The sequence below is a fragment of the Streptomyces sp. NPDC006602 genome (assembly GCF_042870385.1).
Taxonomy (GTDB): Bacteria; Actinomycetota; Actinomycetes; order Streptomycetales; family Streptomycetaceae; genus Streptomyces.
In genome coordinates, this window is the sequence record NZ_JBIAHG010000014.1 from 113471 (window position 1) to 170322 (window position 56852).

Genomic DNA, 56852 nt, shown 5'->3' on the forward strand with positions numbered 1-56852 from the left:
CCACACTGGGCGCCCCGGCATCACCCGAACTCCCCAGCGTGCGCAGGGCGTTCCAGCGCATCACCCGCAACTCGGCCCACTGCCGCACCAGCCGTTCCCGTACGACGGGATCACGCACCGCCCCGGACTCGGCGGCCGCCCGCACGACCTGCGCCAACTCGTTGGCGAACCCGACCTGTTGGGCAAGCATCGAAACCCCCCGCTCGAACCCGAGCAGACTCATCGCGACCCGCCAGCCCCCGCCCTCACCCCCGACGACATGCTCCACGCGCGCGCGTGCCCCGTCGAAGAAGACCTCGTTGAAGTCGCTCGTCCCCGTCATCTGCCGGATGGGCCGCACCTCGATGCGACCGGGCTGATCCATGGGCAAGAGCAGGAAGGTGAGCCCATGGTGGCGCCTGGACCCCGGTTCCGTGCGAGCGAGCACGAAGCACCAGTCCGCCTCGTGGGCAAGAGACGTCCAGATCTTCTGCCCGGTGATCCGATACGTCCCGTCCGGGCCCAGTTCGGCCTTCGTACTCACCCCGGCCAGGTCCGACCCCGCGCCGGGTTCGCTGTACCCCTGGCACCAGAGTTCCTCACCGGCAGCGATCGGCGGCAGGAACCGGGCCCGCTGCTCATCGGTGCCGTGGGCCAACAAGGTGGGGGCGAGAAGCTTCTCCCCGATATGGCCCGAACGCGGCGGCGCACCCGACCGGGCGTACTCCTCGGCCCAGACGACCTGCTGGGTAAGACCGGCGGTCCGATTGCCGTACCCACCCTCGGCCCACCCGAGCCCGATCCACCCGGCTTTACCAAGGGTGCGTTCCCAGGCACGCCGATCCTCCACACTCCCTATGTGCGCCGCGAGCCACTCCCTCACCTCCGCCCGGAACGCCTCGTCCTCACCGCCGAATTCAAAGTCCACAGGGCTCTCCTCTCAGCACCGGACGCCTCCAACCCCCCAGGGGCGCGGGGCTGCGTCGACATGCGGCTCCGCCGCGTGGACGCGACAAGCCCCGGACAACCCGCAGCCGCCATCCGCCAGAACCTCCCGAGCTCCTAGGCGTTCGGCCTCTCGCCCCGCGCAGCGGCCCGCGACATCCCCGCCACCCGAGAAAGCATCGGCATCGGATCCACCCCCACAGTCCCCGGCAAGAACTCCGCGATCCGCTCCGGCGTCCACGCCGCCCCCTCCGCGTACGCGGCCCGCAACTCCCTCGGCTGAGCCCACACCGCGATCTTCGGCCCGGCGATCGTGTACACCTGCCCGGTGATCCCCTGCTCCCGCGCCTTGTCCGACAGCAGGTAGAGGACCAACGCGGCGACATCCTCCGGCTCACCGATCTCCGTGAGCTCCATGGGAACGTTCGCCGACATCCGCGTACGTGCCACGGGCGCCACGGCGTTGGCGGTCACCCCGTACTTGTGCAGACCGAGCGCGGCGCTTCGCACCAGCGAGATGATCCCGCCCTTCGCGGCGCTGTAGTTGGCCTGCGAGACCGAGCCCTGGTGGTTGCCGCTGGTGAAGCCGATCAGGGTCCCCGCCCGCTGCTGCCGCATCACCGCCGAGGCCGCCCGGAACACCGTGAAGGTGCCCTTCAGATGAGTGGCGATCACCGGATCCCACTCCTCCTCGGACATGTTGAACAGCATCCGCTCGCGCAGGATCCCGGCGACGCACACGACCCCGTCGAGCCGTCCGTACGACGACAGCGCGACGTCGACGACCCGCTGCCCGCCCGCCATCGTCGAGATGTCGTCGGCCACGGCGACCGCGTCGCCGCCCGCCGCCGCTATCTCCTTGACCACGGACTCGGCGACCTCGCTCGTCGGCGAGTCACCGTCCGTCGAGACGCCGTAGTCGTTGACGACGACCCGCGCCCCCTCGGCCGCCGCACCCAGCGCCACCGCCCGGCCGATCCCCCGTCCGGCGCCCGTCACGGCGATCACCCTGCCTGCCAAGAAGTTCCCCATGCCGGCCCCTTCCCGCGGTTTCTGACGGACCGTTAGATTTTATGTCCCGTGAGACAGTCGGAGACAAGCCCCGGGGAGGACGGATGTCGCTGCCGGCCGAGTTCCACGACATCGCCAAGCGCGTGAACAACTGGGGCCGTTGGGGGTCGGACGACGAGATCGGCACCCTCAACCTGATCACCGACGAGGTCGTCCGCGAGGCCGCGGCCTGCGTACGGAGCGGGCATCGGGTGCCTCTCGCGCTCCCCCTCCAGCAGGACGGCGTGCAGACCGGGCTGATGCCCGGCCGGGTCAACCCCCTGCACGCCATGGTGCAGATCAACCAGGAGATCTTCGGCCCGGGCACGGTGGCGTGCAGCGACGACGCCGTGACCATGGGCCTGCAGGCCGCCACGCACTGGGACGCGCTCACCCACGTCTCACACTCGGGCCGGCTCTACAACGGCCGCCCGGCCGGCACCGTCACCCCGCACGGCGGCGCGGAGTTCAGCGGTATCGACAAGGCACGGCACATCGTCTCGCGCGGGGTGCTGCTCGACGTGGCCCGGGCACACCACAAGGACCGGCTCGACGGTGCGCACGCCGTCACCCCCGAGGACCTGGAGGCCGCCGAGGAACTCGCCGGTACGCGCGTGCGTGCCGGTGACATCGTGCTCGTACGGACCGGGCAGATGCAGGTGTATCTCGCGGGCGACAAGCAGGCGTACGGCCATCCGTCGCCCGGTCTGTCGATCCGCACCCCGGAGTGGTTCCATGCGCGCGATGTCGCCGCGGTCGCGAACGACACCCTCACCTTCGAGATCTTTCCACCCGAGGTCGAGGATCTGTGGCTGCCCGTGCACGCGCTCGACCTCGTGGAGATGGGGATGCTCCAGGGCCAGAACTGGAATCTCGAAAAGTTGTCCACAGCCTGTGGACAAGAAGGCCGGTACACGTTCCTGCTGTCGGCGATGCCCGAACCCTTCGTCGGCGCCACGGGAACCCCGGTGGCACCGGTCGCGATCCTCTGAGCCAGACCCTTGAACCCCTGTCCCCCAAGGACCGTCGGACGGCGGCGCATCGCCGCCCGCCCCGAGCACGGCACCGCGCGCCACCATCCGACTCCGGCGCACCCGCCCCGATTTCTCACGCCGAATAACGACCCACACTCGGCGAGGGCTTCCGTCACCGAAACCCTCGTCGTCCCCTCGCGGCGAATCGCTGACCACAAGGGTGATCAAACGGTCACGCGGCGTCAACACCCGTTCGGGGATTTATCGCTTACACCCTGTTTGTCTGCGGGCGCGCACAGAAGCACGTCCCGGCGCACGGATTCGCCGTCCACGAGGGGACGGCAGCGCTTTCCGCGACCGCGCACCAGGCCATCGGCATGTTCACGAGACTCCGGTCATCCGTGCGCCGGTCACACCGCCTCGAACGCCAGCCCCTCATACGCCGAAGCGCCGTCCCCGTAGGTCGTCGCACCCTCCCGGGGAGAGGCACACCGGTCCAGTTCGCACCAGATGCGCTTGCCGACGCCTTCGGGGCTCCAGCCCCAGCGGTCGGCGAGTCCGTCGACGAGGGCGAGGCCCCGGCCGCCCGTCTGCTCACCGTCCACGCACCGCGGCACCGGGGCGCGGTCGCTGCGGTCGGCCACCTCGAGGCGTACGGTGGCCGACGCCGCCTCCACGGGCGGCAGGGACAGCCGCAGCACGGCCGGACAACCGGTGTGCACCACGGCGTTGGTGACCAGTTCGGAGACGAGCAGGATCAGAATCTCCGCGAGCGGCTCGTCGTCCCCTATGCCGGACCCGGCAAGGCGCGAGCGGGCCCACTTCCGGGCTCGCCCGACCTCAGCGGGGTCGGGCCGGATCTCCAGCTGCACTTGAAGCACCTGCACCGCTCACACCATCCGAACCGGCGGACACATAGCCTCGCGCCTCACGAGGGCCACGATCGTAGCCATTTTTTGCATGGCCAGAACAATGGCCAAAGCCTGGGTCACGGAACGTGAATCCCTTATGAGACAGCATGGTTGACGTACAGTCACGCCAACAAGCGCTTCGGGCATATTCCAGCGCGAAGGAGTACCCGTGCGGGATACTGTGCGACGCTCGTTGGGGGAAGTCGAACAGGCAGCGGCCGAGGGCCTTTCTGCCCTGCGAACAGGGGCGCGCACCGCCGGATCCGGAGCCGCCCCTGAGGCAACACCGGCATGGCTCATGCTCGGAACCATTCGCATCCCACACAAGGTACCGGAGGGGCAGTCCGACTCCGGGACGTGACGAGTCACACCTAGGACACAACCCGATATCAACGCTCCGTGATTCCGGTATGCCACAATCCGCGACATCCGTCCCGGCCGTCTCGGCGACACCCCAGCGCAATGCCCCTCCGCGCCGCTCAGCCCACCAGATCGGCCGCGAGAGTCTCGTTACTCTCCGTGTTGTCGCCGCAACGTTGAGCCCGCACCCAGGCCCGTTTCAGGTGCAGGTGGACCTCGCTTTCCCAGGTGAACCCCATCCCGCCGTGCACCTGGAGGCAGTCCCGGGTGCCGCGCACGGCGGCCTCGTCGGCGAGCAGCCGGGCCGCCGCGATGTCCACCGGGTCGGCGGTGACGGCCGCCGCGTACACCGCGGCCCGGGCCACCTCCGCCCGCACCAGCATCTCGGCGCACAGATGCTTGACCGCCTGGAAGGCCCCGATCGGCTGCCCGAACTGCTCACGCGTCCGGGCGTGTTGCACGGCCAGCTCGCACGCGCGCGTGGCGGTGCCGAGCTGCTCCGCGGCGGTGAGGAGTACGGCGACGGGGTCCGGGGAGCCCGAGCCGCCGACGGGGCCCCGAGAGTCCGAAGTGGCGACGAGGTCCGGAGACTGTGAGATGGCGACGGGGTCCGGCGAGCCCACGGCCACCCGGTGCAGCGGCGTCAGCGGATCCACCGACCGCAGCGGTACGGCACCGGCCGCCTCCCCCAGTACGACGTCCGCCTCCGCCAGCCATTCCACCAGCCCCCCGTCGACGGCGGCCACCACCACCTCCCCGGTCGCCGCCCCGGGCACGGCCCCCGCCGCCAGATGCGTGGCCACCAGCGGCCCGGGAAGCAGCACCCGCCCCGCCTCCTCGAAGGCCAACACCGTCTCGGGAAGCCCGAGTCCGACCCCGCCGTCGGCCTCCGGCAGCCGCAGTGCGAAGAACCCGGCCGCGCCGAGCTCCCGCCACAGCGCGCGGTCCAGCCCCGGCGCCGCCACGGCCGCCCGCAGCGCCTCGCGGTCGAAGCGGCGTGCCAGCAGCTGTCGTACGCCGTCCCGCAAGGCCCGCTGGTCCTCCGTCAGTCGGAAAAGCACGTCATCGCCCCTCGGCTCGCACGTCATCGCCCCTTCGGCAGTCCGAGGATCCGCTCGGCCACGATGTTCCGCTGGATCTGCGAGGTCCCGGCCGCGATGGTGTACGACAGCGAGGACAGCCGGTCCAGGGTCCACGGCCGGTCCAGGTCGAGACAGTCCGGGCCGAGGACGTCCGCGGCGGCGTCGTACAGCTCCTGGCGGGCCTGTGAGTACCGCAGCTTGAAGACCGAGCCCCCCACGCCCGGTACGCCGCCGCTCGCCTCCGCCTCGCTCACGTTCCACTGCGTCAGCCGCCACAGGGCACGGAACTCGGCATTGAGCCCGCCCAGCCGCCGCCGGAGCGCCGGATCGTCCCAGCGCCCGGCCTTCCGGGCCATGCGGGCGAGTTCGCCCAGCACGCGCCGACAGGCGACCACCTCGCCCACGAAGGCCGTACCGCGTTCGAAGGACAGCGTCACCATGGTCACGCGCCAGCCGTCGTTCTCGTCGCCCACCCGGTTGGCGACCGGCACCCGCACCTCGTCGAGGAACACCTCGGCGAACTCGGTGGACCCGGTCAGGGTCCTGAGCGGCCGTACGGTGATCCCCGGGGCGTCCATCGGCATGGCGAGCCAGGTGATCCCCCGGTGCTTGGGCGCGTCCGGGTCGGTGCGCACCAACAGCTCGCACCAGTCGGCGACTTCGGCATGAGAGGTCCAGATCTTGGACCCGGTCACCACGTACTCGTCGCCGTCCCTGCACGCGCGCGTGCGCAGCGCCGCGAGGTCGCTTCCGGCGTCCGGTTCGCTGAAGCCCTGGCACCAGACCTCCTCGCCGCGCAGCACGGGCGGCAGCCAGCGTGCCCGCTGTTCGGGTGTCCCCTCGGCGGCGATGGTGGGCCCGGCGTGGAGGAGTCCGACGAAGTTGGCGCCCACATAGGGGGCGCCGGCCTTCTCGGTCTCCTCCAGGAAGATCAGATGCTGGGTCGGGGTGGCACCCTGGCCTCCCGCGTCGACCGGCCAGTGCAGACCGGCGTACCCGGCGTCGTAGAGCATGCGCTGCCAGCCGAGGTCGTAGGCGCGGCGCCCGGGCCAGTCGTCGGGCGACGGCTTCGGCGGCAGCGTGGGCAGCAGCTTCGCCAGCCACTCCCTCAACCGCGCCCGGAACTCCTCCTCCTCGGGCGAGTACGCGAGATCCACGGGCGGCCCCCTCGACACGCACCTGACGCTCCATCAGACAGGACTGCCGGGAAGGCTAGCCCCGCACCCCTGGACCGACAAGGCACCGAGCCCTACGCTCTGCCCACCATCTGACTACCCGTCAGCTACACAGGGGGCCGTTGTGAACGACACCGCCCGCGCACTCGGCGCGTCCCGCACCCTCTGGGACCTGGTCACCCGCCGCGCCGACCTCACCCCCGACCGCCCGGTCATCCTCCAGGAGGAGCGCGCGCTGAGCTTCGGAGAGCTGCGCCACCGCTCCGAGCGGGTGGCAGCGGGCCTGTACGACCTCGGCGTACGCTCCGGCACGGTCGTCGCCTGGCAGCTGCCCACCCGTATCGAGACGGCGTTGTTGTCCTTCGCGCTGGCCCGCCTGGGCGCCGTACAGACACCGATCATCCCCTTCTACCGGGACCGCGAGGTCGCCTTCGCGCTACGGGAGTCGAAGGCGGAGTTCTTCGCGGTATCGGGCGAGTGGCGCGGCTTCGACCACACGGAGATGGCGCGGCGGCTCGGCGCGAAGGGGGTCATCGAGGCGTACGACCGCCTGCCCGACGGCGATCCGTCCGTGCTGCCTCCGCCGCCCGCCGAGGGCACCTCGGTCCGCTGGATCTACTGGACCTCGGGCACCACGTCGTCCCCCAAGGGCGTACTGCACACCGACCGTTCACTGATCGCGGGCGGCTCCTGCCTCGCCCACGCGCTGCGTCCCACCGCCTCCGACGTCGGCTCGATCGCCTTCCCGTACGCCCATATCGGCGGGCCGGACTACATGGTGATGCTGCTGCTGTACGGCTTCCCGGCGGTGATGTTCGAGCAGTTCGCGCTGCCGGACGCGCTGGAGGCGTACCGCGGGCACGGCGTGACGATCGCGGGCGGGTCGACGGCGTTCTACTCGATGTTCCTGGCCGAGCAGCGGAGGCAGCCGGGCGTCCCGGTCATCCCCTCCCTGCGGCTGCTCGCGGGCGGCGGGGCGCCCAAGCCGCCGGAGGTGTACCACGCCGTCGTGCGGGAGATGGGGGTGCAGCTGACCCACGGGTACGGCATGACCGAGGTGCCGATGATCACGATGGGGGCGCCGGACGACACGCCGGAGATGCTGGCGACGACGGAGGGGCGACCGCCCGAGGGGATGGAGATACGGATCGTGGACGGGGAGGTGCGGTTGCGGGGGGAAGCCGTGTGCCGGGGATATCTGGATCCGGCACAGACCGCCGAAGCCTTCGACGAGGAGGGGTTCCTGCGCACCGGGGACCTCGGGCGTCTGACGGAGACCGGGCATCTGGTTCTCACCGGCCGGCTCAAGGACGTGATCATCCGCAAGGGCGAGAACATCTCGGCGAAGGAGATCGAGGACCTGCTGCACCGGCTTCCGGGCGTCGGCGACGTGGCCGTGATCGGGCTGCCGGACGCGGAGCGCGGTGAGCTGGTCTGTGCCGTGATCGAGGCGGCGGAACAGCCGTCCGGGGCCGAGGAGTTGACCCTGAAGACGGTGACGTCGTATCTGCGCGCGGAAGGGCTGTCGACGCACAAGCTGCCGGAGCGGCTGGAGGTGGTGGACGCCCTTCCGCGGGGCGAGACGCTGCGGAAGGTGCTCAAGTACAAGCTGCGGGAGCGCTATTCGGGTGCGGTGGGGTGAAGGCCGCTCAGCGACGTGAACCCACGGTCACTCGGGGACGTGAACCCGCGGTCACTCGGGGACGTGAACCCGCGGTCACTCGGGGACGGTGAAGTACCGCGCGAAGGCTGTCACGATCTCGCTCTCGCCGATCCTGCCGTCGCCATCCGCGTCGAGCGCGGTCGCGGCGGTCTGGGCGACGTCCTGGGGGACACCCAGGATCACGAGCACGCGCGCGATGTCCTCGACGGTGGCCGCGCCGTCCCCGTCCGGGTCGGCGACGGCGAGTGCCGCGTGCAGGAAGGGCCGGGCGATCTCGGCGAAACCCTCGGGGTTGTCGCGCAGGCGCTTGACCGCGCCGCCCACGAACTCCTCCCGGGTGATGCGCTGGTCGCCGTCCCGGTCCGCTATGCCGGCCATGCCCTGCCAGAACGCCTCGGCACCGAGGTACAGGGCCTGGCCCTTGTCGGACCGGGCGGCCGTGCCGAACTCCGTGAGCAGCGCCTTGGCCGCCACATTGAAGTCCTCGCGGTCGATGTAGCCGTTGCCGTCCTGGTCGAAGGTGGCGAACCGGGCGGCGATCCTGCGCTCGTACTCGCTGCTGACCATGTCGTTTGGTGCCGCCTTACATGACGTCGTCGGGGTCTGTCTCGCACGGAGCGTACGACGCGGAAGGCACCGAGGGCGCGGGAAAGCGACGCTTGTGCCAAGACCGGGGGAATTTCGGGACAACGGTGTGGCAGAGCGTGGCTGACCCGGGCCTCACGCCGACAGGGGGTCGGCCTCTTCGGCCACCGCCGATTCGAGGTTCGGGTGGACGTCGAAGAGCCGGCGGACGCCCAGCGCGCCGAGGACCCGGTTGACGTGGGAGCCGTCCTCCGCGCCGTGGGCCGGGAGGATCAGACGAAGTCGGCCCTGGCAGGAGCGGAGAAGGCGGCGGGAGGCAATGAGGACGCCGACGCCGCTGGAGTCGCAGAAGAAGACCTCGGAGAGGTCGAGGACGAGGCTGTGACCGCCCTCGGCGATCACGTCGTGCACCCGCTGACGCAGCACCGGCGACGTCACCAGATCCAGCTCGCCCGACACCCTGAGCACGGCCCACTCGCCCTGCCCACCACCGGTCACATTGAACGCCACCACCATGCCCTTCGCTCGCCGGAAAGCAAACGGAAGCTGTCCCTACGCTTCCTTGCAGCGCGGCTGCCCAGCGGCCGTTCCCTGAAACCCGGGCCCAGAAACGGAAACAAATCCAAAGAGGCTTGTTTCCATCGCATTCGATCCTGTTCGATCAGGTCTGATCGCGCGGCGTGGGGGTAGGAGCCGCCTTCGAGGCTGTGCACTCAGGCGTATCGAGGCGACTCGATACGCCTCGAGATCCACTACCACCTCGCGGGCCCGGGGGGCGCGCAATGGAACAAAGGGGCGTGCACTGTCGGAGGTGCCGACTACATTCGTGGAGACGGTGAGCGCAGGCTTGACAGGGACACGAACCAGGACAACGGCAGGGTGAGGGGTGAGGGGGCCGCATGGCGAAGAAGGACGCACCGCCCCGCTGGGACCGCAAGATGCAGCAGCGGCTCGCACGCGGTGAGGCGGCCGCCCTCGGCGAGTTCTACGACCGCTTCGCCTCCCTCGTGCACGGCCTCGCCCACCGTGTCCTCGGCGACGAACGCGCCGCCGACGGCATCACCCGCGAGGTCTTCGCGCACGTCTGGGAGCACCCCGACGCCTACGACCCCAAACAGGGCCCCCTGCGCACCTGGGTCGCCACGCTGACCCACCGCCTGGCGGTGCAGCGGCTGCGCGCCACCGAGACCGCCGCCCTGACCCAGGAGGGCCGCGGCACCACCGAGGACCTGGAGCGCAAGGTCCGCCATGCCTCGGTCGCCGCCCGCGCCGACTACATCGTCCAGTCCATGCCCGTCCCCCTGCGCGCCGCCCTGGAGCTCGCCTACTTCCAGCGCCGCGACTACCGCCAGACCGCCGTCGACCTCGGCGTCACCGAGGACGAGGCCCGCCGCCGGCTCCGCCTCGGCCTGCAGCTGCTCTCCACCGCCCACGACGCCGGAGCACCGCCCGGATACGGAGGTGCGGCATGAGCGACGAGGGCCGGTTCGACGCGTACGAGCACGGCGGGGACGAGGGAGAGACCGGGCAGGACGGCGAGGAAGGCCAGGAGGTGTACGACGGCTCCCGCAAGCCCGACGACGACATGGGCGCCGACAGGTGCCACGGCCAGGGCGGGTACGGCGGTCCTGGCAACGGCTCCGGCGGCGGACCCGGCAACGGCCCCACCCCCGGCCCCGGCCGATCACCCCGCATACCCATGCCCCGCGCCTCCGTGGAGGACGGCGGCCGCCCGCTGCCCGCGCCGGCGGAATCGCCCGCGCCCGCCCCGCCGCTCCTCCTGGAGCACCAGGTCCTGAAGGCGCTCCTCGGGGCGTGGGCGCTGGCCGCCTGCTCTCCGGAGGAGACACTGGCCGTCGAGGACCACCTCGGCGACTGCGGGAGCTGCGCCGACGAGGCCCTGCGCCTGCGCGAGGCGGTCGGCCTGCTGCAGCGCCCGGAGAGCCTCGACCTGGACCCCGGCCTGCGCACCCGCGTCCTGGAGGGCTGCCTCGACCGGCGCCCGCCCCGCATCCCGGTGCCCGACTGGGCGACACCGTACGACGCCGAGACGGCCCGCCTGGACGCCCTGCTCCAGGACATAGGCGACGCCGAATGGCACGCGCCCGTGCGGTTGCGCTGGTTCCAGGCCAACGAGGCGACGAGCCGTCGTACGACGGTCGCCGGGGTCATCGCACACCTGCTCACCGTCGACGGACTGGTCGCGATCGCCCTCGGCCTCGACGACCCGCTGGGCGAGGTGAGCGCCGATGCCCCCACACCGGCCGGACGCACCGAGGCGTACTGGCGGGCCTCGCACTTCCCGCCGACCCGGTCGGTGCGCGTGCCCTGGCGGGAGCAGAGCCACGACCTGGTGCGCACGGTGTCCTTCACGGGCGGCGGCGCCGGCCGGCCGGCCGTCTCGTACGGCGCCTTCGAGCTGCCGCTGCGCGACGCGATGCTGGACCGCGCCTTCGAGTGCTGGGTGCACGCGGAGGACATCGCCGAGGCGGTGGACTACCCGTACGGCCCGCCCTCCCCGCGCCACCTCAACCGCATGATCGACCTCGCGGCACGCATGCTGCCCGCCGCGCTGGCGGTACGGCGCCGGACCGGGCTCGCTTCACCGGCCCCCGGCCGGCACCTCGTCCCGGCCGGCGAGCCCGGCCGGACCCTGCGCCTCGAGATCGAGGGCCACGGCGGCGGCGAGTGGCTGATCCCCTTGGACTCCCCCGCGGCGATCGGCTCCGCCGATCGCGAGATCGCCCACGTCGCCCTGGACGGCGTGGAGTTCTGCCGCCTGGCAGCGGGCCATGTGTCTCCGACGGAGGCGGCGGCAGGCCAGCTCGGCGACAGGGAGGCAATCAGGGATGTGCTGTTCGCGGCGGCGTCCCTGAGCCGGATGTAGGGACGGGTTGCGGATCCGTCGGCGGCTGCGGGTGCGTGGGGGCTGCTCGCGCCCGCGCGGCGGAGCCGCACATCGATACAGTCCCGCCCCCCATGAGGTGGGACCAGCTGCTCGGCCTTCAGCCTTCAGGGGCGCGGGGAACTGCGCGACCAGGGCCTCACGCACCCGCAGCCGCCCGCGAACCCCAGCCCCACGAGTTCTTAGGCGAACACAACCGTCCGGCGCCCGTTCAGCAAAATCCGCCGCTCCGCATGCCACTTCACGGCCCGAGCCAACGCCTGACACTCCACATCACGCCCGATCGCGACCAGCTGGTCCGGCGTCACGTCGTGAGACACCCGCTCGACCTCCTGCTCGATGATCGGCCCCTCGTCCAGATCCGCCGTCACATAGTGCGCGGTCGCACCGATCAGCTTCACACCGCGGGCGTGCGCCTGGTGGTACGGCTTCGCGCCCTTGAAGCTCGGCAGGAAGGAGTGGTGGATGTTGATGATCCGGCCGCTGAGCGCCTTGCACAGATCGTCGGAGAGCACCTGCATATAGCGGGCGAGAACGACCAGCTCGACGTTCTCCTCGTGCACAAGCTCGAGGAGCCGCGCCTCGGCCTCCGCCTTCCTGTCCTTCGTCACCGGGATGTGGTGGAAGGGGATGTCGTACGACCCCACGAGCTCGGCGAAGTCCGTGTGGTTGGACACCACGGCGGCGATCTCCACCGGCAGCGCGCCGATCCGGGCGCGGAAGAGCAGGTCGTTCAGGCAGTGCCCGAACTTGCTGACCATCAGCACGATGCGCATCTTGTCGTCGGCCCGGTTGATCTGCCAGTCCATGTGGAAGGCGTCACCGATCGCCGCGAAGCTGGCCCGCAGTTTGTCCACGGTCACCGGCGCCTCGGCCGAGAAGTGGACCCGCATGAAGAACAGTCCGGTGTCGTGGTCGCCGAACTGCTGACTGTCCTCGATGTTGCAGCCGGTCATGAAGAGGTAGCTCGACACGGCGTGCACGATGCCCTGCTTGTCGGGGCAGGAGAGGGTCAGGACGTACTGCTCGGCGGGAGCGGCGGCTCCGGTGGACTGCGCGTTCATGCAGGACAGGGTCGCATATCCGACGCCCGGGCCGTCCCGCCGTCTCGTCGCGCAGACCGGTTGCCCAGACCGCTTGCCCAGACCGCTTACGCAGACCGCGTCAGGATCCGCAGCACCTCGAGGGTGCTCGGCGGAGCGTCCGGGTCCTCCCCGTCGGCCGCAGCCAGCCGTAGGTGCGCGTCGCGCGCCGCCCGTACCGCGTCCGGCCACCCCTCGTGGTCGACGTACACGGAGACCGGGGCGTCCGGCCCGACCTGGTGCATGATCCGCAGCACCCGCAGGACGGCGGTGTCGACGAGGGCCGCCTCCTGGGAGTCCCGGAAGATCGTGCCGACGTACTTCTCGGCGGACCAGTTGTCGAGCCAGGTGTCCTCGACCAGGCGGTACACGGCGTCGGTGACGTCCCCGTACCCGTCGACACCGGCGAGCCAGACGTTCTGCTGGAAGACCGGATCGGAGAGCATGTGCAGCGCGGAGCGCACATTGCTGCGCCAGCGCCACCACGGCATGTCGTTCTGTGGCATGTCGCCCATGGTGGACGAGCGACGGCCGCGACGGGAAGAGTTCTCCGAACCTTGCACGGTCACCGATCGTACGTTCTCCCCCTCAGCAGCCCCACCGGCGCCCCGCTGTTCACCTGCGCGTCACCATCGCATAACCAAGGGTCACTCCCGGGTTAGCAGTGTGACGGAAGCGTGTGTGCCCATGACCGGCAGGCGACGCATCCGCAGCACCTTTCTCCCCACGTTCACCCGGCCCACCAGAGCCACGGCCCGAGCCGCGGGGGCGTTGGTGGCGTGCGCGTCACTGGCGGCCGGCTGCGGGGTCGTCCCCGGGGTCACGGGGGGCTCCGGGGACGCTCCGATCAAGGTGATGACCTGGGCCCCGCAGGACACCAACGCGACCAACAAACCCGGCATGCCCGCCTTCGCGCAGGCGTACGCCCGCTGGATCAACGCCCAGGGCGGCATCAACGGCCGCAAGCTCACCATCCTGACCTGCAACGACCGCAACGACAGCGTGGCCGCGGCGAAGTGCGCCCGGCGCGCGGTCAAGGAGAAGGTCGTCGCGGTCGTCGGCTCCTACAGCCAGTACAGCGACTCCTTCTTCCCGCCCCTGGAGGGAGAGGGCATCCCTTACATAGGCGGCTACGGCGTCACCACCGACGAGTTCACCAGCCCTCTCTCCTACCCGGTCAACGGCGGCGCCCCCACCCTCCTGGCCGGCCTCGGCAAGGCCCTCGCCCCGAGCTGCGGCCCCGTGGCCCTCGTACGGCCCGACACCATCGCCGGTGACGAGCTGCCGGTGCTGCTCGACTCCGGCCTGACGGCGGGCGGGCACACGGTCGCGGAGGACCTGCGGGCGGCGGAGGACGCCACCGAGTACTCGAAGCAGTCGGAAGCGGCCCTGAAGAGCACGACCACCGACCCGGCGAAGAGGGGGTGCGTGGTCCCCTCGATCGGCGACCGCACCGGCACCTTCATGGACTCCTTCCGCCGCGCCCGCGAGGACTACCCGGACGTACGCACCGGCACGGTCCTCGGCAGCGTCGACCAGACGGTGATCGACGCCTCCGGCGGGCGGTCCGGGCCGTACGAGGGGTCGTACATCACCGGCTGGTACCCGGTGGAGACCGACGCCCGCTGGGACGCCATGAAGAAGGTCATCAGCGAGAAGGCCTTCGGCGACAACCGCATCGACCCGGCGGACGCCGGGGTGCAGACGACCTGGATCGCCTACACGGTGTTCAAGGCGGCCGTCGAGTCCCTGGGCGACGGAGAGGTGAGCGCCGACGCCGTGAGCCGGGCCCTGGACGACGGGCTCAAGGTCCGAACGGGCGGTCTGACGCCGACGCTCCGCTGGGAGTTCAAGGCCGCGCTCGCCTCCGCCGGTTTCCCGCGCCTGGTCAACACCGACGTGACGCTGCAGGTCGTACGGGAGGGGCGGCTGGTGTCGGCCAAGAAGGGCTTCACCGACGTGACGGACACGCTGAAAAACGCGGACCTGGGCTGAGGGGCGGGGCGCCGGACGCCCCTCGGCCGCGGGTCCGGTTCACAGCTGGGTCGGCTGGCGCTCCGTCAGGCCGTACTGCTTGGCGATCGCGTTCCACAGCTGGGCGGCCTTGGTCTTCTCGGTGCTGGCGGTGCCGCTCGCCCGGTTGCCGGCCTGCGTCTGGGCGGTCACGCGCGCCTGCCCGTTCCTGCAGCCCTTCTTGCCGGCCGCCTGGTCGGCCCACGCCGCGTAGTGGCTGTCGGCCGACGCGGACGCCTGCCACGCCTTGGTGAGCGCGTCGGTCAGCGCGGCATGGTTGGGCAGCTTGTCGACCGTGAGCCCGGAGAGCCGGGTGACCAGGTCGGTGCGCTGCTGGGCGGCGGCGCGCAGGTCCTTGGCCGCCTGGCCGAGGTTCTTGCACGACTTGACGGCGGCCACCGCGCTGATCACCGAGGTACGGCTGTTCCCGCTGTCCGCCAGCAGCTTGTCCAGCGCTACGGCCTGCTCCTTGGCCGGGTCCGCCGACGGCGAGGCCGACCCGTCGGTCGCGGGGGCCGTGGCGGAGACGGTCTGGTTCTTGTCGCCCTTGTCGCCGCCGCCACCGGCGAGCAGCGCACCCGCGCCGATGCCGAGGACGGCGATGCCGATCCCGACGGCGGCGATCAGCGGGACCTTGGAACGGCCGCCCCGTCGGCCGCCGTCACCGCCGTCGTCGTACATGGGGGCCTGGGGCGGGTCGGCGTACGGCGGCTGAGCGGACTGTCCGTACGGCGGCTGGGCGCCGGGGGCGGCCCCGGGCTGCTGGAAACGCGGCAGTTGCTGTGTCGCCCCGGCGGGGGCCGCACCGCCCGGCCCGCTGCGGAAGAGGCTGTCGAACTCGGCGGGCGGCTGCCGGTCGCCACCCGCCTGCCCGGGCACGGGCGCGATGTACTGGGTGGCCTCGGCGTCAGGGCCGGACGCGGGCGGCAGCGGGCCGGCGGACGGCATGGGACCGGCCGACGGCATCGCACCGGCGGCGGGCTGGGGTCCCGCTCCGCCGCGGGGGCCGCCGCCCTGCGGGGCACGGCCCAGGAACTGCGTCGACTCGCCGGGCGACTCGGCGTGCACCTCGGGCGGCAACGCCCCGGGCCCCACCGGCGGGATGTACTGCGTCGCCCCCTCCTCGGCGGCGGCCGCGACGGGCGGGATGTACTGGGTGACGCCCTCGTCGGCGGGCGGCAGGGGGGCGGCGTGACCGCCACCGCCGTGCACGACGGGCGGAAGGGGGGCGTTCGAGGGGCCGCCCTGCCTGGGCGCCGGGAGGGCGTCGTTCGGGGCGGCATGTCCAGCGGGCGGCTGGGGCGCACCGGCGCCGGGAGAGCCGTACGGGTCGGCGGGCGGGAGTGGCGCCCCGGCGGCGGAAGAGCCGTAGGGGTCAGAACCGTAGGCACCGGCGGGCGGCGAGGCGGCGCCCTGACCGCCGCCGTGACCGGCGGCGGGAGAGCCGTAGGCGTCGGCGCCTGCCGGGCCGTACTGGCCTGTCGGCGGCGTGGGAGAGCCGTACGCGTCGGTGCCGTACGCCTGTGCGCCTTCCGGCTCCGGCGGCAGGTTGCCGCCCGGCGCGCCCCAGGACTGGTCGGGGCTGTTCCACGACTGCTCGGGGGTGCTCGGCCAGCCCTGGCCCGGCGGCGGGGCCGGCGCCTGGTGCTGGTCGGGGCCCCACGGGGTGCCCCAGGGCTGACCGCCGGCCGGACCGGGGGCCTGGCCGGACGTCTGGCCGGACGGCGAACCGGGCGCCTGCGCGTGATGACCGGCGCCGGACTGCGGACCGCCGTACCCGCTCTGACCGCCGTAGCCGCCCTGACCGCCGCCGTATTCGCCCTGACCGCCGCGGTACTCGCTCTGCCCCTGACCGCCGCCGTATTCGCTGTTTCCGCCGTATCCGCCCCTCATTCCCGGCAGCAGGGGTTCCCCGCCGTCGGAGGGCAGCACGACGCCTTCGCGCGCTTCGCGCGGCGAGGGCTCTTCGCCCTGTCCACTCTGGGTCACCGGGACTCCTACTAATGGGGGACTTCGGAATCGTCGGCTCACGCTACCGGGTCCCCGGAGCCGGGTGCCACGCACCTCATCACGTGACCTGCGTCCCTGTGACAGCAGTAACAGATCACCATGCACGCGGTGACAGAACCGGCCTCCCGTCCGCTACATACGGCCCCCAGCCACCTCCGACACCTTCGTTTCCCTGCCGTTCACGTCCCCGTACCCCGCGCTCTCACGCCGCCGCCTGAAGGTCGAGGCGGGCCCCGAACTCCCTTACCACGGCCTCCTCCCGGAACGGCTCCAGACGCTGCTGGAAGTCGTCGAGGTACTCGGCGCCCCGGTTGGAGCGGAGGGTCTCCAGCAACTCCACCGCTTTCAGGCCGGTGTTGCAGGCCTGTTCCACCTCGCGCTGCTGCACCTGCGCGGTGGCCAGCAGGAGATAGCCGATGGCCCTACGGCGGGCCCGCGACTCGGGGTGCCCGGCCAGCGACTCCCGCGCGCACCGCGCCGCCGCCTCGGCCTGTCCCAGGTCCCGGTGGCAGTGCGCCAACTCGTCGGCGAGATAGGCCTCGTCGAAGTGGGCGATCCACGCCGGGTCGTCCCCGGCGGACGGGTCGGCCTGTTCCAGCGCGCTCACCGCCCGCCCGGACGCCGCCTGGGCCGACGGCGCGTCGCCCATCAACGCGTGCCCCCGCGCCTCCGCCGCGTGGAACATCGCCTCCGCGCGCGGAGTGGCGTGCCCACGCGCCCCCTCCTGCGCCGCCCGCGCCAACTGCGCGATCTCACGCGGGTTTCCGAGCTGGGCGGCGAGGTGGCTCATGGAGGCGGCGAGCACGTACCCGCCGTAGCCCCGGTCACCGGCCGCCTGGGCGAGCCGCAGGGCCTGGATGTAGTAGCGCTGGGCCAGGCCGGGTTGGCCGGTGTCGACGGCCATGTAGCCCGCGAGTTCGGTCAGTCGGGCCACCGCGGCGAACAGGTCGCGGCCGACCGCCTCCCGGTAGGAGCCTGCCAGCAGCCCGGACACCACACTGTTGAGGTAGTGCACGACGACCGGGCGTACGTGCCCGCTGCCGTACTGGTGGTCCAGGTCGCACAGCGCCTGGGTCATCGCGCGCACCGCCGCCACGTCGGACTGCCCCACCCGCGGCCCCGCCGAACGCGCCACCTGCGAGTCGGGCGCGGAGATAAGCCAGTCGCGGCTCGGCTCGACCAGCGCGGACGCGGCCACGGAGGAGCCGGACAGGAAGTCCCGGCGGCCCACGTCACTGCGCCACAGTTCGCAGACCTGCTCGATGGCTCCCAGCACCGTCGGCGAGAACTGGAGGCCGACGCCCGAGGCGAGGTTCTTGCCGTTGGCCATGCCGATCTCGTCGATCGTGACCGTACGGCCGAGTTTGCGGCCGAGTGCCTCCGCGATGATCGCCGGAGCGCGGCCGCGTGGCTGCTGTCCGCGCAGCCAGCGTGCCACGGACGTCTTGTCGTACCGCAGGTCGAGACCGTGCTCGGCGCCGCACATGTTGACCCGACGGGCGAGCCCCGCGTTGGAGCAACCCGCTTCCTGGATGAGCGCCTGCAGCCGTTCGTTCGGCTGCCGCGCGACGAGAGGCCTTGCGGCCATGGCGTACCCCCTGTGGCTGCGGTGCCTGCCCGCGCACCGAGTTGACGTGTCTTCCACCGAACAGATCCGGCCGTGAAGATCAATGCCCCGCCGACACAGCGAAAATGCGAGGCATGCGAGGATTGCCGGGGTAAAGGCGGATGCCGGCCCCACACCTGGCTACCCAGCTCACGCTCCGCTTCCTCCTGCGCGCCCCCACACATGCATCCATGCGCCCCAGATGCGGAACGGATGCTCCTCCCCCGCGCGCGCTACAGCCGTAACCCGAGGTGGGCGCGGGAGTTGTGTTCACCGTGGAAAAGACGATCGCGGGCACCGAAGCCGCTCAGATTCCGAAGCAGCGCGGGGAATCGCTGCTGGAGACAGCCGTACGCTACGCCGAGGAGCGCCACTGGGACGTCTTCCCCGGCACCTGGCTGGAAGCCGCTGACGGGATGCAGCACTGCTCGTGCGGCGACGCCGCGTGCGCCGAGCCCGGCGCGCATCCGGCGCGGGAGGACTGGGCGACGCAGGCGACCGGCAGTGCGACCGTTGCCCGCCGGATGTGGCAGAAGCAGCCGACGGCGTCCATCCTGCTGCCGACCGGGCGGACGTTCGACGCGATCGACGTGCCGGAAACCGCGGGTTTTCTCGCGCTGGCGCGGATGGAGCGGATGGAGTTGACGCTGGGTCCCGTGACGTTGACGCCGGATCGCCGGATGCAGTTCTTCGTGCTGCCGGGGGCGTCGGTGAAGGTGCCGGAGCTGGTGCGGAAGCTGGGCTGGTCGCCGTCGTCGCTCGATCTGGTCGCGCTGGGTGAGGGGGCGTACGTCGCGGGGCCGCCCACTCGGTTCGGGTCCCGGGGAGCTGTGCAGTGGGCCTGCCGGCCCACGTCGGCCAATCGGTGGCTGCCGGACGCGGAGGAGTTGATCTCGCCGCTCGCCTATGCGTGCGGGCGGGATCGGTAGTTCCGCGGCTACGGGTGCGTCGTAGCTTGTCGCGCCCACGCGGCGGAGCCGCATCTCAGACACAGTCCCGCGCCCCTTCCACCGTAGGGTTCACCCATGACGTCGGGAGCAGTGACGGGTGCAGCGGCCGTACGTGTGCGGGGGCTCTGGAAGCGGTTCGGGCAGCAGGTCGCCGTGGCCGGGATCGATCTGGATCTGCCTGCGGGCAAGTTCATCGGGCTGGTCGGGCCCAACGGGGCCGGGAAGACCACCACGCTCTCCATGATCACCGGGCTGCTGCGGCCCGACCACGGGTCCGTCGAGGTCGTCGGGCACGACGTGTGGCGGGATCCGGTGGAGGTGAAGGCCCGGATCGGGGTGCTGCCGGAGGGGCTGAGGCTGTTCGAGCGGCTGTCGGGGCGTGAACTGCTCGCCTACTCGGGGCGGTTGCGCGGACTGCCCGGTGCCGAGGTCGACAAGCGGGTCGCCCAGCTCCTCGACGTCCTCGACCTGGCGGGCGCGCAGCACAAACTCGTCGTCGACTACTCGACCGGCATGCGCAAGAAGATCGGGCTCGCGGCCGCGCTCCTCCACAACCCCGAAGTGCTGTTCCTCGACGAGCCGTTCGAGGGTGTCGACCCGGTGTCCGCGCAGATCATCCGGGGTGTGCTGGAACGCTACACCGCCTCCGGCGCCACCGTCGTCTTCTCCTCCCACGTCATGGAGCTCGTCGAGTCGCTGTGCGACTGGGTCGCGGTGATGGCCGCGGGCCGCATCCGCGCCCAGGGCACGCTCGCCGAGGTCCGCGGCGACGCCCCCACCCTGCAACGCGCGTTCCTCGAACTCGTCGGCGCGAACGCCCGCGACACCGGTTCCCACCTCGACTGGCTGGGCGGCGGGGCGACCCGATGAGCACCACCACGGCATCCATCACCCCCGTTGTCGTACGGCTGAAGCTGTCCCTGCTGCGCAACGGGCTGCGGCAGTCCAGTGGCCGACGGGCCGCCTACGTCGCCTCGGTCGTCGTCGTGCTGCTCTTCTCCGCGCTCCAGCTGATCGGCCTGATCGCGCTGCGCGGGCACGAACACGCCGCGTCCGTGGTGGTGCTGCTGGTCGCGGTGCTGGCAGCGGGCTGGGCGGTGATGCCGCTGTTCTTCCCCGGCGGCGACGAGACCCTCGACCCCACCCGCCTGGTCATGCTGCCGCTGCGGCCCCGCCCGCTGGTACGGGCGCTGCTCGTGTCCTCGCTGGTCGGCATCGGGCCGCTGTTCACGCTGTGCATGCTCGCCGGTTCCGTCGTGTCGGTGGCCCACGGCGGTGTTGCGTACGTCGTCGGAGTCGTCGGAGTCGTCCTCGCGCTGCTGGTCTGCGTGGCGCTCGCGCGGACCGTCGCCGCCGCCAATCTCCGGCTGCTGACCAGCCGCAAGGGCCGGGATCTCGCGGTGCTGAGCGGGCTGGTCGTCGCCGTCGGGGCGCAGGTCGTCAACTTCGGCGCGCAGCGGCTGGCTTCCGGCGGACTCGGCCAGCTGGACGGGCCGGCCGACATGCTGAAGTGGGTGCCGCCCGCGTCGGCGATCGGGGCGGCGGACTCCGCGAGCGAGGGGTCGTACGGCGTCGCCGTCCTCCAACTCGCCCTGACCGCCGCGGCCCTGATGGCGCTGCTCCTCGTATGGTCTCGGCATCTGACCCGGCTGATGACCGCGCCGGACGGCTCCACGCTCCGGTCCGCCGACTCCAGCGCCCGCGAGCGGACCTCGACCGGCCTGTCCCGGCTGCTGCCCTCCACCAGAGCCAAGAGCCTGGGAGGTACCCCCAGCCGCACCGGGACGGTCATGGAACGCAGCCTGCGCTATGTGTGGCGCGACCCCAAGACCAAGGCGGCCTGGGTGACCTCCCTCGCCATCGGCCTGATCGTGCCGGTGTTCAACGCCTTGCAGGGCAGCGGCTCGATCTACTTCGCCTGCTTCGCCGCCGGGATGCTCGGCGTGCAGATGTACAACCAGTTCGGTCAGGACACCTCCGCGTTCTGGATGGTCGCGCTGACGATCTCCTCGACCCGGGACGCCTACGTCGAACTGCGCGCCCGCGCGCTCGCCCTGCTGGTGATCACCCTGCCGTACGCCACCCTCGTGACCGTCCTGACAACGGCGCTGCTCGGCGACTGGCCGAAGCTGCCCGAGGTGCTCGGCCTGTCCTTCGCCCTGCTCGGCGCGATGCTGGCGACCGGCGCGTGGACGTCCGCACGCTTCCCGTACTCCATCCCGCAGGAGGGCTACAAGAACGTGGCCCCCGGACAGTCCGGTCTCGCCTTCATGGCCATCCTGGGAGGCATGGTCGCGGCGGCCCTGCTCTGCGCCCCCGTCATCGTCGGCACGATCTGGCTGAACGTCAGCGAGGGCGGCGACGAGTGGAGCTGGCTGATGCTCCCGGTGGGAGCGGTCTACGGGGCGGCGATCACCGTGGCAGGGCTGCGATTGGCAGCCCCACGCACTGCTCGTCAGCTGCCGGAGATCCTTATGGCGGTCAGCAAGGGGTGAGCTTGGCGGGGCAGGGCGGGGGGAGGGCTTGGGCGGGGCCTTGTGACGGGCCTTGAGACGGGGCCCTGCAGCCAGGCTCTGCAGCAGAACCGCTGGAGCCGGGCCCTTGGGCGGCGCCCGAGAAACCGACGTCGGCCGCAGCCCCCAGGGGTGCGCGGGGAACCGCGCGACCAACCCCCGAGCGCCCGCACTCGGCACACCGCACACCCCCCCGTAGCCGCCGGCCCGCCGGACCTTGCAGCCGGGTCTGGAGCGAGGCTCTGGGATGAGGCTCTGGGGCCGGTTTCAGCCGGTGACGTCCGCGAGGATCGTGTCCAGGAAGGGCTCGACCGCGCCTCGCCAGGCTTCGGGCTGGTCGTAGTGCACGAGGTGGCCGGCGTCGGCGACCTCCGCGTACTGGCCGCGGGGCAGCACGCGGACCATCTCCTGGGCCTCGGCTCGGCCGAGTTCGCCGTCGAGGCCGCGGACGACCAGAGCGGGGCACTGCACCTGGGCGAGCTCCTCCCAGTGGGCGTCGTACACCCAGGTCTCGCGGGACTCGAGCATCTGCTCCGGCTCGAAGACGGGGCGCCAGCCGTCGGGGGACTCGTGCATGACCTCGGCGTAGAACTCGCCGCGGGCCGGGTTCGGGCGCTCCACCCAGGGGTCGTCCTCGCCGAACCACTTGCGGACGTCGGCGAGCGTGGCGAAGGGGACGGGCCAGGCCTTGAACCAGTCCTCCCACTCGCGCTGCGAGGCGGCGCCGAGCGCGGAGGCCCGCATGTCGCAGATGATCAGCCCGCGGACCAGGTCGGGGCGTTTGGCGGCGAGCTGCCAGCCGGTCAGAGCACCCATCGCGTGGCCGATGAGCACGGCCGGCCCGAGCCCGAGCTGTTCGAGGGCGGCCTCGGCGTCCTCGACGTACGCCTCACGCGTGTAGGAGGCCCGCGGGGGCTTCTCGCTCTGGCCGTGGCCGCGCTGGTCGAGGGCGACGGCGCGATGCCGCTCGGAAAGCCAGCGGGCGGTGGACGCCCAGTGCGAGGCACGGCCCATCAGGCCGTGCAGTAACAGCACGCCGGGGGCCCGCTCGGGCTCCCCGGGGCCGGACGGCGGCGGCGCGTCCTGCCCCGCGGCCCGTCCCTCCACGGCCTGTTTGGGTACGTCACGCCTTAATACGTCCTGCTTCAGTACGTCCTTCGCCGGGTCGGTCTTGGGAGGGTCGCCGAACTCCCAGGCGGCGAGGCGTACGCCGCCCGCCCCGGTCACGTCGATGCGTCGCGCCATGTGGTCCTGGCACCCCCCTAGCTCCGCTCGGACCGCTCGCTCCCGCTCCAGTCGGCGGGTTCCGTGAACCGCGTCCTGTCTGCCGTGTCTGTCGCGCCTGCCCCACACCCCTGTAGCGCAGGTTCCACGTGGTGCGTCACCCGCAGACTATCGAATACGTATTCGAAAATAACCCTCTCGCCGACAACACCCCTCGTTCGAGTGACCGCGCTCAAGGAATGATCGCCGCCGCCGAGGGGAGATCTTCAGCGGGAGGCGGACCGCTCGGGGAAAACGGTCCGAAGGGGATGACCCTGAGAGCTCGGGGCTCCGGGTCAGCACAGGGGAGGACAGGCCCCGGCGCCACAAGGCGCCGGGGCCTTCCACACGTCTGCGGCACATCTTCCCGCCCCCTCCCCGGCCGGACACGGCATCGCTGCCGGACCGCGACCAAGAGCCCTCAGGTCATATGCCTCACGCGACAGCCTCGCACGGGAAGCGTCCGAGCGCTGCGATTCGGCACAGTGAATCTTGCATTCGACGAGATCCCCGGCAGGCCGCCAGATGACCCCAATCACCCCACCAGTCTCAGCAGTTGAGGCGGTGATCGACAGGGTCGGTCGCACCGCCGAACCACTCTGCGACCGCTCGAGGACCACTCAGGGACTGCTCATCGACCGCTCAGCGCTTGGCGACGAACACGTGGGACGCCACGTCCGCCTCGAGCTCCGCCGCCTCGCCGCCGCTGCCCACGAGCACACCGCCCGCCGACTCCGTCACGCTCACCACCGAGCCGGGCTGCACCCCCGCCCGGCGCAGCGTGTACATCAGCTGCGCGTCCGTCTGGATCGGTTCGCCGATCCGGCGCACGACGACCGTCTTGCCGTCGATACCCGGGTCGAGATCCGCCAGCGACACCATTCCCTCGTCCAGGAACGGATCCGCGCCGTCCTTCTCGCCCAGCTCCTCCAGACCCGGGATCGGGTTGCCGTACGGCGACTCGGTGGGGTGGCGGAGCAGCTCGAGCACCCGCCGCTCGACGGCCTCGCTCATCACGTGCTCCCAGCGACACGCCTCGGCGTGCACCTGCTCCCACTCCAGACCGATCACGTCGACGAGCAGACACTCCGCGAGCCGGTGCTTGCGCATCACGCGCGTGGCGAGCCGACGACCCTCGTCCGTGAGCTCCAGGTGACGGTCGCTGGCGACTGACACCAGTCCGTCGCGCTCCATCCGCGCCACCGTCTGGCTGACCGTCGGCCCGCTCTGGTCGAGCCGCTCGGCGATCCGGGCGCGCATGGGGACCACACCTTCCTCCTCCAGCTCGAGGATGGTGCGGAGATACATCTCCGTGGTGTCGATCAGTCCGGACATACGTGCCCCTTGATGAGATCTGCCGGAAGCACGACAGCTTCCCGGTTTGTGCGCTGGCCCTGGCATCAATTCTGCCGGATACCACTGACAACCGTGCCGCGCCGTTGAAACCAAGCGGTTACGGGGCGGTTCTCACGGCCGTATTGACATCCCACTGGTCCAGACCGCACGGTGATCCGCGACACAGACTCCCGACCCTCCGAAGGGGCCCGCATGAGCGACAGCACGCCGGCCGGTCAGTTCTTCGACGCCGCGATCGGCCTGCTGCAACGGGTCCGGGACGAGGAGGCCGGGAACATCGACGCGGCCGGTGTGCTCCTCGCCGACACCGTCGCCTCCGGCGGCCGCCTCTTCGCCTTCGGCGCCGGCCACTCCTCCCTCGCCGCACAGGACGTCGTCTACCGCGCCGGCGGCCTCGCCCTGATGAACCTGCTCGCCGTCCCGGGCGTCGTCGGCGTCGACGTCATGCCCGCCACACTCGGCTCCGCCCTCGAACGCGTCGACGGCCTCGCGAGCGCCGTCCTCGACTGCTCCCCCGCCCGCGCGGGCGACGCCCTCGTGATCATCTCCCTCTCCGGCCGCAACGCGCTCCCCGTCGAGATGGCCCTGACCGCCCGCGACCTTGGCCTCAAGGTCATCGGCGTGACATCGGTGGCATACGCCTCCGAGACGACGTCCCGCCACCTCTCCGGCACGTACCTCAAGGACCACTGCGACATCGTCCTCGACTCCAAGATCGCCATCGGCGACGCGGAACTCACCCTCGACACCATCCCCGCCCCCTTCGCCCCCGCCTCCACGGTCGTCACCTCGGCCATCCTCCAAGCCGTCATGGCCACGGCCGCGGCAAGCCTGGCCGACCGCGGCATCGAACCCCCACTGCTGCGGTCCGGGAACGTGGACGGGGGCCACGAGTGGAACAAGCAGGTGTTCGAGAAGTACGCGGAGCGGATCTTCTACCGGCGCTGACTTCATGGGCCTGTGCTGGTGCTGCCGGGCGGGTTCGCCCACCGGCACCAGCAGGGTGCCGCTGCGCCCACCCTCCCCCATCGCCCCAGCGGCACGACTGCCCGCAGCTACGGCAGCCTCCGAACCGACGTCCTACTCCCGCCCCGACACCTCCGCCAAATCCAACGCGGACCCGATCCGAACGGCCACATCCTCCGCGTACACCGCGTCCTGCCGCTCGAACTGACTCCGCCCCGCCCCCCGCAGAAACGTCACCACCCCGAACGTCCGCCCCCGACTGCGCAACACCGCACACAACGCGTGCACCGCGTCCGCGGGCCACTGCCGAGCCAGCGCCCACTCCCGGGCCTCCTCCGCCGGCACCGCCCCCACACTCGCCCGCACCGACCCGATCCGCTCCACGCACTGCAACGCCGGATGCCCCTCCTCGTACCGCACCGGCAGCCCCGCCTGCCCGGTCAGCAGGCTCGGCCCGGGCGCCCCGGAAGGCGTCACCGCGACCCGCACCAGCCGTACGGAATCCGTCCCCGCCTCGTCCGCCACCGCACCACCCGCGACCCGGTCGATCAGCGCATGGTCCGCGAACCCGGCAAGCGCGAAGTCCAGGTGGACGGCCGCCGCCTCCCGCGGATCCTCACACTCGGCGGCGGCCCGAGCGGCCCGGTGCAACTGATTCGTACGGAACCGCAGCAGCGACGCCTCCTGCTCGGCCTGCTTGGACTCGGTCACATCCTGGAACAGCCAGCCCACACCGAGCGGCACAGGCTCCTCCGCGAGCGGCGACGCCAACCGCACGAACCCACAGCGCCAGCAACGCCGCTGCTCGCCGTCCGGCGTCCGCACACTCACCCAGATCTCGGCGGGCGCGGGCGGCGCACCCTCGGCCAGCACATGCGTGAGCGCGCTCTCCAGCTCCTCGACACCCTGAGCGAGCAGATCCCCGAGAGGCCGCCCCAGTACCGACGTACGCCCGATGCCCAACGCCCGCGCCGCATGCGCGTTGACGACGGCCGGCCGCAGATCCGCGTCGACCAGCACCACACCCCAGGACGCGTCCTCGAACAACGCCTCGCTCAACGCGATCGACCGCTCCAGATCGATCTGCGTGTGCACCTCGCTGAAGGCGCAGTACACACCCGCGGGCTTCCCGTCCGGCCCCCGCACAGCCGCCGACTGCGTCCGTACGAGCACCCGCCCGCCGTCCTTCGTCAGCAGCGCGAACTCGTGGACCTGCCGCCCGGGAGCGTGCATGGCGGACAGCAGCCGCCCCTCCACCTCCTCGGCGTCGGCACTGCGCACCGCCCACCCCGCGAACCCGTGCCGCCCCACCGCCTCGGCGGCGGTCCACCCGAGGATCCGCTCCGCCTCGCGATTCCAATGGGTCACCACCCCGTCCGCGTCGAACGCGCACAACGCCGCGTCCATCCCGTCGAGCAGCGCGGCCAGCAGATCCGAGCCGTCCGAACCCTCCGGACCATCCCGCTCGGGCTCGTCCGGCCCGATCTCGTCGGTGGTCCCACTACGCCGGGAAGCACTCACCTGGACCCCCTGCAGGCTGCCGCGCCCGCACGTACGGCACGGCACGTCGGTTCGCTCACTAACAATCATCTAACTGGAACGTGACGCAGCACACACCGGGTTCCCACAAGATTGAAGGAATCGTTGTGTCCCGGAAACCCGAGAGCGAGCGCCGCCAGGCCTACGCCTCCCCCGGCGCGAGCCTCAGATCCACCCACACCTCGGTCTCCCCCTCCAAGACATACCGCTCCACCTCGACAAACCCACGCCCCACGGCAAACCGCAGCCCGTCCTCATTGACGGCCAGCACACACGTCTCGATCACCCGCGCCCCCAGCGCGCGTGCGTCCCTGAGCCCCTTCTCATACAACGCCGCCCCAAACCCCAGCCCCCGGAACTCGGGCAGCACGCGCGCGATGACGGTCGCCACGCCCTCCTCGCCCTCGGGCGGCCGCACGGTCGAACACCCGACCAGCACATCCCCGAGGTACGCGTTCTCCAGCCGATACCGCCCACTACGCTCGCGCACCTCATCTCGCCCCATCGCAGCGGGCGGCACGATCACGTTGTGCACATGCCGCCACTGCTCGAGCATGACGTCTCCGTCGACCGACTGAATCCGCAGGTCAGACACGACCACCGCTCCCCTCCGAAACAATTCGAATCTGCGGCTCCTGCAGCGGGGCGACGGATACGGGTACAGCAGTCGCCCGGAACGAGCACAGTCAACATCCCGGAAAATGGGTTGATCCGTGCTCGACCGCTTCCTAGTGTGTGGCTCACGCCGAAAGGAGGTGATCGGGTAAATGAGTGAAACCCGGACGCGCGAGGTGGCTGCGGGCTAGCGGCCCGTCACCACACTGAGTGCGGTGCCGGACCAGCGTGTGCGAGGTACACGCAGCCGGCCCAATCCACATGCAGTCACCCGACCCGCGAGCTCGCCGGTACGTCCGGCCGGCTTCTTCGCCGTCAGGCGGAGGGACCCCGAGCTCGCGGGTCGTCTGTGTTCAGGGGGCTGGGCGCCCGCTGGGCGGCGAGCGGCATCACGCGGAGCAGCTCGGCTTGGCTCGGCCACGCGTGATGCCCTGGTGGGGCTCAGTTCACGATGTCGCCGTAGCCCTCGATCTCGCGCGGGTCGCGGGAGCCGGGGCCGATGTAGCGGGCGGACGGGCGGACGAGGCGGCCCGTGCGCTTCTGTTCCAGGATGTGCGCCGACCAACCCGCCGTGCGGGCGCAGGTGAACATCGAGGTGAACATGTGGGCCGGGACCTCGGCGAAGTCGAGGACAATGGCGGCCCAGAACTCGACGTTGGTCGCGAGAACGCGGTCGGGGCGGCGGGCGTGGAGCTCTGCCAGGGCCGCCTTTTCCAGGGCTTCGGCGATCTCGAAGCGGGGGGCGCCGAGTTCGCGGGCGGTGCGGCGCAGGACGCGGGCCCGGGGGTCCTCGGCGCGGTACACGCGGTGGCCGAAGCCCATGAGGCGTTCGCCCTTGTCGAGGGCCTGCTTGACGTAGGCCTCGGCGTCGCCGGTGCGTTCGATCTCCTCGATCATGCCGAGGACGCGGGAGGGGGCGCCGCCGTGCAGGGGGCCGGACATGGCGCCTACGGCTCCGGAGAGGGCGGCGGCGACGTCCGCGCCGGTCGAGGCGATGACGCGGGCCGTGAAGGTGGACGCGTTCATGCCGTGCTCGGCCGCCGATGTCCAGTAGGCGTCGACCGCCGCGACGTGCTTGGGGTCGGGCTCGCCGCGCCAGCGGATCATGAAGCGTTCGACGACGGACTGTGCCTTGTCGATCTCGCGTTGCGGGACCATGGGCAGGCCCTGGCCGCGGGCGGACTGGGCGACGTAGGAGAGGGCCATCACGGCGGCTCGGGCGAGGTCCGCCCGGGCGCGTTCGGCGTCGATGTCGAGGAGGGGTTTGAGGCCCCAGACCGGGGCCAGCATGGCGAGTGCGGACTGGACGTCGACGCGGATGTCGCCGGAGTGGACCGGGATCGGGAACGGCTCGGCGGGCGGCAGGCCGGGGTTGAAGGCGCCGTCGACGAGGAGTCCCCAGACGTTGCCGAAGGAGACGTGCCCGACGAGGTCCTCGATGTCGACGCCGCGGTACCGGAGCGCGCCGCCCTCCTTGTCGGGTTCGGCGATCTCCGTCTCGAACGCGACGACTCCTTCGAGTCCGGGTACGAAGTCGGACATCAGGCGGCTCCTCGTGATGTGTGCGACCGATGATGGTTGTCGTGGCCGGTGCTGCTGGTGCTGTGGTGTGAGTGATGGGTGGGGCTGTTGTGGGGTGCGGCCACCACGTGTCAGGTGGTGGTCTGCGTCCCGTGCCATGGATCCACGGTTCGTCTCCGAGAACTCGCGGTCCTGGGCGGTATCTCTGTGATGCCCCGTGCGGTCGGCGGTCATCCGACCGGAACGGCATCAGCACGATATCTCCGAGTGCCACCCATGGGGAGGCTTTGCGGCACTCAGTGCCAGCCAGTGATGAAGACCACCGTGCTGGACGGCGCCCCTCATACGGCAGGATGACGGCGTGACCGACCGAGACGCCGCCCTCGATCCCGCCTCCATGCGTAAGCAGTACCGCGCCGAGGGGCTCGCCGAGTCCGACCTGGCCGCGACGCCCGTCGAGCAGTTCGCGCGCTGGTTCGCGCAGGCCGCGACGGAGGGGCATCTCTTCGAGCCGAACGCCATGATCGTCTCCACGGCGGACGCGGAGGGGCGGCCCAGCTCCCGCACGGTGCTGCTGAAGCACTTCGACGAGCGGGGCTTCGTCTTCTACACCAACTACGACTCCCGTAAGGGTCGCGAGCTGGCGGAGGACCCGTACGTCTCGCTGCTGTTCCCGTGGCATCCGATGGCCCGGCAGGTCATCGTCTCGGGCGTGGCGCGACGTACCGGACGGGACGAGACGGCGGGGTACTTCCGCAGTCGTCCGCACGGCTCGCAGCTCGGTGCCTGGGCGAGCGCCCAGTCCTCGGTGATCGCGGACCGTACCGACCTGGACGCGGCCTATGCGGAGCTGGCGGCCCGCTATCCGGAGGGCGAGCAGGTTCCGGTGCCGCCGAACTGGGGCGGTTTCCGGGTGGCTCCGCGGGCGGTGGAGTTCTGGCAGGGCCGTGAGAACCGGCTGCACGACCGGTTGCGGTACGTGGCGGAGGCGGACGGGAGCTGGCGGGTGGAGCGGCTGAGTCCGTGAGGGCGCTGTGTTCGCCGCCGCGGCACGAGGAAGGGCTCATGGGCTCAGCCGAGTGTGTGATCCAGCAGTCCCGCCCACTGGGTCACGACCCGTTCCCGGCGGCCTGCGTCGTCCGTGAGCAGGTTCGCCAGGCCCAGGCCGCGGGCCATGTCCAGGAGGCCCTGGACGGTCTCGCGTACGCCCGGCCGGGACTCGTCGGCATCCAGCAACTCCACCGCGATGCGGTGGGTCTCGCGGCCGACGTGGGCTTCCAGCTCCGTGACACGCGGGCGTAGTTGGTCCTCGTTGGAGGCGGCGACCCACAGGTGGAGGGCGGCGCGGAAGAGGGGGCCGGTGTAGAGGTCGACGAGGGCGGAGACCACTGCGTGGCGGTCGCCCGCCGCACCTTGGGGGAACAGGGCGCGCAGGGCCGTGGAGCGTTCCTCGGCGACGTACTCGACCGCGGCCGTGAAAAGGTCCTCGCGGGTCGGGAAGTGGTGCTGGGCGGCGCCGCGGGAGACGCCGGCGCGTTCGGCGACGACGGCGACCGTGGAGCCGGCCCAGCCGTGTTCGGCGAGGCAGGACACGGCGGCTTCCAGGAGGCGTTGCCGGGTGGCCCGGCTGCGGTCCTGTTTGGGGACACGGTCGCCCGGGGCACGGTCGACCGTGTTCACAGCACCCATGGGGGATCCCGTCGTTCGAGGAAGGCGGTCATGCCTTCGCGGGCGTCGGCGGAGGCGAACAGGCGGGCGGAGAGCCTGGCGAGTTCGCCCGCGTCCAGGTCGAAGGCCTCCAGCACCTTAGCCGTGAGCAGTCGTTTCGTCTCGGCGAGGGCGCGGGGCGCGGCTCGGCGCAGTCCGTCGAGGATGGGGGCGAGGGTTTCGTCGATGTCGGTGTGGTCGGCGCCGGCTGTCGTGAGGAGTCCGATGCGGGCGGCCTCGGCGGGGCCGAAGGTCTCGCCGGTGAGGTAGTAGCGGGCGATGGCTCGGGGGTCGACGCGGGGCAGGAGGGGGAGGGAGATCAGAGCCGGGGCGACTCCGATGCGGACCTCGGTGAAGGCGAAGGTGGCCGTGTCGGAGGCGGCGGCGATGTCGCAGGCGCCGAGGAGGCCGAGGCCGCCTGCCCGTACGTGGCCGGTGACCCTGGCCACGACCGGTTTGCGGAGTTTGACGATCTGCCTCAGCAGGGCGACGAGGGCTTTGGGTTGCGGTGGTTCGCGCAGGTCGGCGCCGGCGCTGAAGGTGGTGCCGGTGTGGGTGAGGACGACGGCGCGTACGTCGTCGTCCTTGCCGGTTCGCTTCAGGGCGTCCGTGAGTTCGTGTACGAGGGGGGCGGAGAGGGCGTTGCGGTTGTGCGGCGAGTCCAGGGTGAGGGTGGTGACGCCGCGTTCGTGCGTGGGGTGGATCAGGGCGGTCACGTCCGCTCCCTGAGTTGTCGTCGCAGGATCTTGCCGGAGGCGGCGCGCGGGACGCCGTCGATGAAGGTGACGTGGCGGACGCGTTTGTAGGGGGCGACGCGTTCGGCGACGTACATCATGACCTCTCCTTCGGAGAGGTGGGTGGCGGTCGGTTGGCGGACCACGTAGGCGTGCGGGACTTCGTTGCCGTCGTCGTTGTAGACGCCGATGACGGCGGCGTCGGCGATGCCGGGGTGGGTGAGGAGGAGGGCCTCGAGTTCGGCGGGGGCGACCTGGAAGCCCTTGTACTTGATGAGTTCCTTGACGCGGTCCACGACGAACAGCCAGCCGTCGGCGTCGGCGTGGCCGACGTCGCCGGTGTGCAGCCAGCCGTCGGGGTCGATCATCTGGGCCGTGGCGTCGGGGCGGCCGAGGTAGCCCTTCATGACCTGGGGGCCGCGGATGAGGATCTCGCCGGACTCGTCGATGCCGAGGTCCTTGTCGGGGTCGTCGAGGGAGACGATCCGCATCTCGGTGCCGGCGATGAGTTTGCCGACGGTCCCGGCCGGTGCTTCGTGCATGGCGTCGAGGGGGACGACGTGGGTGCCCGGGGACAGTTCGGTCATGCCGTACGCCTGGCCGACGGGCGGCAGGCCGAGCCGCTGGGAGCAGGCGGCGGCGAGCTTGGCGTCCAGGGGGGCGGCGGCGCTGATGATGTATTTCAGCGAGGACAGGTCGTACTGCGCGACCGCGGGGTGCTTGGCGAGGGCGAGGACGATCGGCGGGGCGACGTACAGGCCGGTGATGCGGTGGTTCTGGATGACCGCGAGGAACGTCTCCAGGTCGAAGCGGGGCAGGACCACGACGGTGGCGCCGGTGCGCAGGGGTCCGTTCATGAGGGCGGTCAGGCCGTAGATGTGGAAGAAGGGCAGTACGGCGAGGATGCGGTCGCCGGGGCCGGTGCCCATGGTGGGTTCGAGCTGGGCGAGGTTGGTGGCGATCTGGCGGTGCGTGAGCATCACGCCCTTGGGGATGCCGGTGGTTCCCGACGAGTACGGGAGGGCGGCCACGTCCTCCGCGGGGTTGATGTCGACCTGTGGTTCGGGGGCCGTGGAGGCCAGCATGTCGATGAGTGAGCGGTGTCCTGGGGCGCTGTCGCAGAGGAATATCTCCCGGACGCCGCCGGCGAGTTCGGCGGCCCTGCGGGCGGTCTCCAGGAGCGGTGACACGGTGATGATCCAGCGGGCCGCGGAGTCGGTGAGCTGCTTGGCGAACTCCTCGGGCGTGGCGAGCGGGTGCACGGTCGTGACGGAGGCGCCCGCGCGCGTGGCCGCGTAGAAGGCGGTCGGGAAGGCGATGGTGTTGGGGCTGTGCAGGGCGAGGACGTCGCCCTTGCTGACGCCTGCCTCGGCGAGGGCGGCGGCGACCCGGCGGTGGAAGCGGTCCAGCTGTTCGTACGTGAGTGTGGTGCCGTCGATGCCGTCGATCAGGGCCGGTGCGGCACCGAACTCGGCGGCCCGGCCGAGCACCGCCTCGTGGATGGGGAGTTCTACGGGCGGGACGTCTGCGTACTCGCTGCGGAACATGGTTCCTCCTCGCGCGACACGGTGCCGGTCAGTACGACTTGGGCAGGCCGAGGGTCTGGTGGGAGACGTAGTTGAGAATCATCTCCCGGCTCACCGGAGCAATACGAGCCACACGCGCGGCCGTTATCAACGAGCCGAGCCCGAATTCGCGCGTGAGGCCGTTCCCGCCGAGCGTGTGCACCGCTTGGTCGACCGCCTTCACGCAGGCCTCCCCGGCCGCGTACTTGGCCATGTTGGCGGCCTCGCCTGCGCCGACGTCGTCGCCCGCGTCGTAGAGGTGGGCGGCCTTCTGCATCATCAGGCGGGCCAGTTCGAGGTCGATGTGGGCTTGGGCGAGGGGGTGGGCGATGGCCTGGTGGGCGCCGATGGGGGTGTTCCAGACGGTGCGGTCGCGGGCGTACGTAATCGCTTGCGCGAGGGCGTAGCGGCCCATGCCGATCGCGAAGGCGGCGGTCATGATGCGTTCGGGGTTGAGGCCGGCGAAGAGCTGGAGGAGGCCCGCGTCCTCGTCGCCGACGAGTGCGTCCGCGGGAAGTCGTACGTCGTCGAGGGTGAGCTCGAACTGCTTCTCCGCGGCGGTGAGCTCCATGTCGATGCGGTGGCGGGTGAAGCCGGGTGTGTCGCGGGGGACGATGAAGAGGCAGGGCTTGAGGCGGCCCGTTCGGGAGTCTTCTGTGCGGCCGACTATGAGGGTGGCGTCGGCGATGTCCACGCCGGAGATGAAGACCTTGCGGCCGGAGAGCAGCCAGTCTCCGGTGTCCGGGTCGCGGCGGGCCGTGGTGGTGATGCGGTGGCTGTTGGAACCGGCGTCCGGTTCGGTGATGCCGAAGGCCATGGTGCGGGTGCCGTCTGCCAGGCCGGGGAGCCATTGCTGTTTCTGGGCGTCCGTGCCGAAGCGGGCGATCACTGTGCCGCAGATCGCCGGCGAGACGACCATCATCAGGAGGGGGCAGCCGGCTGTGCCGAGTTCTTCGAGGACGATGGAGAGTTCGGCGATTCCGCCGCCGCCACCGCCGTATGCCTCCGGCAGGTTGACGCCGAGGTAGCCGAGCTTGCCCGCCTCGGACCAGAGTGCTTCTCGGTCGTGGTTGCGGCCGTGGCGCCGGCCGAGGGCGGCTACGGCTGCCCGTAGGGCCTTGTGTTCCTCGGATTCGATGAGGGTGGTCATGCGGCTCCTCAGGGGAGGGGGATTCTGCCGTTCGGAGGGTGCGGGCTCGTTGTGGCTGGTCGCGCTCACGCGGCGGAGCCGCATATTCGATGCAGCCCCGCGCCCCTTAGGTTTGTTGCACCACTGCCAGCAGAGAACCGAGCGTCACCTGCTGGCCAGGTACGGCGTGAAGGGCGCTCAGCGTGCCTGTGACCGGCGCTGTGATCTTGTGTTCCATCTTCATCGCCTCCAGCCACAGGAGGGGCTCTCCGGCCTGGACGGCGGCTCCTGCGACGGCCCCCTCGGCGACGCGGACGACGGTGCCCGGCATGGGGGCCACCAGGGAACCCGGTGCCAGTTGGGCCACCGGGTCGGGGAAGCGGGGCAGGGCGGCGAGTCGGGTGGTGTTGACGTGCACCTCGTCGCCGTACCGCGTCACCTCGAACTTGCGCTGTACGCCGTCCACTTCGAGTACGACGAGACGGGCATCGGCGTGGACGACCCGCACCCCGTCCGCCTCCAGGCCCGCCCGGGTGTGCCGGTAGTGGACCTCGTGTTCCTCGCCCGCCATCGCGTAGCGCTTGGCCTCCGGCTGGGAGGGGACGTTGCGCCAGCCTCCGAAGCGGGAGCGGCCGTGGGCGCCGGCGAGGGCGGCGGCCAGAGGTGCGTGGGGGTCGGGGCTGGGTTTCGTGAGGTCGGGGAGATGGCGGTCGTAGAAGCCGGTGTCCATGCGGGCGGTGGTGAATTCCGGGTGCCGTAGGGACCGTACGAGGAGGTCCCGGTTGGTGACCGGGCCGTGGAGTGTCGCTCGTTCCAGGGCGGAGGCCAGTTTGCGGAGGGCCTCCGCGCGTGTGGGGGCGTGGGCGACGACCTTGGCGAGCATGGGGTCGTAGTGGACGCCGATGGAGTCGCCGTCCTCGTAGCCGGTGTCCAGTCGGACGCCTTGGGGGACGGTGAGGCGGTGGAGGGTGCCGGTCTGGGGGGTCCAGTCGTTCGCCGGGTCCTCGGCGTAGAGGCGGGCTTCGACGGCGTGGCCACGCGCGGGTGGCGGGTCGTCGTCGAGGGCGTGGCCTTCCGCGACGCGGATCTGCTGGGCGACCAGGTCGATGCCGAGGAGGGCTTCGGTGACAGGGTGTTCGACCTGGAGTCGGGTGTTCATCTCCAGGAAGTGGGGCGTGCCGTCGGCGACCAGGAATTCGACGGTGCCGGCGCCCACGTAGTCGACGGCGCGGGCGGCGCGTACGGCCAGCGCGTGCAGTTCCCGTGTCAGTTCGTCGGAGAGTCCAGGTGCCGGGGCTTCCTCGATGACCTTCTGGTGGCGGCGCTGGAGGGAGCAGTCGCGGGTGCCCAGCGGCAGGATCGTGCCGTGGGTGTCGGCGAGGATCTGCACCTCGACGTGCCGCCCGCCCTCCACGTACGGCTCGACGAACACCTCGCCGTCGCCGAAGGCGCTCGCGGCCTCGGCGCGCGCGCCCTCGAGAGCGGAGTCCAGGTCCGCCAGGCGGCGCACGATCCGCATGCCGCGCCCCCCACCGCCCGCGGCCGCCTTCACCAGCACGGGCAGGTCGGCCTCGGTGACCTCGCGCAGGGGTTCCAGGCCCATGAGCTCCTTGGCGCGCGTCTTGGACGCCATCGCCTCGATCGCCTCCGGCGGCGGGCCGATCCAGACCAGGCCCGCGTCGAGGACGGCACGCGCGAAGTCGGCGTTCTCGGAGAGGAAGCCGTAACCGGGGTGCACGGCGTCCGAGCCGGCGGCGACGGCGGCCTTCACGATGAGGTCGCCGCGCAGATACGTGTCGGCGGGCGCCGCGCCCGGCAGTCGTACGGTCGCGTCGGCCACGCGCGCGTGGAGCGCGTTCTCGTCGGCGTCCGAGTGCACGGCGACCGTGCGGATGCCGAGCTCACGGCAGGTGCGGATGACACGGCAGGCGATCTCGCCGCGGTTGGCGACCAGCAGAGAAGCGATCACGGAAGGGTCCTTCACATCCGGAAGACGCCGAAGCCGCCCCGCGCGCCCTGGTAGGGGGCGGTGTGGAGGGCGGACAGGCACAGGCCGAGGACGGTGCGGGTGTCGCGCGGGTCGATGACGCCGTCGTCGTACAGCCGCCCGGACAGGAACATGGGGAGCGACTCGGACTCGATCTGCTGCTCCACCATGGCGCGCAGGGCGGCGTCCGCGTCCTCGTCGTAGGGCTGCCCCTTCGCCGCCGCCGACTGCCGGGCGACGATCGAGAGGACGCCGGCGAGCTGCTGGGGACCCATGACGGCCGACTTGGCGCTGGGCCACGCGAAGAGGAAGCGGGGGTCGTAGGCGCGGCCGCACATGCCGTAGTGGCCGGCGCCGTAGGAGGCGCCCATGAGGACGGACAGGTGCGGGACCTTCGAGTTCGACACCGCATTGATCATCATCGCGCCGTGCTTGATGATGCCGCCCTGCTCATACTCCTTGCCGACCATGTAGCCGGTGGTGTTGTGCAGGAAGAGCAGCGGAATGTCGCGCTGGTTGGCGAGCTGGATGAACTGGGCGGCCTTCTGGGACTCCTCGCTGAACAGGACCCCCTGGGCGTTGGCGAGGATGCCGACCGGGTAGCCGTGCAGGGTCGCCCAGCCCGTCGTGAGGCTTGTCCCGTAGAGCGGCTTGAACTCGTCGAAGTCGGAGGCGTCGACGATGCGGGCGACGACCTCGCGGGGATCGAAGGGGGTCTTCAGGTCGCCTGGGACGATCCCCAGGAGCTCGTCCTCGTCATACTTGGGAGGGATGGCCGGGCCAGGATCGTCGTACGCCTTGCGGTGGTTGAGGCGGGCCACCACGCGCTGCGCCTGGCGCAGCGCGTCCCGCTCGTCCACCGCGAAGTAGTCCGCGAGACCCGACACGCGCGCGTGCATCTCCGCGCCACCCAGTGACTCGTCGTCGCTCTCCTCGCCGGTGGCCATCTTCACGAGCGGCGGCCCGCCGAGGAACACCTTCGCGCGCTCCTTGACCATGATCACGTGGTCGGACATGCCGGGGATGTAGGCGCCTCCGGCGGTGGAGTTCCCGAAGACGACCGCGACGGTGGGAATCCCTGCGGCGGAGAGCCGGGTGAGGTCCCGGAAGATCGCGCCCCCGGGGATGAAGATCTCCTTCTGGGAGGGCAGGTCGGCCCCGCCGGACTCCACCAGGCTGATGCAGGGCAGCCGGTTGGCGAGCGCGATGTCGTTGGCACGCAGGGCCTTCTTCAGGGACCAGGGGTTGCTCGCGCCCCCGCGCACGGTCGGGTCGTTGGCCGTGATCAGGCACTCCACGCCTTCGACGACACCGATGCCGGTGACGAGCGAGGCGCCGACGGTGTAGTCGCTCCCCCAGGCGGCCAGTGGCGACAGCTCCAGGAAGGGGGTGTCGGGGTCCAGGAGCAGTTCGACGCGCTCACGGGCGAGGAGCTTGCCGCGCCCCCGGTGCCGTTCGACGTACTTAGGGCCGCCGCCCTCGATGGCCTTCGCGTGCTCGGCGTCGAGGTCGGCGAGCTTGGCGAGCATGGCCTCGCGGTTGGCCCGGTAGTCGGGGCTGCCCGTGTCCAGGGCGGAGCCGATGACGGTCACAGGAGGGCCTCCGGGATGTCCAGGTGGCGGGAGCGCAGCCATTCGCCGAGGGCCTTGGCCTGCGGGTCGAAACGGTGCTGGGCGGCGACGCCCTCGCCGAGGATCCCCTCGACGAGGAAGTTGAGGGCGCGGAGATTCGGGAGCACATGCCGGGTGACCTTCAACTGACCGCTCTCGGGGATCAGTTGACGGAACCTGTCCGCCGTCAGCTCGTGCGCGAGCCACCGCCATGCGTCGTCCGTACGGACCCAGACCCCGACATTGGCGTTCCCGCCCTTGTCTCCGCTGCGGGCGCCGGCGACGAGGCCGAGAGGGGCGCGGCGGGTCGGCCCGGGCGGCAGCGGCTCGGGGAGGGGTGGCTGCGGCAGGTCGTCGAGCACGAGGGTCTCGCGGGCCGGCGACACAGGGACCCGGCGTCCGTCATGGAGGACGGCCACATGGTCGACGGCGCCATGGGGGACGTACACATCCTCGAAGACGCCATAAGGCGCGCCCTTCCCAGGTGGCGCCAGCACATGAAAGCCCGGGTAGCTGGCGAGGGCCAGCTCGATGGCGGCCCCGCTGAGCACCCGCCCGACAACCTCCTGGTCCGCGTCCCGTACGACGAGCCGCAGCAGGGCGCTCGCGGTCTCCTCGGTGGGGGCGTCGGGATGGTCGGTGCGGGCGAGGACCCAGCGCACATCCGCGACCTTGGTGAGCCCGGGCTCCATCTGCTGTCGGACCAGCGCGGCCTTGGCCTCGATGTCGAGGCCGGTCAGCACGAAGGTGACCTCGTTGCGGAAGCCGCCGATGCGGTTGAGGCCGACCTTGAGGGTGGGGGGCGGGGCCTCGCCGCGTACGCCGTCGATGCGGACGCGGTCGGGGCCGTCCTGGCTGAGCCTGATCGTGTCGAGGCGGGCGGTGACGTCGGGGCCGGCGTACCGGGCGCCGGACGTCTCGTAGAGGAGCTGGGCGGTGACCGTGCCGGTGTCGACGAGACCGCCGGTGCCGGGGTGCTTGGTGATGACCGCCGAGCCGTCCTCGTGGAGTTCGGCGAGCGGGAAGCCGGGGCGGTGCAGCCGTCGTACGTCATGGTCGGTGAAGAAGGCGTAGTTGCCCCCCGTGGCCTGCGTCCCGCACTCCAGGACGTGCCCGGCGACGACGGCCCCCGCGAGCCGGTCGTAATCCGTCGGTGCCCAGCCGAAGTGGGCGGCGGCGGGCCCCGTGACCAGCGCGGCGTCCGTCACTCTCCCCGTGACCACGACGTCCGCGCCCTCCCGCAGACACGCGGCGATGCCGAACCCGCCGAGGTAGGCGTGGGCGGCGAGGCTGCCGGGGATGGGGGTCCTCCCGCGCGAGGTTGTTCGAGCGTGGGGGAGGGCGGTGAGGTCGTCGCCCTCGACATGGGCGACGCGGACGGGGAGGCCGAGGCGCTCCGCCAACAGCCGTACGGCGTCGGCGAGTCCGGAGGGGTTGAGCCCACCGGCGTTCGCCACGACCCTCACCCCCCGCTCGTGGGCCAGCCCCAGGCACTCCTCCAACTGCCGGAGGAACGTGCGGGCGTACCCGCCGCCGGGGTCCTTCAGCCGGTCGCGGCCCAGGATCAGCATGGTCAGCTCGGCGAGGTAGTCGCCGGTGAGGACGTCGAGTTCGCCGCCGGTGAGCATCTCGCGCATGGCGTCGAAGCGGTCGCCGTAGAACCCCGAGGCGTTGCCGATACGGAGGGTCACTGTGCGGCATCCTTCGGCGGGCGCCCTCCGCCCGGCGGGCCCGCGAAGGCCTGGGCGATGTCGAGCCACCGGTCGGCGTCGGGGCCGTCGGCCTCGACCGCGAGGTCGGTGCGGTGGGCGCGCCGGGTGACGAGGAGGCAGAAGTCGAGGGCGGGCCCGGTGACGCGCTGGACGGCACGTTCGGGCCCGTAGGCCCACACGTCCCCGCCGGGACCGATGAGTTCGACGCGGAACGCTTCGCTCGGCGGGGTCAGTCCGCGCACCCCGAAGGCGTAGTCCCGAGCCCGCACACCGATGTACGCCACATGCCTGAGCCGGTCGGTGGGTGGCCGCACCACACCCAAGGTGTCCGCCACGTCCTGCCCGTGTGCCCAGGTCTCCATGAGTCGGGCCGTGGCCATGGAGGCGGCCGACATGGGCGGGCCGTACCAGGGGAAACGGGCGCCGGGCGGGGCCTCGCGCAGTGCCTTGTCGAGTGCGGTACGCCCCTCGCGCCATCTCGGCAGCAGTTCGGCGGGCGGAATCCGGGCCCCCTCCTCAGCACCCTCGTCGACGAAGGAGTCGGGGGCGGCGACGGCCCTCTCGACCATGCCCTGGAACTCGTCCGGGTCGGTGACCGCCAGCAGTGCGGCTCGGTCGGTCCAGGTGAGGTGCGCGATCTGATGGGCGATGGTCCAGCGCGGGGCGGGGGTGGCGAGGGCCCACTGCTCATCACCCAACTCGGCGACCAGCCGGTCGAGTGCCTCGCTCTCCTCACGCAGGTCGTCGAGCACGGGCGTCGGATCGGACACGGGGCGCTCCCCTCGGGCACGGCGATGTGCGGGGCGGTGTGAGGAGGAGCATGGCAGCGCGACGAGAAACAATCAAGCATGCTTGCATTGATTTTGGCAGTGAGGGCTGCGTGGCCGCCGAGCTCCGGCCGATGGAGGGGCTCAGGGGCCGTTTGACGCGGCTCACAGGGCGGCCGTGGGGGCCGTCGGCACCAACCCCAGTCAGCGGGTCACCCGACCGCCGCCCCCTTCGCCCTGCCCCGCCCCACCTGCGTCCGCACAGCCCCCATGCTCGCCACGATGACGAGGGCGATGGCGGCGGCCTCCGTGGTCGTCAGGGCCTGGTCGAGAAGGAGGAAGCCGGCCGTGGCGGCGATGGCCGGTTCGAGGCTCATGAGGATGGCGAAGGTGGAGGCGGGGAGACGGCGGAGGGCGAGAAGTTCGAGGGTGTAGGGGAGGACCGAGGAAAGGAGGGCCACCGCCGAGCCCAGGGCGATCGTCGTCGGTTCGAGGAGCTTCGTGCCGGATTCGACGATGCCGAGGGGCAGGAAGAGCAGGGCGGCCACCACCATGGCCAGGGCGAGTCCGTCCGCCTGCGGGAAGCGGCGGCCCGTACGCGCGCTGAAGACTATGTATGCCGCCCACATGGCGCCGGCCCCCAGGGCGAAGACGACACCTATGGGGTCCAGGTCACTGAAGCCTCCGCCGCCGAGGAGGAAGACGCCGGCGAGGGCGAGGCCCGCCCAGACGAAGTTGAGCGCGCGGCGGGAGCCGAGGACGGAGAGGGCGAGGGGACCGAGCACCTCGAGGGTCACCGCGGTGCCCAGGGGGATGCGGTCGACGGACTGGTAGAAAAGGCCGTTCATCGCGGCCATCGTGACGCCGAAGACGATGACCGTGCCCCAGTCCGCGCGCGAGTGGCCGCGCAGCCGGGGCCGGCAGATCAGGAGCAGCACAAGAGCCGCCGCGAGCAGACGCAGGGTGACCACGCCGAGCGCTCCGGCCCTCGGCATCAGCGTCACGGCGAGGGCGCCACCGAACTGCACCGAGACGCCACCCGCGAGCAGCAGACCCACCGGCCCGAGGGAGCCCCGGCGGCCCGGGGCGCCGCCCGCGGAGGGTGCGGGGCCGGTCGGAGTCGACGAGGGGGTGATCGCTGCGCTGCGGGTGCTCACGGGGCCTTCCGGGGCGGCTCGGGGTTCGTACATCTGACTGTACGGTGGAGTCCAGGGTAGTGGACCCCGTCAGGCGTGTGAACCCTTTATGCAACTGTCCCTTGTCGGGTCGGCGCCCTGGCGGCGGGCCATGTACAGGCCCAGCGCCTTGTGCAGCAGCCGGTTGAGCGGGAAGTCCCACTCCCCCAGGTACTCGACGGCCTCACCGCCCGCGCCGGCCTTGAAGCGCAGCAGCCCCAGGAGGTGGTTGGACTCCTCCAGCGTGTCGGTGATGCCCCGGAAGTCGTAGACGGCGGCGCCGAGCTCACGGGCGTCCGTCATCATGCGCCACTGCATGGCGTTGTTGGGCTGGACCTCGCGTTTGCGGCTGGTGGAGGCGCCGTACGAGTACCAGACGTGGTCACCGACGGTGATCATGGTGGCCGCTGCGAGGACGTCGCCGTCGTGGTGGGCGAGGTAGAGCCGCATGCGGTCGGGATGTTCGGCGGTGAGCGCGGTCCACATGCGCTGGAAGTAGGGCAGAGGGCGCGGCAGGAAGCGGTCGCGCTCGGCGGTCTCCGCGTACAGCTCGTAGAAGGCGGGCAGGTCCTCGTATCCACCGCGGACGATCTTCACGCCGGCCTTCGCGGCCTTCTTGATGTTGCGCCGCCACTGCTGGTTGAGGCCGCGCTCGATGTCCTCCAACGAGCGCCCGGCGAAGGGCACCTGGAAGACGTACCGCGGCTGTCCGGCCGCGAAGCCGTCGTCGCCGCCGGGTTCGGTCTGCCGCCAGCCCGCGCGGCGCAGCCGGTCGGCCACGTCGGCGGCGCCCGGTTCGTACGAGGTCGCCTCGGCGTCACCCAGCCGCCGGGCCGCCGGGTCGGCGATCGCGGCCTTCACCGCGTCGGCGCTCCATCGGCGTACGACGACGGGCGGGCCCATCCGCACCGAGAAGGCGCCCAGTCGCCTGAGGTGGGCGAGCATCGGCTCGAGCCAACGCGCACCGAGGTCGTCCGCGTACCAGTCGATCAGCGGCCCCTCGGGCAGATACGCCAGGTACCGCCTCACCTTCGGCAGCGGCCGGAGCAGCACGAGCCCCGCCCCCACCAGCCGCCCCTCCTCGTCGAACCACCCCAGACTCTCCGCCCGCCAGTCCGGCTTCACCTCACCCCAGGAGGGGACCTGCATGTGACTGGCGGAGGGACGGGCCGCCACGAAGGCGAGATGGTCGTCGCGGGAGAGGGGCTGGATACGGAGAGGCGGCATGCGGAAGGCTCCTTTTGTCCGGTCTGTACTGGTCAGCAGACAGCCAACCAGCTCAGGCCCGGTCGGCCGGTGAAGCCGCGCCCCGCCCGTCCCGTGGCCCGAAGTCGACATGCGCCGACTCTGCGTACGGGTCGGCTCCGCACGCCACCGCTTTCGCCGGGCGCGTAGCCGCGACGAGGATCAACCGCGAGCCGAGCATGAACCCACACCTCCGGTTCAGCGCGCCGCGGTCGCCCCCTCCGCACGGGCGAACGCGAGGATGTCGGGGACCGCGTGGCGCAGGCTCCCGAAGTGGCGGTGTACGCCGGGCACGGCGTGTGGGGCGTTGACGCCCCACACCGTCATACCGGCCCGCAGCCCCGCCTCCACGCCGGACGGGGCGTCCTCGATCACCAGGCAGTCCTCGGGGCGGGCACCGAGTCGCTCGGCGGCCAGCAGGTAGGGCACGGGGGACGGCTTGCCCTCCGTCACCGCGGCGGCGTCCACGACGAGGGGCGGCACCGGCAGGCCCGTCCGGGCGAACCGCCCGCGCACCCGGTGGTCGTAGTTCGAGGTCACCAGCGCCCACACGCCCGGCGACAGGGCGCCCAGCAGCTCCGAGGCACCGTCGAAGGCCGCGTAGACGCCGGACCGGACGTCCTCGTCCTCCAGCGCGTGCAGCGCGGCCAGACACTCCCCCGGATCCTGGTCCGGAGCCACCGCCGCGAAGGTCTCCAGCGGCCGCGTCCGCAACGCCACCCGGTAGACCTCGTCCGCGTCCAGGCCGTACCGCGCCGCCCAGGTTCCCCACACCCGGCGCTGGTTGTCCACGGCGTCGATCAACGTGCCGTCGACATCGAAGAGGACGCACTTCCTGGATCCGGGCCGCACAGACTCACTCGTCACGGCGTGATCATGCCAGGAAGCCGACGGTCAAGCCGACGATCACTCAGCCCCTCCCTCTTCGAGCCCCTCCGCCAGCACCTCCGCCACATGCCGCCCCCGCACCCCCGCCAGCTGCTCCAACTGCGTCCGGCACGAGAACCCGTCCGCCAGGATCACCGCCCCGTCACCCACCGCCCCCCGCACCGCCGGCAACAATTGCTCCTCCGCACACGCCACCGACACCTCGTAGTGCCCCTTCTCGAAGCCGAAGTCGCCCGCCAGCCCGCAGCAGCCGCCGCTGAGCTCGCCGGACAGACCGGCTGCCGCACGCAGGCGGCGGTCGGCCGCGTCGCCCAGGACCGCGTGCTGGTGGCAGTGGGTCTGACCGGCCGAGGGGCGGTCGAGACGGGGTGGGGTCCAGTCGGGGGCGAGGCGTTCCAGGGTCTCCGCGAAGGTCAGGACGCGGGAGGCCAGGCGGGCGGCTCGGGGGTCGTCGTGGAGGAGTTCCGGGAGGTCTGTGCGGAGGGACGCAGCGCAACTGGGTTCCAGGACGACGACCGGAGCGCCCGACTCCAGCACGGGCGCCATCAGGTCCAGCGTGCGGCGCATGACCATACGGGCGCGGTCGAGCTGGCCCGTCGAGACGTAGGTCAGGCCGCAGCAGACGCGGCTTTGCCGCATGCTCAGCAAGGAGATCGCGGCCTTCGACGTGCCGTCCCCCACCGGTCGAACCCGCATCCGCAGCGTCGGCGGCAGCGCCACCCGCAGGTTCGCCGCCTCCAGCACGCGCACGGCCGCGCGCCCCACGGACGGCGAGAGGTGCTCGGTGAAGGTGTCCGGCCAGAGGATCACCAGAGCCCCGGAGCCGCCCACCGGCTCTCGCCTCCCCCACCACCGGCTGAACGTCTCCGTGGCCACCCGCGGAATCTCCCGCTCCGCCGCGATCCCGCCCACCCGTTTCGCCGCCCACGCGAACGGCCGTACGGCCCAGAACGCGTTGACCACGGACGCCGTCCGCGTACGGGCCACCGCCCGCAGCCACACCGGCAGCCACCCCATGCTGTAGTGGGCGGCCGGGCGTCGCCGCCCCGCGTAGTGGTGGTGGAGGAACTCCGCCTTGTACGTGGCCATGTCGACCCCGACCGGGCAGTCCGAGCGGCAGCCCTTGCAGGACAGGCACAGGTCGAGGGCGCCGCGGACCTCCTCCGACCGCCAGCCGTCCGTCACCACCTCGCCCGCGAGCATCTCGTGCAGCAGCCGGGCACGCCCGCGCGTGGAGTGCTCCTCCTCGCCGGTGGCCCGGAAGGACGGGCACATGACGGACGACCCGGACGCGGACGGAGTACGGCATTTCGCGACCCCGACACACCTGCGCACCGCGGCCGAGAAGTCGCCGCCGTCCGTCGGATAGCCGAAGGCCACGTCCACCGGCCGGCGCGGGAGCACCGAGAAGCGGAGGTTCGTGTCGAGGAGCGCGGGGCGTACGAGCATGCCCGGGTTGAGCAGGTCGTCCGGGTCCCAGATCGCCTTCGCCCGTTCGAACAGCCCCACCAGTTCGTCGCCGTACATGCGGGGCAGCAGTTCCGCCCGCGCCTGCCCGTCCCCGTGCTCCCCGGACAGCGAACCGCCGTGTGCCACGACCAGTTCGGCCAGTTCCTCGGAGAAGTGCCGGAAGCGAGCGACGCCCGCCTCCGTCAGCAGGTCGAAGTCGATGCGGACGTGGATGCAGCCGTCCCCGAAGTGGCCGTACGGCGTGCCGCGCAGCCCGTGTGCTCCCAGCAGCCCCCGGAAGTCCCGCAGGTAGGCGCCCAGCCGGGCCGGTGGCACCGCGCAGTCCTCCCAGCCGGGCCAGGCCTCCGCGCCGTCCGGCATCCGGGTCGCCGTGCCGCTCGCGTCCTCCCGGATGCGCCACAGGGCCCGTTGCCCGGCGGGGTCCGTCACCACGAGCGCGTCGACGACGTCCGCAGCGCGCACGATCGCCTCCGCACGCGCGCGTGCCTGCGCCTGGGTGTCGCCGCCGGTCTCCACGAACAGCCAGGCCGCGCCCCGGGGCAGGTCAGCCGCGGAGGGGACAAGATCCGCCGCCATGCCCTCGACCGTCAACGGCCCGTGCGGGAGCAGGCCCGCCGCGGCCTCGGCCGCCGCGCTCTCGTCGGCGTACGCCAGCACCGCCAGCGCACGCGCGCGTGGCGCCCGGACCAGTCCTACGACGGCCTCCGTCAGGACGCCCAGCGTGCCCTCCGAGCCGCAGAGGGAACGGGCCACGTCGGCGCCCTGCTCGGGCAGCAGCGCGTCCAGGGCGTAGCCGGAGATACGGCGGGGCAGCTCGGGAAAGCCGGTGCGCAGACGAGACAGTTCGCCCTCCACCAGCTCCCGCAGGCCCTCGGGCGCGCCCGCCCATCCCCGCCCCGCCCGCAGCCGCTCCCCGCGCGCGGTGACCACCGCCAGCTCCCGCACGCTGTCCGCGGTCGTCCCCCACGCCACCGAGTGCGAGCCGCACGAGTTGTTGCCGATCATGCCGCCGAGCGTGCAGCGGCTGTGGGTGGAGGGGTCCGGGCCGAAGCGCAGGCCGTGCGGGGCTGCGGCCTCCTGGAGGCGGTCGAGGACCAGCCCCGGCTGGACCACGGCCGTCGCCGCCTCCGGGTCGAGGGACACCAGCCGGTTCATGTGCCGCGTGAAGTCCAGTACGACGCCCGTGCCCGTCGCCTGCCCGGCGATCGAGGTGCCCCCGCCGCGCGGCACCACCGGCACGCCGTGCTCCCGGCACACCGCGAGCACGGCCGCCACGTCGTCGGCGTCCCGCGGCGCCACCACCCCCAGCGGGACCCGCCGGTAGTTGGACGCGTCCATGGTGACCAGCGCCCGGGACGTGGCGTCGAAGCCGACGTCACCCCGGACGACGGCACGCAGCTCGGCCTCGAGAACAGTCATGGATCCAGCAAATCAAAAACCCGAAATCAAAAACCCCGTCTCACCCGACGGACTACGTTTCGACCAGGTTTCCCGCAGCGGCTACCCTCCCTTTCGTGGCTGAGATCCAGATTCCTTCTGACATCAAGCCCGCGGACGGACGTTTCGGCGCGGGACCCTCCAAGGTGCGGACGGAGGCGCTGGACGCACTCGCCTCCACCGGTACGTCCCTCATGGGCACCTCACACCGTCAGGCCCCGGTCAAGAACCTGGTCGGCAAGGTCCGTGAGGGCATCTCCGAGCTGTTCCGGCTCCCCGAGGGCTACGAGGTCGTCCTCGGCAACGGCGGCTCCACCGCCTTCTGGGACGTCGCGACCCACGGCCTCATCGACAACAAGTCGCAGCACCTCAGCTTCGGCGAGTTCTCCTCCAAGTTCGCCAAGGCGTCCAAGCTCGCCCCCTGGCTGGCCGAGCCCACCGTCATCTCCTCCGACCCGGGCACCCACCCGGAGCCGCAGGCCGAGGCGGGCATCGACGTGTACGCCTTCACGCACAACGAGACCTCAACGGGTGTCGCCGCCCCCATCAAGCGGGTCGCGGGCGCGGACTCCGGGTCCCTCGTCCTGGTGGACGCCACCTCCGGCGCCGGCGGCCTCCCGGTCGACATCGCCGAGACCGACGTCTACTACTTCGCCCCGCAGAAGTCCTTCGCCTCCGACGGCGGCCTGTGGATCGGCGTCTTCTCCCCGGCCGCGATCGAGCGCGCCGAGCGGATCCACGCCTCCGGCCGCCACGTCCCGGAGTTCTTCTCGCTCCCCACGGCGATCGACAACTCCCGCAAGAACCAGACGTACAACACCCCTGCGCTGGCGACCCTCTTCCTCCTCAACGAGCAGCTGGAGTGGATCAACGGCCAGGGCGGCCTCGCCTGGTCCACGGGCCGTACGAAGGACTCCTCGACCCGCCTCTACGGCTGGGCGGACGAGTCCAAGTACGCGACCCCCTTCGTCGCCGACCCGGCCAAGCGTTCCCAGGTCATCGGCACCATCGACTTCGCCGACGAGATCGACGCCGCCGCCGTCGCCAAGGTCCTGCGCGCCAACGGCATCGTCGACACCGAGCCGTACCGCAAGCTCGGCCGCAACCAGCTGCGCGTCGCCATGTTCCCGGCGATCGACCCGGCGGACGTCGAGGCGCTCACCAAGTGCATCGACTACGTGATCGAGAAGCTCTGACCTTCTCTCGTACGACGATGAGGGCGCCCGGCGAACACCGGGCGCCCTTCTTCGTTCCGCACGGGCCGGCTCAGGTCGCCGTGCAGGTCACCGCCGGCACGCCCCCGCCCCCGGGCGCACCCCCGAACCCGAAGCTCGCCGTACCGCCCACCGGGACCGCCCCGTTGTGATCGACGTTCGCGGCCGTCACGCTCGCCCCGCTCTGGGCGTACGACGCGTTCCACATGCTGGTGACCTTCTGCGCACCGGGCCAGGTCCAGGTCACCTTCCAGGACTTGAGCGCGGTCGTGCCCGAGTTGGTCACCTTGACCTCGGCGTTGAAGCCGCTGCCCCAGTCGCTGCTGACGGTGTAGGCGGCGGTGCAGGCGGCCCTACTCCCACCGGGATCGCCGCCGGGGTCACCTCCGGGATCGCCCCCGCCGCTCGGGAACCCCGGTGCCTTGACGCTCGCCAGATAGCCGTCCTTCACCGTGTCCACGGTCGCCCAGTCGTCCTTCAGAATCCCGCCCGTGTCACCGGAGTTGGGGTTCCAGGACCAGAACGTCCAGTGGAAGGAGTCGGCGCCGTACGTCGAGGTCGGCCTGAGGTAATTCACCAGCGCGGCCAGCCACTTCTGGTCCACCGTCGACTGGAGTGTCGTACCGAACTCGCCGACCCACACCGGCGCGATGTTCTGCTTGAAGATGTAGCCCCAGTACTTGTCCCAGATCCCCGGCATGTTGTCGGGGAACGAAGGGTCACTGAACCAGCTCTGCTGGGCCACGCTGGTGGCGTAGTCGTGGGCGGAGTACACGACCCGGTTCGGCACGTCGAGCCGGACCGGGTAGTCGGCGACGCCCATCAGGTTGCCGCCCCACCAGCCGGAGACGCCGTTGAAGGTCTGCACGCCCTCGACGAAGACCAGGAGCTCCGGGTTGACGGAGAGCACCGCGTTGCCGGCCCGCTCGGCGGCCAGGCGCCAGTCCCTCGTCGTGTCGCCGCAACCCCAGCAGGCGGGGTCGTGCGGCTCGTTGTGCAGGTCGATGCCGATGACGGTGTCCTGGCCCTTGTAACGGGTCGCCAGCGACTTCAGATTCGCGATCCACGTCGACTCCGGCACCGCCGACGTGTACCAGAGCGCCGACTGGCCGCCCGCGTCCGGGCGATGCCGGTCCAGGATCACCTTCAGGCCGTCCTGACCGGTGTACGAGACGATCTTGTCCAGGATCTGGAGGGAGTTCAGGCCCTGCAGGTCGGCGTTCTTGCCGGAGGAGAAGTCGATGCTGTTGGGGACGGTCGTGCTCTTGAAGATGTCGTCGCTGAAGGGCAGGCGGATGGTGTTGTAGCCCAGCGACCTCATCTGGTCGATCATGCTCTTGTAGTCGCGGGACCAGAGGCCGTGGGGGGCGTAGTTGGCGGTCTCGAAGCCGAACCAGTTGATCCCGGCGATACGGACCGGCTGACCGGCCGCGTCCAGGATCTGGCGGCCGCTGGTGTGCCAGTAGCCCGCCCCCGGCTCGGCCGCCTCAGCGGTGTGGACGCCGGCCAGCGGTAACAGGAGCGCCGCGGCAACAGCGCACAGCGCTCTTCGCAAGCTGCGGAACATGTCGCTGCTTCCTCTCGGGGAGGCGCGGGCCCGGAACCGATGGGAGCGCTCCCACCGCACCACGCATCCCCATGGAAGCCAGCGTCCATGGACACGTCAAGGCATCCGACGTCACCTGGTGCGGAGGGGAGCGCCCCTCGCCCCGGAGACCGGGGCCGCCCGCTCAGTTGCGGCGGAACAGCCGCCGGAACCCGAACATGACGGCGGCGACGGCGGCCACCGCCAGCGCACCGACCTTGAGGTTGCCGTCAAAGCCGCCGCTGTCGCCGTCCGCTTCCGCGGAACTCCCGCCGTTGGACGGGGACTTGGACGCGCTGTCGCCGGGCGCGTCCTTCGCCACCACCGCACTGCCGGCACCCTCGCTGCCGAGCATGAGCTTCGTCCCGTCGGCGGAGAAACTGGCCGACTCCCCCTGCCCCAGCGGCACGCTCAGCCGCCCCTCGCGCTTGATCTTCCCGGCGTTCCAGTCGTACCAGATGCCGCCGAAGTAGCCGCGTACGGCGAGCTTCTCGCCGTCCGGGGAGAGGGCCGCGTCGGTGGCCCACAGGTCGACGGCGGCGACGGGCTCGAAGACGTTCGTCCCGGAGGCGGAGAGCTCGGTGGGACCCTCGTACAGATGCCCCCCGTCCTCCTTCTTGTCGATGATGTAGGCGCGCCCGGTCTTGGGATCCACGACGAGCGACTCGGCATCGCGGGGACCGTCGGAGTACTTCACGACGTACTGCGTGGCCCGGATCGTCTGGTCCTTGAGCTGCTTGGGCTCGGCCAGCTGGTAGATCCAGACATAGGGCCAGGTGCCGCCGAGGTTGTCGCCGATGTCACCGACGTAGATCTGGTTGTCGGGCCCGATGGAGATCGCCTCGACGTCACGCGGGGCGCCGATGCCCTTGAGAGTGATCCTGGCGACCGTTTTGCCGGTGCCGCTGTCGACGGCGTAGAGGAACGGCCCGTCGTCGCTGTCGTTGTGCGTCCAGTAGATGCCGGGGTGTTGGCGTGAGGCGGCCAGCCCGCTGGACTCGGTGATCCGAGGGTCCGTGATGGTGAACCCCTCGTCGCCGTCGGCGGCGGCCGCGGGCGCGGCGAGTACGCCGAGGAAGAGGCCGGCGGCCAGGAACGCAAGGGAGCGACGCATGCCCCAAGACTGCCATCCCGGCCGCCGACTTGCGGCCGCGTGGCGGGCTTCACAGCACTTCGCACCCCACCTGCCCCGGCGATCATTCATCATAAGCGGATGCTTAGGATCATGCCGGTCGGCGACTCGATGACCATCGGCAGCGCCGGCGAACACACCTGGCGCTACCGGATATGGCGACACCTGTGCACGACGTACGGCGGTCCGTTCACCCTCGTCGGCCCGCGCGAGACGGTGTACGACAAGGTGGCGGACGCCCCCACCTCGTACGCCTACGCCGACCCCGACTTCCCGCGCGCCCACCTCGCCGGCTGGGGCGAGGGCTGGTTGCACATGGCGCCGCAGATCGGCGAGGCGGTGCGAGGCTGCCGGGCGAACGTCCTCCTGGTCTCACTCGGCCTCATCGACCTCGGCTTCTACACGAACGCGGAACAGACGGCCGAGAACGCCCGCCGCTTCGTCGCCGAGGCCCGCTCGGCCGACCCGCGGGTACAGATGGTCCTCCTCCCGGTCATCCCGAACGTCCGGGCCCGGTCGGACGCGGACTTCGCCGCCCAGGTGGCCCGCTTCAACGAACTCCTGTCGAAGACGACGGCCGACCTCGACGAGCCGCGCTCACCGCTCCTGCTGGCATCGCCCCCGGCGTCGTACGACCTCGACGCCGACACCTACGACGGCACGCATCCCAACGCGAGCGGCGAACACAAGATCGCGGGGGCGTTCGCGGACGCGATGCACCAGGGATGGGGTGTGGGGGCGCTCTACAAGGGCTGAGGGTCGCCAGTGCGCCCTCTGGCATGTGCGTGTCCCCGCGTGTCCTGGTCACCGTGCGTATCGTTGTACGGCGCGGCTGTGCTCGTCCGGGGGCAGCCGGACAGGAGCGCCACGATGACCGTCCTGGAAGACAGGATCACGATGGCCGAAAGCGACAACACGAGCCTTCTCGACGAGATGTTCGAGCGGCTCGAGAAGATGCCCGTCCCCGAGGGCTCCAAGGGACCGACGAGTTCCCCCGCGACTGACCGATATCCCCTTGCCTGGAGCGCACTCCAGGCCGTTGGCTGAGTGGTCATGAAGTACACGCAGCTCGGACGCACGGGACTCAAGGTCAGCCGACTGGTGCTCGGCACCATGAACTTCGGTCCGCAGACCGACGAAGCGGACAGTCACGCGATCATGGACGCGGCGCTGGACGCGGGGATCAACTTCTTCGACACGGCGAACGTGTACGGCTGGGGCGAGAACAAGGGCCGTACGGAGTCGATCATCGGGAACTGGTTCGCCAAGGGCGGCGACCGGCGCGAGAAGGTCGTCATCGCCACCAAGATGTACGGCAACATGGCCGGGGACGGCGCCGCGTGGCCCAATCACGACAAGTTGTCCGCCCTGAACATCCGGCGGGCGGTGGACGCGAGCCTCAAGCGGCTGCAGACCGACTACATCGATCTCTACCAGTTCCATCACATCGACCGTGCCACTCCCTTCGAGGAGATCTGGCAGGCCATCGACGTGCTCGTACAGCAGGGCAAGATCCTCTATGTCGGATCCTCCAACTTCCCCGGATACAAGATCGCCCAGGCCAACGAGATCGCCGCCCGGCGCTCCGGCACCATCGGCCTCGTCAGCGAGCAGTGCCTGTACAACCTCGCCGAGCGCCGCGCGGAGATGGAGGTCATCCCGGCCGCGCAGGACTACGGCGTCGGGGTCATCCCCTGGTCGCCGCTCCAGGGCGGCCTGCTCGGCGGCGTGATCAAGAAAGTGGTCACGGGCGGCCGGCGTGCCTCCGGGCGGGCGGCGGACACGCTCGCGAATCCGGCCGTACGCGCGCAGGTCCAGTCGTACGAGGATCTGCTCGACAAGCACGGGATCGAGCCCGGCGAGGCCGCACTGGCCTGGCTGCTCACCCGGCCCGGCGTGACCGGCCCGATCGTCGGCCCGCGCACCGCCGAGCAGCTCGACTCCGCCCTGCGCGCGGTCGAGCTGGAGCTGTCCGAGGAAGTCCTCACGTCTCTGGACGAGATCTTCCCGGGACCGGGGCCCTCTCCGGAGGCCTTCGCCTGGTAGCACACCGAAGGGGGCGCCGGGCTGTATCGATGTGCGGCTCCGCCGCGTGGGCGCGACCAGCCACATACGGCCCGCACTCGGCGAACAGCGTGCAGTTCCCCGGCGCTCCCCGTTCAGCACCTACCTGCCGAGCGCGGCCGCCAGGACAACGACGACGAACATCAGCACAAGCGCACCGGCCATGATCCGGTTCCGGGTTTTCGGGTCCACGCCTCCGAGCCTAACCGGCCGCGCCGAGAGGCCAGCGGGCGACCGCCTCGTAACGCGGCTGCTCGCCCGGTACTCCCGACCTCGGCAGGTCGCTGCGCACCAGCACCAGCTCGTCCACCGTCCAGGTGCGGCTGGTGAAGGATCTGAGGGCCTCCAGATACGGCCGTACGTCGATGTCGTCCCGGCTGCGGGCCACCGTCAGGTGGGCCTTGTACCGGCGGTGCTCCCCCATCGGCACGCCCGCCTTGCGCGCCGCAGCGTCCGCCCGGTCGGCCAGCAGCCGCAGCGCGGGCAGGTCGCCCTCCGCACCCGCCCACAGCGCACGCCCCTTGCCGAACTGCCCCCCGCCGCGCATCGCCAGCGGAAAGGGGGCGGTGCGGTGGGCGGCCCGCTCCAGCCTCGCCGACAGGTCCGGTACGAGATCGTCGTCCACCTCGCCGTAGAACGCGAGCGTGAAGTGCCAGCCCGGGCGGCCGGTCCAGCGCAGGCCGTCCGCCCCGGGGAGTTTCCTCAACTCGGCTACCTCGGCGGCGAGCTCGGCGGTCACACCCTCGGACGGCAACACGGCGGCGAAGAGTCTCATAGGGCCAGTCTGCCGCCGTGCCCCCTGACGCCCGAACGTGACCCGGTCACCGTGCGTATCCTTGTACTGCGCGGCTGCACTCGTCCACAGGGCAGCCGGGGAGGACCGCCACGATGACCGTCGTAGACGACAGGATCCCCATGGCCGACGCCAACACCAAGCGCTTGGACGAGTGGTTCGAGCGGCTTGAGCGGATGCCCGTCCCCGAAGGATTCCGGGTCGAGATCGTCGGGGGCAATGTCCACATGACGCCGCAGCGCGACACGCACTGGGAGATCATTCGCCGGATCGTACGGGCCGTGGAGGACAGGTTCGGGATGGACGTCAAGGTCTTTTCGGACGTACGCATCGACTTCCCCGGCCATGAGAACGGCTTCTGCCCGGACGTCGCCATGCTCAGCGCCTCCGCTGTGAAGGACGACGAGGGTCGCTGGCGCCATGAGGATGTCGAGTTCGTCGCCGAGGTCATCTCCCGGGGCACAGCCGCGAACGACTACGGCCCCAAGAAGACCGCGTACGCGCTGGCCGAAGTCCCCGTGTACCTCATCGCCGACCCCTACCAGGGCAAGTGCCGTCTCTACACCCACCCCAAGGACGGGGACTACGCGACCGAGACGAAGGTCTCCTTCGGAGATGACGTGGACCTCACCGGCACCGGCGTCGGCCTCACCCTCGAGACCCACGCGTTCCCCCGCGACTGACAGCCCGGCCGGCTACGCCGCCGTAGCCAGCCGGTCCCGCGGCACGAACCGCACCCGCGGATGCCCGCCGTTCCAGCCCACCGACAGCCGCAGGTTGCCGACGCGGGCCAGGATCAGGGCGATGGTCACGGCCGCGGCGGCCGAGACGGCGCCGCCCGCCGCCAGGCCCGCCCGGACACCGTACGCGTCGGTGATCCAGCCGGCGATCGGCGCGCCCACCGGGGCGCCGCCCATGAACACCATCATGTACAGGGCCATCACGCGGCCCCGCATGGCCGGGGCGGTGGTCAGCTGGATGCTGCTGTTGGCGGTGACGTTGACCGTCATGCCGAACATGCCGATCGGGGCCATGAGCAGGGCGAACAGCCACAGGGAGGGGGCGATCGCGGCCACGATCTCCATGGTGCCGAAGGCCACCGCTCCCGCGATCAGCACCCGCATCCGGGCCGTACCGCGCCGGGCCGCGAGCAGGGCGCCCGCCAGGGAGCCGACCGCCATCAGGGTGTTGAAGAGGCTGTAGGAGCCCGCGCCCGCGTGGAAGACGTCGTTGGCGAAGGCGGAGAGGTAGACGGGGAAGTTGAAGCCGAAGGTGCTGACGAACCCGGCGAGGACGATGGTCCAGATCAGCTCCGGACGGCCGGCCACGTAGTGCAGCCCCTCCCGCAACTGCCCCTTGGCGCGCGGCGCGCGCTCGACGACGTGCAGGTCACGGGCGCGCATCAGCAGCAGGCCGGTGAGGGGCGCGATGAACGACAGGCCGTTGAAGAGGAACGCCCAGCCGGTGCCCACGCCGGTGATCATCAGGCCGGCGACGGCCGGGCCGACCAGGCGGGCGGACTGGAAGTTCGCCGAGTTCAGGCTGACCGCGTTCTGCAGCTGGCCGGGGCCGACCAGTTCGGAGACGAAGGACTGGCGGGCCGGGTTGTCGACGACGGTCGCGAGGCCCACGGCGAAGGCGGCGACGTAGACGTGCCAGACCTGGACGTGGCCGGAGAGCGTGAGGACGGCCAGGAAGATCGCGGTGAGGGCCATCGCCGACTGGGTGACGAGCAGCGTGGGCCGCTTGCGCAGGCGGTCGACCAGGACGCCGCCGTAGAGGCCGAACAGCAGCATCGGCAGGAACTGCAGGGCCGTCGTGACGCCGACGGCGGTCGAGGAGCCGGTGAGGCTGAGGACCAGCCAGTCCTGGGCGATGCGCTGCATCCAGGTGCCGATGTTGGAGACGACCTGGCCGGCGAAGAAGAGTCGGTAGTTCCTGACCTTCAGGGAGCTGAACATCGAGGACTTGCGGGTGCCTTCGGACGAGGCGGGTGTCTCGTGGGTGGTCGGGGAGTCGTGGGTGGTCGGTGCGGGGGCGGAGTCTGCTCCGGGTCCCGAACTCAAAAGTGTCGCCTCCTTATGGACGCTGCTTACAGGTGTGCGAGCTTCTCGAGCACGGGGGCGGCGGCGCGGATTTTCGCCCACTCGTCCTCGTCCAGGCCGTCGACCAGGGTGGCCAGGAAGGCGTTGCGCTTGCGGCGGCTCTCCTCGAGCATCGCCTCGGCCTGCTCGGTCTTCGTGACGACCTTCTGGCGCCGGTCCTCGGGGTGCGGCTCGAGGCGGACCAGGCCCTTGGCCTCCAGCAGCGCCACGATGCGGGTCATCGACGGCGGCTGGACGTGCTCCTTGCGGGCGAGTTCGCCCGGGGTGGCCTTGCCGCAGAGGGACAGGGTGCCGAGCACCGACATCTCGGTCGGGCTCAGCGACTCGTCGACCCGTTGGTGCTTGAGGCGACGGGACAGCCGCATCACGGCGGAGCGCAGGGAGTTCACGGCGGCAGCGTCGTCGCCATGCGTAAGGTCCGGCATCTCTTTAGCGTAACTCATTACTCTCGCTAAACAAGCTGGCGCGCAGACGGATTCCCGTGACGCCCGCCACTGAAACCCGATCCGCACCCGTACGAGTGAATCGGCGGCGGAAAGTGAACGCCGCGCCGCACGCCCCGGCGACCCTCTGTTCATGGGGACCAGCGTGCTCAGCCTGCGGATAGACGGGGAGCTGCTCGAGCGGCTCCGGGACCATGCGGCCAAGAGGGGAATGAGCGTCCAGGACTATGTGATCCGGACGCTCGTGCGCGACGACTTCGACGAGCGGTTCCAGACCGCCGTCGAGGAGACGGAGAAGTTCTACGGGTGACGCGAGCCGGGCTCACGTGAGACCCAGCGCCGGCATCAGGTAGTAGGAACCGTGCCGTTCGTGATCGAGTGGATGAACGGCATCATCGCCATCGCGATGAAGGCCGGGACGGCGAATCTCCGCGCGTAGACCTGATCGCCTCGTAAGCTGTCCCCATGGAGAAGTGGACCCCCGAGCACGAGGCGCCGGAGCCCCTGGAGGGCCCCATCGTCCCCACCATCATTGGCGGCACGATCCTCTGGTTCGTCCTCTTCCTGGTGCAGCTCCCCTTCTACGGCTGGTTCGACGACCACGGCCACACCTGGTGGGTCTGGACCTGCCTGGCCGGGGCCGGCCTGGGGCTGATCGGCATCTGGTACGTCCGCAAGCGCGACGCGGCGATCAAGCGGGCGTCGGCCGAGGCAACGCCGTCCGAATAGGCCCCGGCACCCATGCGGACCTCCTACCCACCCACCAGCCGACTCGGTCGGATGAATGCTCAGCCCCTCTCAGCCCGTCCGGCGTTCGAGGACGAGGCCCGTTCAGGGCCGACGGGGGTCCGGGGGCGCAGCCCCCGGGGACGGGACGGGAAGGGGCGGCGGCGGCGAGAAACGGTCGGCGGTGACACCGTCGCCGCTGCCCGCCGAGTGACCACGGCCCCGTAGTACTACGGCACCACTCACCCGGCCCCCTCTCATCCCCAAGTCGGATCTTCCGCCCACTCACCGGGTGAAGCCG

At 71.1% G+C, this 56852-nt stretch carries 49 protein-coding genes and 1 pseudogene (1 of these 50 cut by a window edge); 17 read left to right on the forward strand and 33 right to left on the reverse strand.

Features of this window, described 5'->3' with window-relative positions; all coding sequences use genetic code 11:
* A protein-coding gene (locus ACFYO2_RS30120; RefSeq protein ID WP_388355312.1) for an acyl-CoA dehydrogenase family protein crosses the window boundary here: on the reverse strand, positions 1-907 show its 5' portion. 251 nt of this gene lie to the left of the window's left edge; 907 of the gene's 1158 nt are visible here — the first part of the coding sequence; the start codon lies at positions 905-907; its stop codon lies beyond the left edge, outside the window.
* A gap of 134 nt (positions 908-1041) precedes the next feature.
* Positions 1042-1956 (reverse strand): SDR family oxidoreductase, encoded by a 915-nt coding sequence (locus tag ACFYO2_RS30125; protein WP_388355313.1) that lies wholly within the window; start codon positions 1954-1956, stop codon positions 1042-1044.
* 83 nt (positions 1957-2039) lie between these two features.
* On the opposite strand from ACFYO2_RS30125, the gene ACFYO2_RS30130 reads away from it, so the two are divergent.
* Entirely contained in the window at positions 2040-2966 is a 927-nt protein-coding gene (locus ACFYO2_RS30130; protein WP_388355315.1) for a cyclase family protein, read from the forward strand.
* A 392-nt stretch (positions 2967-3358) separates the two neighbouring features.
* Here the strand turns inward: ACFYO2_RS30130 and ACFYO2_RS30135 are convergent, their stop codons facing one another.
* The 3 genes from ACFYO2_RS30135 to ACFYO2_RS30145 all read right to left on the reverse strand — a co-directional run bounded on the left by ACFYO2_RS30135 (position 3359) and on the right by ACFYO2_RS30145 (position 6458).
* A complete protein-coding gene (locus ACFYO2_RS30135) occupies positions 3359-3820 on the reverse strand; it encodes an ATP-binding protein (RefSeq protein ID WP_388355446.1) in 462 nt (153 codons plus the stop codon).
* A gap of 518 nt (positions 3821-4338) precedes the next feature.
* Entirely contained in the window at positions 4339-5280 is a 942-nt protein-coding gene (locus tag ACFYO2_RS30140) for an acyl-CoA dehydrogenase family protein (RefSeq protein WP_388355317.1), read from the reverse strand.
* Between the two features lie 23 nt (positions 5281-5303).
* On the reverse strand, positions 5304-6458 hold the full coding sequence (locus tag ACFYO2_RS30145) for an acyl-CoA dehydrogenase (RefSeq protein ID WP_388355318.1): 1155 nt from the start codon (positions 6456-6458) through the stop codon (positions 5304-5306).
* Between the two features lie 142 nt (positions 6459-6600).
* Here ACFYO2_RS30145 and ACFYO2_RS30150 point away from each other — a divergent pair, with 142 nt between their 5' ends.
* Positions 6601-8118, forward strand: a complete 1518-nt coding sequence (locus ACFYO2_RS30150) for a class I adenylate-forming enzyme family protein (RefSeq protein ID WP_388355320.1) — start codon at positions 6601-6603, stop codon at positions 8116-8118.
* 75 nt (positions 8119-8193) lie between these two features.
* Here the strand turns inward: ACFYO2_RS30150 and ACFYO2_RS30155 are convergent, their stop codons facing one another.
* Positions 8194-8706, reverse strand: a complete 513-nt coding sequence (locus tag ACFYO2_RS30155) for an EF-hand domain-containing protein (RefSeq protein WP_388355321.1) — start codon at positions 8704-8706, stop codon at positions 8194-8196.
* Positions 8707-8859: 153 nt separating this feature from the next.
* Positions 8860-9240 (reverse strand): STAS domain-containing protein, encoded by a 381-nt coding sequence (locus tag ACFYO2_RS30160; RefSeq protein WP_388355323.1) that lies wholly within the window; start codon positions 9238-9240, stop codon positions 8860-8862.
* Between the two features lie 383 nt (positions 9241-9623).
* Between ACFYO2_RS30160 and ACFYO2_RS30165 the strand changes: the two genes are divergently transcribed.
* On the forward strand, positions 9624-10196 hold the full coding sequence (locus ACFYO2_RS30165) for a sigma-70 family RNA polymerase sigma factor (protein WP_388355325.1): 573 nt from the start codon (positions 9624-9626) through the stop codon (positions 10194-10196).
* Positions 10193-11611, forward strand: coding sequence for a maleylpyruvate isomerase N-terminal domain-containing protein (locus ACFYO2_RS30170; RefSeq protein WP_388355327.1), 1419 nt, complete (start codon positions 10193-10195; stop codon positions 11609-11611). Before ACFYO2_RS30165 ends, ACFYO2_RS30170 begins: the two co-directional genes overlap by 4 nt.
* A gap of 200 nt (positions 11612-11811) precedes the next feature.
* Here ACFYO2_RS30170 and purU read toward each other — a convergent pair whose 3' ends face one another.
* Positions 11812-12693 (reverse strand): formyltetrahydrofolate deformylase, encoded by an 882-nt coding sequence (gene purU, locus ACFYO2_RS30175; protein WP_388355329.1) that lies wholly within the window; start codon positions 12691-12693, stop codon positions 11812-11814.
* A gap of 86 nt (positions 12694-12779) precedes the next feature.
* Positions 12780-13280 (reverse strand): hypothetical protein, encoded by a 501-nt coding sequence (locus ACFYO2_RS30180; RefSeq protein ID WP_388355331.1) that lies wholly within the window; start codon positions 13278-13280, stop codon positions 12780-12782.
* Between the two features lie 118 nt (positions 13281-13398).
* Between ACFYO2_RS30180 and ACFYO2_RS30185 the strand changes: the two genes are divergently transcribed.
* On the forward strand, positions 13399-14706 hold the full coding sequence (locus ACFYO2_RS30185; protein ID WP_388355333.1) for an ABC transporter substrate-binding protein: 1308 nt from the start codon (positions 13399-13401) through the stop codon (positions 14704-14706).
* A gap of 39 nt (positions 14707-14745) precedes the next feature.
* Here ACFYO2_RS30185 and ACFYO2_RS30190 read toward each other — a convergent pair whose 3' ends face one another.
* The gene (locus ACFYO2_RS30190) at positions 14746-16713 is read right to left on the reverse strand and encodes a hypothetical protein (RefSeq protein WP_388355334.1); all 1968 of its coding nucleotides are present in this window, start codon (positions 16711-16713) and stop codon (positions 14746-14748) included.
* A gap of 223 nt (positions 16714-16936) precedes the next feature.
* Positions 16937-18322, reverse strand: a complete 1386-nt coding sequence (locus ACFYO2_RS30195) for a transcriptional regulator (RefSeq protein WP_388355335.1) — start codon at positions 18320-18322, stop codon at positions 16937-16939.
* Between the two features lie 284 nt (positions 18323-18606).
* Between ACFYO2_RS30195 and ACFYO2_RS30200 the strand changes: the two genes are divergently transcribed.
* From ACFYO2_RS30200 to ACFYO2_RS30210, 3 genes are all read left to right on the forward strand, one after another.
* Complete coding sequence (locus ACFYO2_RS30200) at positions 18607-19269, forward strand: bifunctional DNA primase/polymerase (RefSeq protein WP_388355337.1); 663 nt, start codon at positions 18607-18609, stop codon at positions 19267-19269.
* 96 nt (positions 19270-19365) lie between these two features.
* Positions 19366-20160, forward strand: coding sequence for an ABC transporter ATP-binding protein (locus ACFYO2_RS30205; RefSeq protein WP_388355339.1), 795 nt, complete (start codon positions 19366-19368; stop codon positions 20158-20160).
* Entirely contained in the window at positions 20157-21785 is a 1629-nt protein-coding gene (locus ACFYO2_RS30210) for a transporter (RefSeq protein ID WP_388355341.1), read from the forward strand. The genes ACFYO2_RS30205 and ACFYO2_RS30210 overlap by 4 nt, the downstream gene beginning before the upstream one ends.
* 285 nt (positions 21786-22070) lie before the next feature.
* On the opposite strand, the gene ACFYO2_RS30215 is transcribed toward ACFYO2_RS30210, so the two are convergent.
* A complete protein-coding gene (locus tag ACFYO2_RS30215) occupies positions 22071-23048 on the reverse strand; it encodes an alpha/beta fold hydrolase (RefSeq protein WP_388355343.1) in 978 nt (325 codons plus the stop codon).
* 660 nt (positions 23049-23708) lie between these two features.
* On the reverse strand, positions 23709-24401 hold the full coding sequence (locus ACFYO2_RS30220) for a metal-dependent transcriptional regulator (protein WP_388355344.1): 693 nt from the start codon (positions 24399-24401) through the stop codon (positions 23709-23711).
* 213 nt (positions 24402-24614) lie between these two features.
* Between ACFYO2_RS30220 and ACFYO2_RS30225 the strand changes: the two genes are divergently transcribed.
* Positions 24615-25370 carry an SIS domain-containing protein gene (locus ACFYO2_RS30225; RefSeq protein ID WP_388355346.1) on the forward strand — a complete coding sequence of 252 codons (756 nt, stop codon included), beginning with the start codon at positions 24615-24617 and terminating at the stop codon, positions 25368-25370.
* A 132-nt stretch (positions 25371-25502) separates the two neighbouring features.
* On the opposite strand, the gene ACFYO2_RS30230 is transcribed toward ACFYO2_RS30225, so the two are convergent.
* The 3 genes from ACFYO2_RS30230 to ACFYO2_RS30240 all read right to left on the reverse strand — a co-directional run bounded on the left by ACFYO2_RS30230 (position 25503) and on the right by ACFYO2_RS30240 (position 29084).
* A complete protein-coding gene (locus tag ACFYO2_RS30230) occupies positions 25503-26909 on the reverse strand; it encodes a PAS domain-containing protein (RefSeq protein WP_388355348.1) in 1407 nt (468 codons plus the stop codon).
* 160 nt (positions 26910-27069) lie between these two features.
* Positions 27070-27522, reverse strand: a complete 453-nt coding sequence (locus ACFYO2_RS30235; RefSeq protein WP_388355350.1) for a GNAT family N-acetyltransferase — start codon at positions 27520-27522, stop codon at positions 27070-27072.
* Between the two features lie 461 nt (positions 27523-27983).
* Complete coding sequence (locus ACFYO2_RS30240; protein ID WP_388355352.1) at positions 27984-29084, reverse strand: citrate synthase 2; 1101 nt, start codon at positions 29082-29084, stop codon at positions 27984-27986.
* 340 nt (positions 29085-29424) lie between these two features.
* Between ACFYO2_RS30240 and pdxH the strand changes: the two genes are divergently transcribed.
* Positions 29425-30090 (forward strand): pyridoxamine 5'-phosphate oxidase, encoded by a 666-nt coding sequence (pdxH, locus tag ACFYO2_RS30245; RefSeq protein ID WP_388355354.1) that lies wholly within the window; start codon positions 29425-29427, stop codon positions 30088-30090.
* Between the two features lie 44 nt (positions 30091-30134).
* Here the strand turns inward: pdxH and ACFYO2_RS30250 are convergent, their stop codons facing one another.
* From ACFYO2_RS30250 to ACFYO2_RS30305, 12 genes are all read right to left on the reverse strand, one after another.
* Positions 30135-30752, reverse strand: coding sequence for a TetR/AcrR family transcriptional regulator (locus tag ACFYO2_RS30250; protein ID WP_388355356.1), 618 nt, complete (start codon positions 30750-30752; stop codon positions 30135-30137).
* Positions 30740-31486 carry an enoyl-CoA hydratase family protein gene (locus ACFYO2_RS30255; RefSeq protein ID WP_388355358.1) on the reverse strand — a complete coding sequence of 249 codons (747 nt, stop codon included), beginning with the start codon at positions 31484-31486 and terminating at the stop codon, positions 30740-30742. The genes ACFYO2_RS30250 and ACFYO2_RS30255 overlap by 13 nt, the downstream gene beginning before the upstream one ends.
* The gene (locus tag ACFYO2_RS30260; RefSeq protein ID WP_388355359.1) at positions 31483-33051 is read right to left on the reverse strand and encodes a 4-coumarate--CoA ligase family protein; all 1569 of its coding nucleotides are present in this window, start codon (positions 33049-33051) and stop codon (positions 31483-31485) included. The genes ACFYO2_RS30255 and ACFYO2_RS30260 overlap by 4 nt, the downstream gene beginning before the upstream one ends.
* 28 nt (positions 33052-33079) lie before the next feature.
* Positions 33080-34219: an acyl-CoA dehydrogenase family protein gene (locus ACFYO2_RS30265; RefSeq protein WP_388355361.1), complete on the reverse strand. Its 1140-nt coding sequence runs from the start codon at positions 34217-34219 to the stop codon at positions 33080-33082.
* Between the two features lie 106 nt (positions 34220-34325).
* On the reverse strand, positions 34326-36167 hold the full coding sequence (locus ACFYO2_RS30270; protein WP_388355362.1) for a biotin carboxylase N-terminal domain-containing protein: 1842 nt from the start codon (positions 36165-36167) through the stop codon (positions 34326-34328).
* Positions 36168-36178: 11 nt separating this feature from the next.
* On the reverse strand, positions 36179-37777 hold the full coding sequence (locus tag ACFYO2_RS30275) for an acyl-CoA carboxylase subunit beta (protein ID WP_388355364.1): 1599 nt from the start codon (positions 37775-37777) through the stop codon (positions 36179-36181).
* Positions 37774-39486 (reverse strand): acyclic terpene utilization AtuA family protein, encoded by a 1713-nt coding sequence (locus ACFYO2_RS30280; RefSeq protein WP_388355365.1) that lies wholly within the window; start codon positions 39484-39486, stop codon positions 37774-37776. Before ACFYO2_RS30280 ends, ACFYO2_RS30275 begins: the two co-directional genes overlap by 4 nt.
* Positions 39483-40277, reverse strand: a complete 795-nt coding sequence (locus tag ACFYO2_RS30285; RefSeq protein WP_388355367.1) for a TIGR03084 family metal-binding protein — start codon at positions 40275-40277, stop codon at positions 39483-39485. The genes ACFYO2_RS30280 and ACFYO2_RS30285 overlap by 4 nt, the downstream gene beginning before the upstream one ends.
* Positions 40278-40486: 209 nt before the next feature.
* On the reverse strand, positions 40487-41464 hold the full coding sequence (locus ACFYO2_RS30290; RefSeq protein WP_388355369.1) for a DMT family transporter: 978 nt from the start codon (positions 41462-41464) through the stop codon (positions 40487-40489).
* A gap of 36 nt (positions 41465-41500) precedes the next feature.
* Positions 41501-42676 (reverse strand): lipid II:glycine glycyltransferase FemX, encoded by a 1176-nt coding sequence (locus ACFYO2_RS30295; RefSeq protein WP_388355371.1) that lies wholly within the window; start codon positions 42674-42676, stop codon positions 41501-41503.
* A gap of 216 nt (positions 42677-42892) precedes the next feature.
* A complete protein-coding gene (locus ACFYO2_RS30300) occupies positions 42893-43561 on the reverse strand; it encodes an HAD-IA family hydrolase (protein ID WP_388355373.1) in 669 nt (222 codons plus the stop codon).
* Between the two features lie 39 nt (positions 43562-43600).
* Positions 43601-46471, reverse strand: coding sequence for an FAD-binding and (Fe-S)-binding domain-containing protein (locus tag ACFYO2_RS30305; protein WP_388355375.1), 2871 nt, complete (start codon positions 46469-46471; stop codon positions 43601-43603).
* 95 nt (positions 46472-46566) lie between these two features.
* Here ACFYO2_RS30305 and serC point away from each other — a divergent pair, with 95 nt between their 5' ends.
* A complete protein-coding gene (serC, locus tag ACFYO2_RS30310; protein WP_388355377.1) occupies positions 46567-47685 on the forward strand; it encodes a phosphoserine transaminase in 1119 nt (372 codons plus the stop codon).
* Positions 47686-47755: 70 nt separating this feature from the next.
* Here serC and ACFYO2_RS30315 read toward each other — a convergent pair whose 3' ends face one another.
* Entirely contained in the window at positions 47756-49270 is a 1515-nt protein-coding gene (locus tag ACFYO2_RS30315; protein WP_388355379.1) for a cellulase family glycosylhydrolase, read from the reverse strand.
* Between the two features lie 163 nt (positions 49271-49433).
* Complete coding sequence (locus ACFYO2_RS30320) at positions 49434-50402, reverse strand: WD40 repeat domain-containing protein (RefSeq protein ID WP_388355381.1); 969 nt, start codon at positions 50400-50402, stop codon at positions 49434-49436.
* Between the two features lie 99 nt (positions 50403-50501).
* Between ACFYO2_RS30320 and ACFYO2_RS30325 the strand changes: the two genes are divergently transcribed.
* From ACFYO2_RS30325 to ACFYO2_RS30335, 3 genes and pseudogenes are all read left to right on the forward strand, one after another.
* Positions 50502-51176, forward strand: a complete 675-nt coding sequence (locus tag ACFYO2_RS30325) for an SGNH/GDSL hydrolase family protein (RefSeq protein ID WP_388355383.1) — start codon at positions 50502-50504, stop codon at positions 51174-51176.
* A 78-nt stretch (positions 51177-51254) separates the two neighbouring features.
* A pseudogene (locus tag ACFYO2_RS30330) lies at positions 51255-51398 on the forward strand (Uma2 family endonuclease); the annotation flags it as partial.
* Between the two features lie 75 nt (positions 51399-51473).
* Positions 51474-52466 (forward strand): aldo/keto reductase, encoded by a 993-nt coding sequence (locus tag ACFYO2_RS30335; RefSeq protein ID WP_388355385.1) that lies wholly within the window; start codon positions 51474-51476, stop codon positions 52464-52466.
* A gap of 220 nt (positions 52467-52686) precedes the next feature.
* Here ACFYO2_RS30335 and thpR read toward each other — a convergent pair whose 3' ends face one another.
* Positions 52687-53259 carry an RNA 2',3'-cyclic phosphodiesterase gene (thpR, locus tag ACFYO2_RS30340; RefSeq protein ID WP_388355386.1) on the reverse strand — a complete coding sequence of 191 codons (573 nt, stop codon included), beginning with the start codon at positions 53257-53259 and terminating at the stop codon, positions 52687-52689.
* 113 nt (positions 53260-53372) lie between these two features.
* On the opposite strand from thpR, the gene ACFYO2_RS30345 reads away from it, so the two are divergent.
* Positions 53373-53960, forward strand: a complete 588-nt coding sequence (locus ACFYO2_RS30345; RefSeq protein WP_388355388.1) for a Uma2 family endonuclease — start codon at positions 53373-53375, stop codon at positions 53958-53960.
* 12 nt (positions 53961-53972) lie between these two features.
* Here ACFYO2_RS30345 and ACFYO2_RS30350 read toward each other — a convergent pair whose 3' ends face one another.
* Both ACFYO2_RS30350 and ACFYO2_RS30355 read right to left on the reverse strand, forming a co-directional pair.
* Entirely contained in the window at positions 53973-55343 is a 1371-nt protein-coding gene (locus tag ACFYO2_RS30350) for an MFS transporter (RefSeq protein ID WP_388355390.1), read from the reverse strand.
* 26 nt (positions 55344-55369) lie between these two features.
* Positions 55370-55807: a MarR family winged helix-turn-helix transcriptional regulator gene (locus ACFYO2_RS30355; protein WP_053747625.1), complete on the reverse strand. Its 438-nt coding sequence runs from the start codon at positions 55805-55807 to the stop codon at positions 55370-55372.
* 151 nt (positions 55808-55958) lie between these two features.
* Between ACFYO2_RS30355 and ACFYO2_RS30360 the strand changes: the two genes are divergently transcribed.
* Positions 55959-56135 (forward strand): ribbon-helix-helix protein, CopG family, encoded by a 177-nt coding sequence (locus tag ACFYO2_RS30360; protein WP_388355393.1) that lies wholly within the window; start codon positions 55959-55961, stop codon positions 56133-56135.
* 155 nt (positions 56136-56290) lie between these two features.
* Positions 56291-56554 carry a DUF2530 domain-containing protein gene (locus ACFYO2_RS30365; RefSeq protein ID WP_388355395.1) on the forward strand — a complete coding sequence of 88 codons (264 nt, stop codon included), beginning with the start codon at positions 56291-56293 and terminating at the stop codon, positions 56552-56554.
* The last annotated feature ends 298 nt before the right edge of the window (positions 56555-56852 follow it).

Excerpts from the sequence above, each read along its gene's own strand:
- ACFYO2_RS30165 (WP_388355325.1), top strand. The coding sequence starts at position 9,624 with ATGGCGAAGAAGGACGCACCGCCCCGCTGGGACCGCAAGATGCAGCAG.
- ACFYO2_RS30260 (WP_388355359.1), bottom strand. The coding sequence starts at position 33,051 with ATGTTCCGCAGCGAGTACGCAGACGTCCCGCCCGTAGAACTCCCCATC.
- ACFYO2_RS30215 (WP_388355343.1), bottom strand. The coding sequence starts at position 23,048 with ATGGCGCGACGCATCGACGTGACCGGGGCGGGCGGCGTACGCCTCGCC.
- ACFYO2_RS30130 (WP_388355315.1), top strand. The coding sequence starts at position 2,040 with ATGTCGCTGCCGGCCGAGTTCCACGACATCGCCAAGCGCGTGAACAAC.
- ACFYO2_RS30320 (WP_388355381.1), bottom strand. The coding sequence starts at position 50,402 with ATGCGTCGCTCCCTTGCGTTCCTGGCCGCCGGCCTCTTCCTCGGCGTA.
- ACFYO2_RS30345 (WP_388355388.1), top strand. The coding sequence starts at position 53,373 with ATGACCGTCGTAGACGACAGGATCCCCATGGCCGACGCCAACACCAAG.
- ACFYO2_RS30295 (WP_388355371.1), bottom strand. The coding sequence starts at position 42,676 with ATGCCGCCTCTCCGTATCCAGCCCCTCTCCCGCGACGACCATCTCGCC.
- ACFYO2_RS30240 (WP_388355352.1), bottom strand. The coding sequence starts at position 29,084 with ATGTCCGACTTCGTACCCGGACTCGAAGGAGTCGTCGCGTTCGAGACG.
- ACFYO2_RS30210 (WP_388355341.1), top strand. The coding sequence starts at position 20,157 with ATGAGCACCACCACGGCATCCATCACCCCCGTTGTCGTACGGCTGAAG.
- ACFYO2_RS30315 (WP_388355379.1), bottom strand. The coding sequence starts at position 49,270 with ATGTTCCGCAGCTTGCGAAGAGCGCTGTGCGCTGTTGCCGCGGCGCTC.
- ACFYO2_RS30205 (WP_388355339.1), top strand. The coding sequence starts at position 19,366 with ATGACGTCGGGAGCAGTGACGGGTGCAGCGGCCGTACGTGTGCGGGGG.
- ACFYO2_RS30155 (WP_388355321.1), bottom strand. The coding sequence starts at position 8,706 with ATGGTCAGCAGCGAGTACGAGCGCAGGATCGCCGCCCGGTTCGCCACC.
- ACFYO2_RS30195 (WP_388355335.1), bottom strand. The coding sequence starts at position 18,322 with ATGGCCGCAAGGCCTCTCGTCGCGCGGCAGCCGAACGAACGGCTGCAG.
- ACFYO2_RS30360 (WP_388355393.1), top strand. The coding sequence starts at position 55,959 with ATGGGGACCAGCGTGCTCAGCCTGCGGATAGACGGGGAGCTGCTCGAG.
- purU (WP_388355329.1), bottom strand. The coding sequence starts at position 12,693 with ATGAACGCGCAGTCCACCGGAGCCGCCGCTCCCGCCGAGCAGTACGTC.
- ACFYO2_RS30325 (WP_388355383.1), top strand. The coding sequence starts at position 50,502 with ATGCTTAGGATCATGCCGGTCGGCGACTCGATGACCATCGGCAGCGCC.
- ACFYO2_RS30170 (WP_388355327.1), top strand. The coding sequence starts at position 10,193 with ATGAGCGACGAGGGCCGGTTCGACGCGTACGAGCACGGCGGGGACGAG.
- ACFYO2_RS30265 (WP_388355361.1), bottom strand. The coding sequence starts at position 34,219 with ATGACCACCCTCATCGAATCCGAGGAACACAAGGCCCTACGGGCAGCC.
- ACFYO2_RS30355 (WP_053747625.1), bottom strand. The coding sequence starts at position 55,807 with ATGCCGGACCTTACGCATGGCGACGACGCTGCCGCCGTGAACTCCCTG.
- ACFYO2_RS30365 (WP_388355395.1), top strand. The coding sequence starts at position 56,291 with ATGGAGAAGTGGACCCCCGAGCACGAGGCGCCGGAGCCCCTGGAGGGC.
- ACFYO2_RS30225 (WP_388355346.1), top strand. The coding sequence starts at position 24,615 with ATGAGCGACAGCACGCCGGCCGGTCAGTTCTTCGACGCCGCGATCGGC.
- ACFYO2_RS30250 (WP_388355356.1), bottom strand. The coding sequence starts at position 30,752 with ATGGGTGCTGTGAACACGGTCGACCGTGCCCCGGGCGACCGTGTCCCC.
- ACFYO2_RS30220 (WP_388355344.1), bottom strand. The coding sequence starts at position 24,401 with ATGTCCGGACTGATCGACACCACGGAGATGTATCTCCGCACCATCCTC.
- ACFYO2_RS30305 (WP_388355375.1), bottom strand. The coding sequence starts at position 46,471 with ATGACTGTTCTCGAGGCCGAGCTGCGTGCCGTCGTCCGGGGTGACGTC.
- thpR (WP_388355386.1), bottom strand. The coding sequence starts at position 53,259 with ATGAGACTCTTCGCCGCCGTGTTGCCGTCCGAGGGTGTGACCGCCGAG.
- ACFYO2_RS30125 (WP_388355313.1), bottom strand. The coding sequence starts at position 1,956 with ATGGGGAACTTCTTGGCAGGCAGGGTGATCGCCGTGACGGGCGCCGGA.
- ACFYO2_RS30290 (WP_388355369.1), bottom strand. The coding sequence starts at position 41,464 with ATGTACGAACCCCGAGCCGCCCCGGAAGGCCCCGTGAGCACCCGCAGC.
- ACFYO2_RS30185 (WP_388355333.1), top strand. The coding sequence starts at position 13,399 with ATGACCGGCAGGCGACGCATCCGCAGCACCTTTCTCCCCACGTTCACC.
- ACFYO2_RS30160 (WP_388355323.1), bottom strand. The coding sequence starts at position 9,240 with ATGGTGGTGGCGTTCAATGTGACCGGTGGTGGGCAGGGCGAGTGGGCC.
- ACFYO2_RS30335 (WP_388355385.1), top strand. The coding sequence starts at position 51,474 with ATGAAGTACACGCAGCTCGGACGCACGGGACTCAAGGTCAGCCGACTG.